Annotated in this window: 51 protein-coding genes (2 of these 51 running past the window's edge); 10 read left to right on the plus strand and 41 right to left on the minus strand. The window is 61.5% G+C overall.

Annotated elements, in window-relative coordinates; translation table 11 throughout:
• From JQ507_22400 to JQ507_22415, 4 genes are all read left to right on the plus strand, one after another.
• Positions 1 to 530 carry the 3' portion of a branched-chain amino acid ABC transporter permease gene (locus JQ507_22400; protein ID QRI67710.1) on the plus strand. Its footprint begins 364 nt before the window's first position, so 530 of the gene's 894 nt are visible here — the last part of the coding sequence; its start codon lies beyond the left edge, outside the window; the stop codon is at positions 528 to 530.
• A gap of 3 nt (positions 531 to 533) precedes the next feature.
• Positions 534 to 1,607 carry a branched-chain amino acid ABC transporter permease gene (locus JQ507_22405; GenBank protein QRI67711.1) on the plus strand — a complete coding sequence of 358 codons (1,074 nt, stop codon included), beginning with the start codon at positions 534 to 536 and terminating at the stop codon, positions 1,605 to 1,607.
• A 52-nt stretch (positions 1,608 to 1,659) separates the two neighbouring features.
• Positions 1,660 to 2,943, plus strand: coding sequence for an ABC transporter substrate-binding protein (locus tag JQ507_22410; GenBank protein QRI67712.1), 1,284 nt, complete (start codon positions 1,660 to 1,662; stop codon positions 2,941 to 2,943).
• Between the two features lie 179 nt (positions 2,944 to 3,122).
• Complete coding sequence (locus JQ507_22415) at positions 3,123 to 3,962, plus strand: ABC transporter ATP-binding protein (protein ID QRI67713.1); 840 nt, start codon at positions 3,123 to 3,125, stop codon at positions 3,960 to 3,962.
• A gap of 64 nt (positions 3,963 to 4,026) precedes the next feature.
• Here the strand turns inward: JQ507_22415 and JQ507_22420 are convergent, their stop codons facing one another.
• The gene (locus JQ507_22420; protein ID QRI67714.1) at positions 4,027 to 5,175 is read right to left on the minus strand and encodes an AGE family epimerase/isomerase; all 1,149 of its coding nucleotides are present in this window, start codon (positions 5,173 to 5,175) and stop codon (positions 4,027 to 4,029) included.
• Between the two features lie 98 nt (positions 5,176 to 5,273).
• Between JQ507_22420 and JQ507_22425 the strand changes: the two genes are divergently transcribed.
• The gene (locus JQ507_22425) at positions 5,274 to 6,497 is read left to right on the plus strand and encodes an AMP-binding protein (protein ID QRI67715.1); all 1,224 of its coding nucleotides are present in this window, start codon (positions 5,274 to 5,276) and stop codon (positions 6,495 to 6,497) included.
• 95 nt (positions 6,498 to 6,592) lie between these two features.
• A complete protein-coding gene (locus JQ507_22430) occupies positions 6,593 to 7,123 on the plus strand; it encodes an HAD family hydrolase (GenBank protein QRI67716.1) in 531 nt (176 codons plus the stop codon).
• A 16-nt stretch (positions 7,124 to 7,139) separates the two neighbouring features.
• Here JQ507_22430 and JQ507_22435 read toward each other — a convergent pair whose 3' ends face one another.
• The 3 genes from JQ507_22435 to JQ507_22445 are packed head-to-tail and all read right to left on the minus strand — an operon-like array spanning position 7,140 to position 9,781.
• Positions 7,140 to 8,237, minus strand: coding sequence for a DegT/DnrJ/EryC1/StrS family aminotransferase (locus tag JQ507_22435; protein QRI67717.1), 1,098 nt, complete (start codon positions 8,235 to 8,237; stop codon positions 7,140 to 7,142).
• A gap of 18 nt (positions 8,238 to 8,255) precedes the next feature.
• Complete coding sequence (locus JQ507_22440) at positions 8,256 to 8,723, minus strand: N-acetyltransferase (GenBank protein QRI67718.1); 468 nt, start codon at positions 8,721 to 8,723, stop codon at positions 8,256 to 8,258.
• On the minus strand, positions 8,720 to 9,781 hold the full coding sequence (locus tag JQ507_22445) for a Gfo/Idh/MocA family oxidoreductase (protein QRI67719.1): 1,062 nt from the start codon (positions 9,779 to 9,781) through the stop codon (positions 8,720 to 8,722). Before JQ507_22445 ends, JQ507_22440 begins: the two co-directional genes overlap by 4 nt.
• 516 nt (positions 9,782 to 10,297) lie before the next feature.
• On the opposite strand from JQ507_22445, the gene JQ507_22450 reads away from it, so the two are divergent.
• Positions 10,298 to 11,656: a hypothetical protein gene (locus JQ507_22450; protein ID QRI67720.1), complete on the plus strand. Its 1,359-nt coding sequence runs from the start codon at positions 10,298 to 10,300 to the stop codon at positions 11,654 to 11,656.
• Positions 11,657 to 11,738: 82 nt separating this feature from the next.
• Here the strand turns inward: JQ507_22450 and JQ507_22455 are convergent, their stop codons facing one another.
• The 30 genes from JQ507_22455 to asnB (JQ507_22600) form a co-directional block, all read right to left on the minus strand.
• Entirely contained in the window at positions 11,739 to 13,043 is a 1,305-nt protein-coding gene (locus tag JQ507_22455; GenBank protein ID QRI67721.1) for a nucleotide sugar dehydrogenase, read from the minus strand.
• 191 nt (positions 13,044 to 13,234) lie between these two features.
• Positions 13,235 to 14,284 (minus strand): UDP-N-acetylglucosamine 2-epimerase (non-hydrolyzing), encoded by a 1,050-nt coding sequence (gene wecB / locus JQ507_22460; protein QRI67722.1) that lies wholly within the window; start codon positions 14,282 to 14,284, stop codon positions 13,235 to 13,237.
• A gap of 4 nt (positions 14,285 to 14,288) precedes the next feature.
• On the minus strand, positions 14,289 to 15,203 hold the full coding sequence (locus tag JQ507_22465; GenBank protein QRI67723.1) for an NAD(P)-dependent oxidoreductase: 915 nt from the start codon (positions 15,201 to 15,203) through the stop codon (positions 14,289 to 14,291).
• 6 nt (positions 15,204 to 15,209) lie between these two features.
• A complete protein-coding gene (locus JQ507_22470; protein ID QRI67724.1) occupies positions 15,210 to 16,397 on the minus strand; it encodes a class I SAM-dependent methyltransferase in 1,188 nt (395 codons plus the stop codon).
• Entirely contained in the window at positions 16,358 to 18,220 is a 1,863-nt protein-coding gene (asnB, locus tag JQ507_22475) for an asparagine synthase (glutamine-hydrolyzing) (GenBank protein QRI67725.1), read from the minus strand. The genes JQ507_22470 and asnB (JQ507_22475) overlap by 40 nt, the downstream gene beginning before the upstream one ends.
• A 6-nt stretch (positions 18,221 to 18,226) precedes the next feature.
• Positions 18,227 to 19,360: a hypothetical protein gene (locus JQ507_22480; GenBank protein QRI67726.1), complete on the minus strand. Its 1,134-nt coding sequence runs from the start codon at positions 19,358 to 19,360 to the stop codon at positions 18,227 to 18,229.
• Positions 19,361 to 19,390: 30 nt separating this feature from the next.
• Positions 19,391 to 20,965 (minus strand): glycosyltransferase family 4 protein, encoded by a 1,575-nt coding sequence (locus tag JQ507_22485; GenBank protein QRI67727.1) that lies wholly within the window; start codon positions 20,963 to 20,965, stop codon positions 19,391 to 19,393.
• A gap of 25 nt (positions 20,966 to 20,990) precedes the next feature.
• Positions 20,991 to 22,442, minus strand: a complete 1,452-nt coding sequence (locus JQ507_22490; protein QRI67728.1) for a glycosyltransferase — start codon at positions 22,440 to 22,442, stop codon at positions 20,991 to 20,993.
• A complete protein-coding gene (locus JQ507_22495; protein QRI67729.1) occupies positions 22,439 to 23,857 on the minus strand; it encodes a glycosyltransferase family 4 protein in 1,419 nt (472 codons plus the stop codon). The genes JQ507_22490 and JQ507_22495 overlap by 4 nt, the downstream gene beginning before the upstream one ends.
• A gap of 47 nt (positions 23,858 to 23,904) precedes the next feature.
• The gene (locus JQ507_22500) at positions 23,905 to 25,812 is read right to left on the minus strand and encodes a glycosyltransferase (GenBank protein ID QRI67730.1); all 1,908 of its coding nucleotides are present in this window, start codon (positions 25,810 to 25,812) and stop codon (positions 23,905 to 23,907) included.
• Positions 25,813 to 25,929: 117 nt separating this feature from the next.
• A complete protein-coding gene (locus JQ507_22505; GenBank protein ID QRI67731.1) occupies positions 25,930 to 27,390 on the minus strand; it encodes a glycosyltransferase in 1,461 nt (486 codons plus the stop codon).
• Positions 27,391 to 27,411: 21 nt separating this feature from the next.
• Entirely contained in the window at positions 27,412 to 28,545 is a 1,134-nt protein-coding gene (locus JQ507_22510) for a DegT/DnrJ/EryC1/StrS family aminotransferase (GenBank protein QRI67732.1), read from the minus strand.
• A gap of 59 nt (positions 28,546 to 28,604) precedes the next feature.
• Positions 28,605 to 29,213 carry a hypothetical protein gene (locus JQ507_22515; GenBank protein QRI67733.1) on the minus strand — a complete coding sequence of 203 codons (609 nt, stop codon included), beginning with the start codon at positions 29,211 to 29,213 and terminating at the stop codon, positions 28,605 to 28,607.
• Positions 29,210 to 29,941 (minus strand): SDR family oxidoreductase, encoded by a 732-nt coding sequence (locus JQ507_22520; protein QRI67734.1) that lies wholly within the window; start codon positions 29,939 to 29,941, stop codon positions 29,210 to 29,212. The genes JQ507_22515 and JQ507_22520 overlap by 4 nt, the downstream gene beginning before the upstream one ends.
• Before the next feature lie 27 nt (positions 29,942 to 29,968).
• Positions 29,969 to 31,276, minus strand: coding sequence for a long-chain fatty acid--CoA ligase (locus JQ507_22525; protein ID QRI67735.1), 1,308 nt, complete (start codon positions 31,274 to 31,276; stop codon positions 29,969 to 29,971).
• A 65-nt stretch (positions 31,277 to 31,341) separates the two neighbouring features.
• A complete protein-coding gene (locus JQ507_22530; protein ID QRI67736.1) occupies positions 31,342 to 31,797 on the minus strand; it encodes a hypothetical protein in 456 nt (151 codons plus the stop codon).
• Between the two features lie 11 nt (positions 31,798 to 31,808).
• Positions 31,809 to 32,051 (minus strand): acyl carrier protein, encoded by a 243-nt coding sequence (locus JQ507_22535; protein ID QRI67737.1) that lies wholly within the window; start codon positions 32,049 to 32,051, stop codon positions 31,809 to 31,811.
• Positions 32,052 to 32,131: 80 nt separating this feature from the next.
• Positions 32,132 to 32,821: a hypothetical protein gene (locus JQ507_22540; protein QRI67738.1), complete on the minus strand. Its 690-nt coding sequence runs from the start codon at positions 32,819 to 32,821 to the stop codon at positions 32,132 to 32,134.
• The gene (locus JQ507_22545; protein ID QRI67739.1) at positions 32,803 to 35,322 is read right to left on the minus strand and encodes a GNAT family N-acetyltransferase; all 2,520 of its coding nucleotides are present in this window, start codon (positions 35,320 to 35,322) and stop codon (positions 32,803 to 32,805) included. Before JQ507_22545 ends, JQ507_22540 begins: the two co-directional genes overlap by 19 nt.
• Positions 35,319 to 36,158, minus strand: a complete 840-nt coding sequence (locus JQ507_22550) for a class I SAM-dependent methyltransferase (protein QRI67740.1) — start codon at positions 36,156 to 36,158, stop codon at positions 35,319 to 35,321. Before JQ507_22550 ends, JQ507_22545 begins: the two co-directional genes overlap by 4 nt.
• Positions 36,155 to 37,477: an ABC transporter ATP-binding protein gene (locus tag JQ507_22555; GenBank protein QRI67741.1), complete on the minus strand. Its 1,323-nt coding sequence runs from the start codon at positions 37,475 to 37,477 to the stop codon at positions 36,155 to 36,157. The genes JQ507_22550 and JQ507_22555 overlap by 4 nt, the downstream gene beginning before the upstream one ends.
• Positions 37,461 to 38,324, minus strand: a complete 864-nt coding sequence (locus tag JQ507_22560) for an ABC transporter permease (GenBank protein ID QRI67742.1) — start codon at positions 38,322 to 38,324, stop codon at positions 37,461 to 37,463. The genes JQ507_22555 and JQ507_22560 overlap by 17 nt, the downstream gene beginning before the upstream one ends.
• Positions 38,325 to 38,351: 27 nt before the next feature.
• Entirely contained in the window at positions 38,352 to 40,223 is a 1,872-nt protein-coding gene (gene asnB / locus JQ507_22565) for an asparagine synthase (glutamine-hydrolyzing) (protein ID QRI67743.1), read from the minus strand.
• A gap of 40 nt (positions 40,224 to 40,263) precedes the next feature.
• A complete protein-coding gene (locus tag JQ507_22570; GenBank protein ID QRI67744.1) occupies positions 40,264 to 41,259 on the minus strand; it encodes an NAD-dependent epimerase/dehydratase family protein in 996 nt (331 codons plus the stop codon).
• A gap of 5 nt (positions 41,260 to 41,264) precedes the next feature.
• Positions 41,265 to 41,858 carry an N-acetyltransferase gene (locus tag JQ507_22575; protein ID QRI67745.1) on the minus strand — a complete coding sequence of 198 codons (594 nt, stop codon included), beginning with the start codon at positions 41,856 to 41,858 and terminating at the stop codon, positions 41,265 to 41,267.
• Complete coding sequence (locus JQ507_22580; protein QRI67746.1) at positions 41,855 to 42,793, minus strand: Gfo/Idh/MocA family oxidoreductase; 939 nt, start codon at positions 42,791 to 42,793, stop codon at positions 41,855 to 41,857. The genes JQ507_22575 and JQ507_22580 overlap by 4 nt, the downstream gene beginning before the upstream one ends.
• Positions 42,794 to 42,906: 113 nt before the next feature.
• A complete protein-coding gene (locus JQ507_22585; GenBank protein QRI67747.1) occupies positions 42,907 to 43,422 on the minus strand; it encodes a transcriptional activator RfaH in 516 nt (171 codons plus the stop codon).
• Positions 43,422 to 44,060: a winged helix-turn-helix transcriptional regulator gene (locus tag JQ507_22590; GenBank protein ID QRI67748.1), complete on the minus strand. Its 639-nt coding sequence runs from the start codon at positions 44,058 to 44,060 to the stop codon at positions 43,422 to 43,424. Before JQ507_22590 ends, JQ507_22585 begins: the two co-directional genes overlap by 1 nt.
• Positions 44,061 to 44,197: 137 nt before the next feature.
• The gene (locus tag JQ507_22595; GenBank protein ID QRI67749.1) at positions 44,198 to 45,415 is read right to left on the minus strand and encodes a glycosyltransferase family 4 protein; all 1,218 of its coding nucleotides are present in this window, start codon (positions 45,413 to 45,415) and stop codon (positions 44,198 to 44,200) included.
• Positions 45,416 to 45,491: 76 nt separating this feature from the next.
• Positions 45,492 to 47,306, minus strand: a complete 1,815-nt coding sequence (asnB, locus tag JQ507_22600; protein ID QRI67750.1) for an asparagine synthase (glutamine-hydrolyzing) — start codon at positions 47,304 to 47,306, stop codon at positions 45,492 to 45,494.
• Between the two features lie 293 nt (positions 47,307 to 47,599).
• Here asnB (JQ507_22600) and JQ507_22605 point away from each other — a divergent pair, with 293 nt between their 5' ends.
• Both JQ507_22605 and JQ507_22610 read left to right on the plus strand, forming a co-directional pair.
• Positions 47,600 to 48,952: a glycosyltransferase gene (locus JQ507_22605; protein ID QRI67751.1), complete on the plus strand. Its 1,353-nt coding sequence runs from the start codon at positions 47,600 to 47,602 to the stop codon at positions 48,950 to 48,952.
• Entirely contained in the window at positions 48,949 to 50,094 is a 1,146-nt protein-coding gene (locus JQ507_22610) for a hypothetical protein (GenBank protein ID QRI67752.1), read from the plus strand. The genes JQ507_22605 and JQ507_22610 overlap by 4 nt, the downstream gene beginning before the upstream one ends.
• An 87-nt stretch (positions 50,095 to 50,181) precedes the next feature.
• On the opposite strand, the gene JQ507_22615 is transcribed toward JQ507_22610, so the two are convergent.
• Entirely contained in the window at positions 50,182 to 51,348 is a 1,167-nt protein-coding gene (locus tag JQ507_22615) for a glycosyltransferase family 4 protein (protein QRI73463.1), read from the minus strand.
• A 213-nt stretch (positions 51,349 to 51,561) separates the two neighbouring features.
• Between JQ507_22615 and JQ507_22620 the strand changes: the two genes are divergently transcribed.
• Positions 51,562 to 52,515: an NAD-dependent epimerase/dehydratase family protein gene (locus JQ507_22620; protein ID QRI67753.1), complete on the plus strand. Its 954-nt coding sequence runs from the start codon at positions 51,562 to 51,564 to the stop codon at positions 52,513 to 52,515.
• Between the two features lie 70 nt (positions 52,516 to 52,585).
• Here JQ507_22620 and JQ507_22625 read toward each other — a convergent pair whose 3' ends face one another.
• The 6 genes from JQ507_22625 to asnB (JQ507_22650) form a co-directional block, all read right to left on the minus strand.
• Positions 52,586 to 53,296: a class I SAM-dependent methyltransferase gene (locus tag JQ507_22625; GenBank protein ID QRI73464.1), complete on the minus strand. Its 711-nt coding sequence runs from the start codon at positions 53,294 to 53,296 to the stop codon at positions 52,586 to 52,588.
• A 138-nt stretch (positions 53,297 to 53,434) separates the two neighbouring features.
• Positions 53,435 to 54,289, minus strand: a complete 855-nt coding sequence (locus JQ507_22630; protein QRI67754.1) for a methyltransferase domain-containing protein — start codon at positions 54,287 to 54,289, stop codon at positions 53,435 to 53,437.
• A complete protein-coding gene (locus tag JQ507_22635) occupies positions 54,279 to 54,848 on the minus strand; it encodes an acyltransferase (GenBank protein ID QRI67755.1) in 570 nt (189 codons plus the stop codon). The genes JQ507_22630 and JQ507_22635 overlap by 11 nt, the downstream gene beginning before the upstream one ends.
• Positions 54,845 to 55,687: a methyltransferase domain-containing protein gene (locus tag JQ507_22640; GenBank protein ID QRI67756.1), complete on the minus strand. Its 843-nt coding sequence runs from the start codon at positions 55,685 to 55,687 to the stop codon at positions 54,845 to 54,847. The genes JQ507_22635 and JQ507_22640 overlap by 4 nt, the downstream gene beginning before the upstream one ends.
• A gap of 43 nt (positions 55,688 to 55,730) precedes the next feature.
• Positions 55,731 to 56,828 (minus strand): glycosyltransferase family 1 protein, encoded by a 1,098-nt coding sequence (locus JQ507_22645; GenBank protein ID QRI67757.1) that lies wholly within the window; start codon positions 56,826 to 56,828, stop codon positions 55,731 to 55,733.
• 3 nt (positions 56,829 to 56,831) lie between these two features.
• Positions 56,832 to 57,671, minus strand: the 3' end of a protein-coding gene (gene asnB / locus JQ507_22650) for an asparagine synthase (glutamine-hydrolyzing) (GenBank protein ID QRI67758.1). It continues 999 nt past the right edge of the window; 840 of the gene's 1,839 nt are visible here — the last part of the coding sequence; its start codon lies off the right edge, out of view; the stop codon is at positions 56,832 to 56,834.

The raw sequence follows: 57,671 nt of genomic DNA on the forward strand, positions 1-57,671 counted from the left end.
CGTTTCCGCAGATATTCCAGAGCCAGTCGATCAGCCTGTTCGGGCTGCAGATCCAGACCGTCTATGTGATGAGCCTCGTGGTCTCGCTCGCCATGATGGTCGGCATGGCCTGGTTCTTCCGCGCCTCCAAATACGGCCTGGCGATGCGCGCCACCGCCTTCAACCAGCAGGTCGCGCAGTCGCTCGGCATCTCCGTGAAGAGCGTGTTCGCGATGGCCTGGGCGATCTCGGCCACCGTCTCGGCGGTCGCCGGCGTCGTGGTTGCCGTGGTCAACGGCGTGTCGTCCGGCCTCTCCGCCTACGGCATCAAGGTCTTTCCGGCCGCGATCCTCGGCGGCCTCGACTCGGTCGGCGGCGCCGTGCTCGGCGGCATCATCATCGGGCTCTTGGAAAACGTCGCGCAGTATGTCGACAGCGAGTATCTGCACTGGGGCAATCTCTACGAGATCGCGCCGTTCTACGTCCTGATCATCATCCTGATGATCAAGCCGTACGGCCTGTTCGGCACCAAGGACATTGAGCGGGTCTGATCCATGGCGACAAGTACACTCATTCCGTCCGGCGATTTCCGCACCAGCTATGCGGCCGACACCACGATCTTCCCGACCGCGACCAGCCGCAATTTCGCGATTGCCGGCATCGTGCTCGCCTGCTTCGCGCCGATGCTGCTGTCCAACTACCTGCTCTCGATCGCGATCCAGATCGGCATCTTCGCGATCGCTGCGCTCGGCCTCAACGTCCTGGTCGGCTTCACCGGCCAGATCTCGATCGGCCACGCCGCGTTCTTCCTGTTCGGCGCCTTCACCTCGGCCTACATCTCCAACAACCTGCCGATCCCGGTGTTCTTCGCGATTCCGCTTGCCGGCGTGGTGACGGCGCTGGTCGGCCTGATCTTCGGTGTGCCGGCGGCTCGGCTGAAGGGGCTCTATCTCGTCATCGCGACGCTCGCCGCGCAGTACATCCTGCTCGATTTCTTCTCGCGCGCCGACTGGTTCTCGGGCGGCTCGGTGCCGGCCAGCGCCAACCCGTTCTCGATCTTCGGCTACACGCTGCGCGGCGACCGGCAATATTTCTACGTCGTGCTCGCCTACATGGTGCTCAGCTATCTTCTCGTCACCAACCTGATGCGCACCCGCGACGGCCGTGCGCTGGTCGCGATCCGCGATCACTATCTGTCCGCCGAGATCATGGGCATCAACCTGACCAAGTACCGGACGCTGTCGTTCGGACTTGCCGCGTTCTTTGCCGGCATCGCCGGCGCGCTGTACGCGCATTATCAGCTGGTGGTCTCGCAGGAGGGCTTTGGCATCGAGCGCTCGGTGCTGTTCCTCGCGATGGTCATCATCGGCGGCACCGGCTCGGTGATGGGTACGCTGATGGGCACCGCCTTCGTGGTGCTGCTGCCGGAATCGATGGAATGGCTGAGCGCGTGGCTGAAGGGCGGCGCCATCGACAAGGCGCTGCAGCTCAACAACAACATCACGTTCCTGCGCGAGATCGCGATCGGCCTGATCATCATCGGATTTTTGATGTTCGAGCCTGACGGCCTCGCGCACCGCTGGCGGCAGATCAAGGCCTACTGGAAGCTTTACCCGTTCTCGCACTGACGTATCGAGCAACTCAAAATTCGGTTCAACGAATAAGCAGGAGGAAACAAAAATGACGATTAGATCCCTTTTGAGCTCGGTCTCTCTCGCGCTGCTGATCGGCAGCGCCGCCGGCACCGCGCAGGCGCAGATCGCCATCGGCCATCTGCAGGACCTCTCGGGCGGCACTTCCGACGTCGGCACGCCCTATGGCCAGGGCGTCGCCGACACCTTCGCCTGGGTCAACAAGAACGGCGGCGTCGGCGGCAAGCAGCTCAGCGTCGACAGCAACGACTATGGCTACCAGGTGCCGCGCGCGATCGCGCTGTACAAGAAATGGTCGGCGCCGGACGGCAAGGTCGCAGCAATCATGGGCTGGGGCACCGCGGACACCGAGGCGCTGACCGGCTTCCTCGCGCAGGACAAGATCCCCGATTTGTCGGGCTCGTATGCCGCCGCGCTGACCGATCCCGAAGGCACCAGCGGCAAGGCCAAGCCGGCGCCGTACAATTTCTTCTACGGCCCGAGCTACTCGGACGCGCTGCGCGCCGAATTGACCTGGGCGGCCGAGGACTGGAAGGCCAAGGGCAAGCCGGGCAAGCCCAAATTCGTCCACATGGGCGCCAACCACCCCTATCCGAACGCGCCGAAGGCCGCCGGCGAGGCGCTCGCAACCGAGCTCGGCTTCGAAGTGCTGCCGCCGCTGGTGTTCGCGCTGTCGCCCGGCGACTATTCGGCGCAGTGCCTCAGCCTGAAGAGCTCCGGCGCCAATTACGCCTATCTCGGCAACACCGCAGCCTCCAACATCTCGGTCATGAAGGCCTGCAAGACCGCCGGCGTCGACGTCCAGTTCCTGAGCAACGTCTGGGGCATGGATGAGAACGCCGCCAAGACCGCGGGCGATGCCGCCGACGGCGTGATCTTCCCGCTGCGCACGGCGGTCGGCTGGGGCGGCAACGCGCCGGGCATGAAGACGGTGATGGAAATCTCGAAGATGTCCGACCCGTCGGGCAAGGTCTATCGCCCGGTGCACTACATCGCCGCGGTGTGCAGCGCGCTCTACATGAAGGAAGCGCTGGACTGGGCCGCCAAGAACGGCGGCGCCACCGGCGAGAACGTCGCCAAGGGCTTCTACCAGAAGAAGGACTGGGTGCCGGCCGGGATGGACGGCGTCTGCAATCCCTCGAACTGGACCGAGAAGGATCATCGCCCGACGACCAAGGTCGATCTCTATCGCGCCAAGGTTTCCGGCGCGACCGACGGCGACATCAACGACCTGATGGGCAAGGGCACGATCAAGCTCGAGAAAGTGAAGACCGTCGAGCTGCCGCGCAAGCCGGAATGGTTCGGCTGGTGAGGATCGTGAGGCTGCCGCGAGCGCAGCCTCGACAACAATCGTCATCCCCCGCGAAAGCGGGGGATTCAGTTCGCCGCGCTCTCACGATGTGATCGCCGGCGTCTCTGGAATACTGGGTCACCCGCTCGAGTGCGCAATTGCGCACGAAACGCGGGTGACGACAGCGGAGAATAGTCGAGATGAACGAAACCCTCGAAGCCACCCGCACGGGGCCGATGGCGGTCCCACCGCCGCCGCTGCTCAGCATCAACAATATCGAGGTCGTCTATGACGACGTCATCCTGGTGCTGCGCGGCCTCAGCCTCGAGGTGCCGAAGGGCGCGATCGTGGCGTTGCTCGGCGCCAATGGCGCCGGCAAGTCGACCACGCTGAAGGCGATCTCCGGCCTGCTCAAGACCGAGGACGGCGAGGTCACCCGCGGCGAGATCCTGTTCGAGGGCCAGCGCATCAACGGCATCGACCCGGACAAGATCGTCCGCCGCGGCATCTTCCAGGTGATGGAGGGCCGCCGCATCGTCGCCGACATGACGTCGCTGGAGAATTTGCGGCTCGGCGCCTTCACCCGGCGCGACGGCGAGGTCTCTGCCGACATCGACATGGTGTTCAAATATTTCCCGCGCCTGAAGGAGCGCACCGGCCTTGCCGGCTATCTCTCCGGCGGCGAGCAGCAGATGCTCGCGATCGGCCGCGCGCTGATGGCGCGCCCGAAGATGATCCTGATGGACGAGCCGTCGATGGGATTGTCACCCCTGCTGGTCAAGGAAGTGTTCGCGATCATCAAGGAGATCAACCGCGATCTCGGCGTCACGATCCTCCTGGTCGAGCAGAATGCGCGCGCGGCGCTCTCGGTCGCAAGCCACGGCTACATCATGGAACAGGGCAAGGTGGTGCTCGACGGCTCCGCCGACGAGCTGCGCGACAACGAGGACGTCAAGGAATTCTACCTCGGCGGCGCCGGCGACCAGCGCAAGAGCTTCAAGAATTTGAAGAGCTTCAAGCGGCGCAAGCGCTGGCTCTGAGGATATGGAGCGTTTTCGGGCGGAGTTGCGTGTGCAGAAAGCGCGTCACACCAGGAAGGCGGCCCTAGCTGAGCACCTGCTCCGCTTCCGTGACCGCGCAGAGCACATGGTAGAACGACGACGCCGGGATCGTGGCGATCAGCGAATTGCCGCCGCCGTCGAACTGGTCGTACCAGCCGCCGGCCACGGGATGGCTGAGATAGTGCCGCTCCAGCAGCACCAGCGCCCCGCGCGCCTCGTCCGCAGCGCCGGCTTCGCCCGACTCGGCCTGCGCGATCCAGGCCTTCGCCAACTCGCTCTGCGGCCACAGCCGCCTGGTGTGGCGGCGGATGTTGCCCTCGGCATCGCCCTCGTCGATCAGGCAGCCGGTGGCGTCGCGATAGCGCAGCGCCGAGGCCAGCAGCTCGCCGCGCGGGCGCCCTGTTGGGCAGCCGGTGATCCGCTCAAAACCCTTCAGCAGCCAGACCCATTCCGCAAGGTGCCCGGGCTCGACGCTGACCGGCGGGATCCGCGACCAATCCTCCTCGAAATATTCGCCCAGCGTCCGCGTCTGCTTGTCATAGAGGTTGGCGAGGAACAGTGCGAAGAAATCGCCGGCGCGGTTCTGGAACGACAGATCATGCGTCGCGTCGAAGCAGGCGATCATCGCCTCGAACAGATGCATCTGCGGGTTCTGCCGCCGCGGCATCGACGGCGGCAGGCCTTCCTGGAAGCCGCCATGGGGCGAGCGCAGCTGGGTGTCGAGGAACGCCAGCAGCGCGTCGATCTCGGCGCGAACCTGAGCGTCCTGGTCGAGGCCGTAGACAGTCGCCAGTGCGAGCAGCACGAAGGCATGGCCGTAGGTGTCGCGCAGCGGATCGTGCACGCCGCCCTCCGGCGTCAGGCTGAACACAAAGCCCGGCCGGCCGTCCGGCGCCTTGGCCTTGGTGAGCATGTAATCCAGCGCCTTCAGCGCGATCGCGCGCCCTTCGGGATACCAGCCCATCTGGGCCGCCTTGGCGTAGCAATAGATTTGGCGCGCCTGCACAAGGAGGCGGCGCGGGGCCGCGTTGTCGGCTGTCCCATCCTGATGCAGCCGGTCGACGAAGCCGCCGGCCGTGCTGTCCCACCCCACCGTCGACCACAGCGGCAAGGCGTGGTCGATGATGCGGCGCTTCAACCTCGCGACGACATCGGCGGCCCCGTCCGCCGCCACGTTCTCTGCCTCAGCCATCGTGCTTCCTGGAACCGTCCCAATGTCAGCGCTCACCGTCTGATAGCACGGGCAGACCGGCACGCCACCTGCGCAAATCCTCCCCTCAAGGACCCGCCATGACCGACCATTACGACGCCCTTGAAACGCGCGATCCGGCCGCCCGCGAGGCCGCCCTGTTCGCCCGGCTGCCGGAGGTGCTGCGCAAGGCGATGGCAGCGCCCGCCTATGCCAATTTGCTGCGGGGCACCGATCCCGCATCCATCACGAGCCGGGAGGCATTGGCGGGACTGCCGGTGCTGCGCAAATCGGAGCTCCCGGCCCTGCACAAAGCCGCCCCGCCGTTCGGCGGCTTCGTGGCCGACAAGCCCGGCTCCTTTGCCCGCCTGTTCACCTCGCCCGGACCGATCTTCGAGCCCGAAGGCCGCCAGGCGGACCCTTGGCGCGGGGCACGGGCGCTGTTTGCGGCGGGCTTCCGCGAGGGCGACGTGGTGCTGAACACCTTCAGCTATCACCTCACCCCCGGCGGCTTCATCTTCGACGCCTCCGCACGGGCGCTCGGCTGTGCCGTGATCCCGGCCGGCCCCGGCAATACTGAGCAGCAATTCGAGCTGATCGAGGCCTATCGCCCGGTCGGCTATAGCGGCACCCCGGACTTCCTGAAGATCCTGCTCGACGCCGCCGCTAACGCCGGCCGCGACGTCTCGTCGATCAAGCGCGCGCTGGTCTCGGGCGCCGCATTTCCGAAATCGTTGCAGGAGGAGATGAAGGCGCGCGGCGTCGAGGCCTACCAGGCGTTTGGAACCGCCGATCTCGGCCTGATCGCATTCGAGACCCCGGCGCGCGAGGGGATGACGGTCAACGAGGATCTGATCCTGGAGATCGTCAAGCCGGGCACCGGCGATCCCGTGGCGCCCGGTGATGTCGGCGAGATCGTGGTGACCTCGCTCGATCCGCATCATCCCTGGATTCGCCTCGCGCTCGGCGATCTGACCGCCGTCCTGCCCGGTGCGAGCCCGTGCGGACGCACCAACATGCGCATCAAGGGCTGGATGGGCCGCGCCGACCAGACCACCAAGGTCAAGGGCATGTTCGTGCGCCCGGAGCAGATCGCGGAAATCGGCAAGCGCCATCCCGAGCTCGGACGGCTGCGCCTCGTCGTCACCCGCGCCGGCGAGACCGACGCGATGACGCTGCGGGCCGAATGTACCTCGGCGGCGGATGCCCTGCAGGGCGAAGTCGCGGCGACGCTGCGTGCGGTGACAAAGCTCGGCGGCGCCGTTGAGCTCGTCGGCGCAGGCTCGCTGCCGAACGACGGCAAGGTGATTGCGGACGAACGATGATCGACGCCCCGCATGAGGTCCAGTCCGCGTTGTCGCGCGCGGCATTGTGAACTATTGAGCTGACTCATGCCTCGTGGAGACGGGATCATCACCTCATGAGCAGCGCTTCCGGAGATCAGCGGCGAAGGCCGGCGGTTTTCTTCGATCGGGACGGCGTCCTGAACCGGGACATCGGCTATCTGTTCGAGAGCCACAGGCTGATCTGGATCGACGGCGCGCGCGAGGCCGTGAAGGCGGTCAACGACATGGGTTATTATGCGTTTGTCGTGACCAACCAGTCAGGCGTTGCAAGAGGCCTCTACGAGGAGGCGGATGTCCAAAAGCTCCACGACTGGATGGCGGCCGAGCTCGGCAAGATCGGCGCCCATATCGACGCCTTCGAGTACTGTCCGTTCCATCCTGACGGAACCGTCGAGCGCTATCGGCAGGTCAGCCATCGCCGCAAGCCATCGCCGGGCATGATCAATGACCTGCTGGAGCGCTTTGCCGTCGATGTCGAGCGAAGCTTTCTGGTCGGTGATCAACCGACCGACCTCGAGGCCGCGCGTGCGGCGGGCCTGAAAGGCCACCTGTTCCCGGGCTCCAATCTGGAGCTGTTCCTGAAGCCTCTGCTGCAGCGAAGCTGAGCCTCAACGGTCGCAATCAGAACGTCCGAACCAGGTCGATCACCTCGTCCTGCTGCTGCCGCGTGATCTCGGCGAAGATCGGCAGCGAGAGAATCTGGCCCTGGTCGCGATGGGCGTTGGGAAATTGCTCGGGCCGGTGGCCAAACCGGGCATAGGCCGGCAGGAACGGCAGCGCGGTGGGATAGTTGATCGCGGTCTGCACGCCGTTGGCGTTCAGATGCGCGGCGAGCGCGTCGCGGCGCGGATGCCGGATCGTGTAGAGGTGGTAGACGTGGCTGCGCCCCGGCGCGACCTCGGGCACCACGACATCCTCGATCTGGTTGAGACCCGCATCATAGACCTCGGCCGCGGCCTGGCGGGCCTCGGTCCACGCGTCGAGATGCGGCAGCTTGGCCGAAAGGATCGCAGCCTGCATGCCGTCGAGCCGGCTGTTGACGCCCTCGATATGGTGCTGGTGCTTCACCAGGCCGCCATGGCGCGCCAGCATGGCCATCTGCTCGGCAAGCGCGGCATCGTTGGTGACGACGGCGCCGGCATCGCCCATCGCGCCGAGGTTCTTGCCGGGATAGAATGAATAGGTCGCCGCCTCGCCGAACGTGCCGACCATGCGGCCCTTGTAGCGCGCGAGATGAGCCTGGGCGCAATCCTCGATCACCCAAAGCTTGTGCTTGTGCGCGATCGCCATGATCGCATCCATGTCGGCCGGCTGGCCGTACAGGTGCACCGGGATGATGCCGACCGTGCGCGGCGTGATCGCAGCCTCGATCGCTGCCGGATCGATCGTGAACGTCGCGTCGTCGGTATCGCAGAACACGACGGTGGCGCCTGAATGCGTAATCATCGCCGCGGTCGAGATCCAGGAATGCGCCGTCGTGATCACCTCGTCGCCCGGCTGCACCTTCAGCGCGCGCATCGCGAGGTAAAGCGCGTCGGTGCCGTTGGCGCAGGAGACGCAGTGCGTAACTTCCGCGGCCGACGCGAACTCGCGCTCGAAGGCGTCGACATAGCTGCCGCGGATGAAGGCGTTATCGCGGATCACGCCGGCGATCGCGGCATCGATCTCGCCCTTGATGGACTGGTACTGCAATTGCAGGTCGGCATACGGCACAGCCATCGATATTCCCCTATTGCCCTATTGGCTCGCCAGCAGCCGGCGCGCCGGATTGCCGGCATACGTACCTGGTGTCGTGATGTCCTTGGTCACGACAGATCCGGCGCCGATGACGACGTCGTCGGCAATCCTGACCGGCATGATCGTGGCGTTGGAGCCGATCGACACCCGGTTGCCGATCACGGTCTCGCGCCACAGCTCCTTGCGTCCGCGCGCCGGTCCGCCGGTGGAGAAGGTGTCGTTGACGAACATCACGCCGTGCCCGACGAAGCAGTCCTCGCCGATGGTGACGAGCTCGCAGATGAAGGCGTGCGACTGCACGCGGGTGCGCGCCCCGACCGCCACGCCCTTCTGGATTTCGGTGAAGGGCCCGACGAAGCAGTCGTCGCCGAGCTTGCAGCCATAGAGATTGCAGGGCTCGACGATCTTGACGCGTTCGCCGAACGCGACGTCGCGCACGCTGGCCTGATGCACGTCCGGTCGATTCACGAAACGACACCCAGCCGGCTCAACCGCGGCGTGAACCGCAGCGCAACTTCCTCGCCGGTCTCGATCGACTCATAGAGGGCCGAGATCAGTTCAAGGCTCTTGCGGCCCTCGAGCCCGTCGACCAACGCGGCGCGCTGGTTCTCCAGGCAATCGACCACGTGGTGATAATAGGCCTGATGGCCGAAGCCGTAGACGTTGGGCGGGTTGACCGAGAACTTCTCCACGACGTCCTTGTCCGACGGCAGTTCGTCGACAAAGCGCCAGTGCCGGATCTGGTTGACGGCGAAGCCGGAGATCTCGACGGTGCCCTTTTCGCCGAGGATCGACAGCGAGCCCTCGAGATCGGTCGGCCGCGCCGCAGTGGTCGCCTCGATGATGCCGAGCGCGCCGTTGCGGAACTTGAGCGTCGCCACAGCGGTGTCCTCGGTTTCGATATTGGCCAGCGCCGTCGTCGCCCGCGCATGCACGCTCACCACGTCACCGAAGAACCACTCCAGCATGTCGACATGGTGGCTCGCCTGGTTGGTCAGCACGCCGCCGTCATAGGCCCAGGTGCCGCGCCAATCGTCCTGGTCGTAATAGGCCTGGTCGCGGCACCAGCGGACCCGCACCGTCCCCAGGATGAGCTTGCCGAAGCGGCCGGCGTCGAGCGCCTCGCGCGCCTTGACCACCGGAACGTTGAAGCGGTTCTGCTTGACGATGAACATCTTCACGCCGGCCTCATCGCAAGCCCGGATCATGTCGTCGGCGTCCTGCAGCCGCAACGCCATCGGCTTCTCGACCACGACGTGCTTGCCGGCCTTCGCGCAGGCGATCACATGTGCGGGGTGCAGGCCACTCGGCGTCAGCACGGCAACCGCGTCGATATCCTTGCGTGCCAGGAATTCGTCCATGTCGTAATGGGCCGGAACAGCGAACTTCCCGGCAACCGCATCCGCCCGCGCGCGGATCGGATCGCAGACCGCAACCAGGCTTGCTCCCGCGATGTGATTGCCACCCAGGAGGTCGGAATGGCGCTTGGCGATACGCCCGCACCCGAGCAGGCCGAATCTGATCATGCAACAGGCCCTGTCTTGTCTCGCGGCCGACCGTTGCAGCCAGCCGAAAAGCCGAGGGAACAAGCGGCCCTGCGAGCCGCACGATAGCGTTCCATTACCCAGAAAACCCGGGTTAACGCAAGGCCACGCGATCAGGGACCCGATTCGGGTCGCCCGCGCCCGACACTCGCGCCTCGGAATGTCACGACGAACTGAACACTACGGGTGCGGAATCCCCCACCGGCCCGCCGGAGCCGCAACAGGATAATCCGAAAACACCGCATCCCGGCATCAAGACCACATCACACAAATTCAACCGCGCTCGGACGCGTCGCTGCAGCACACGAAATTTGTGCTATTGGGCGGGAGCAATAGAATGCCGTGTGGGCATCATTCTTGCCGTCCTGTTCGAGCCGTGCCATGTCCCTTGGTCCAAGACATAACATCGGTTGGCAATCGCGTGGGCTTAGTCTGCCGAATACGACAACCACCAATGAAACGGTCTCAACGCACAGTCCGACACGGCGGTAGATGAGAATGAACGATCGCGCTATTCAGCTGGAGCCCGGTTTCGGTTGGCGCCAGGCCAGACTTGCCCTGCTCGCCTATGCCCACATCGTGGTTTGCGCCGTTTCGCTGTATTGCATCACGATCACCAATTCCTTCCCGGCTGTCATCGGCTTTGAGAAGTCGCACCTGGCGGCAGCAATTCTGAACGTCGTGGCATTCAGCCCGGTCGTGATCCTGTTCGTAATCGGACGCTTCAGCTTTGGCTATCTCGTCGGCTTCTACTTCTACGTGATGGTCCTGGGCTATCTCTGGCTCATCGAATTCTCGTTACTCGATTACGATCACCGCCTGGCGCTTGCCTCGATCGTACTCTCGGCCTTTGCATTCCTCGCCCCAGCGCTGTTCATCACCAGCCCGGTGCGACAGGCTGTCGTGATGCCGGCCCGCGCGTTTCACATGATGCCATCCGCCATCCTGATCGGCTCAGCCGCCATCATCGGTATCGGCTCTCTCTATAGCCTCAAGCTAGTCAACCTCTCCGAGATGTACAAATACCGCGCGGAGGTGGCGTTGCCAGGTGTCCTGCAATACGCCGTCTGGATCGTCTCGAACGCCCTGTTGCCGCTCGCCTTTGCCTGCTTCGTCACCAGCAAGCGGATCTGGCAGGCAGGGATCGCCCTGCTGCTGATGCTTCTGTTCTACCCGATCATGCTGACCAAGATGGCGTTGTTTGCTCCGGTCTGGCTGCTGTTCCTCGCCGTCGTCTGCAAGCTGGTGGCCGAGGCCAGGCTCGCAACGATTCTGTCGTTCTTCCTGCCTGTCCTGATCGGCGTCATCTTGTTCGTCCTGGTCAAGGCCGAGGTGTTTCCGCTCACACCCGGATTGGTTTATTTCGGCACCGTCAACACCAGGATGGTTGCGATCCCGTCGCTCGCCCTTGAAATCTACAACAACTACTTCTCAGCGCACCCGCTGACCCATTTCTGCCAGATCAACGTGCTGAAGCTCGTGGTTCCATGCGCCTACAACGAGCCGATATGGGCCGTCATGGCCAGGTCCTACGATCTAGGCGCCTTCAATGCTTCGCTGTTCGCCACCGAAGGGATCGCTTCGGTCGGCCTCGTGCTGGCGCCGCTGTCCGCGCTGGGCTGCGGACTGATCATCGCTCTCGGCAACCGCCTGTCGGCCGGCTTGCCGTCGCAATTTGTGCTGCTCTCCGCCGGACTGCTTCCCCAGGTGCTCCTCAACGTGCCGCTTTCGACGGCTTTGCTGACGAACGGCACCGGGCTGCTGTTCCTGCTCTGGTACATCGCGCCACGGTCGGCCTTCGACCAGGCGCCGAAGGCCGCTGTGAGCGAAAATCTACAAGCGACAAGCACTGGCTAGCGCGGCGCTCCAAAGTTCGCCAGTCCGCCGTTCCCAGACAAGTCGTCCGGCGCGAGGGATCGCCGGAGCGCCTGCGAGATCCTCACGCGCGAATGATATTGTCCGCACGCCGAGGAAACTTTCCGCGGCAATCGACCAGCAGCGGAGCATGTGCGCGGAGCAGCTCATAGTCGAACTTGTCGTGGTCGGTCGCCAGGAGGACGCAGTCGAAGCCCCGTAAATTGTCCTCGGTGAGCGCGACGCTCGACAGGTCGAACGAATGCGCGCGCATCTTCGGGAACGCAGGGACGTGCGGATCGCTGTAGGCGACCTTGGCGCCGAGGTCGCGAAGCTTCTCCATCAATAGCACCGAAGGCGATTCACGAACGTCGTCGACATTCTTCTTGTAAGCGATACCGAGCACCAGGACCGAGCTGCCGCTGATCGACTTGTGTCGCTGATTGAGCGCCAGCGAGATCTTCGACACGACATATTCCGGCATTGAGGAATTGATCTCGCCAGCGAGCTCGATGAAGCGCGTATGCATACCATATTCCCGCGCCTTCCAGGTCAGGTAGAACGGGTCGATCGGAATGCAGTGGCCGCCGATGCCAGGGCCGGGATAGTACGGAACAAATCCGAACGGCTTGGTTGCCGCCGCGCGGATCACCTCGTGAATGTCGATCCCCATCTTGTCGGCGACCATCTTCATCTCGTTGACGAGACCGATATTCACCGAGCGGTGAATGTTCTCCAGCAGCTTCGTCAGTTCGGCGGCCTGCGTCGAGCTCACGGGAACGACTTTGTCGATCACCTGGCCATACAGGGCAATGCCAGCCTCCAGACATGCCGGCGTGCAGCCGCCACACACCTTCGGGATCGACCGGGTCGAGAAATTCTGGTTACCGGGATCTTCGCGTTCCGGTGAAAACACCAGAAACACATCATTCCCCACGGTGAAGCCGCGCTTCTCGATACGCGGTTTCAACTCCTCCTCGGTCGTGCCGGGATAAGTCGTGCTCTCGAGCGACAGCACCATTCCCTGATGCAGGTATGGCAGCAGCGACTCCGTCGTATCCAGCACGAAGCTGAGATCGGGCTCGCGATATTTATTGAGCGGGGTCGGAACGCACAGGATCAGCGCATCGACCTCCCGCGCGCGTGAGAAATCGGTCGTCGGCTCGAACCCAAGCTCCGTCGCATTGCGAATGCTGGCGCTCGAAATATGCTCGATGTAGGAGCGGCCTGCGTGGAGCGCGTCGACCTTGGTCTGGTCGATATCAAAGCCGATCACCTTGTAGCCCACCTCGCAATAGCGGAGCATCAAGGGCAAGCCGACATAGCCCAAACCGACGATGCCGATCTTGGCCGTTCTATCGTTGAGCTTTGCGATCAGTTCGGAATTCATTTTAGCACTCGTACGGGGTTGATACGGATAACCGGCCTGAGGAGCATCCAATTCGGCCTCTGATAGCGCCATAGTGGCAAAGCCACAACCCCGGAAGCCGCCCTCGGGGCCTCTTCAGGCGCTGCGGTACGCACCAGGCGGGAGTGTCGCTTGCGATTGCGGCGCTCCGACCGCAGCGTCGGCCGGCAAGGCTATCGAGGGCCGCCAACGCTCAACAGGCGCGTGACTTCATAGGCCGCACGACCAGTCCCATACTCGTCAATATCGCGTTGAACTGCATGGCCCGGCTGCTTCCATAGCCGGTTCCAACCGTGCGTGACCGTCTCCGTCCACTCCGTCTCGTCACGCAAGGTGATGCACGGGACGCGATGGAAATAAGCCTCCTTCTGCACCCCTCCCGAGTCCGTATAAACTTCAACCGCGTTGTGCAGAAGCTTAGCCATGTCGAGGTAACCGACCGGGTCGATAACCTTCAAGCCGTCTAGGTCGACCCCTAAAGCCAGGGCCGCCTGTCGCGTGCGTGGGTGGAGCGGGAGCACGACGGGAAACTTTCGTGACCGCTCCTGGAGGAATTGCACGACCGCCAGAAGCTGCTGCCGATCACCAGTGTTCTCGGCACGATGGATCGTCGCGAGCGCATAGGCCTTCGGGGCGAGCCCGAGACCGGTCAATATCGTCGAGCTCTTCTCTGCTTTGCCGGTCACGAACAAGGTCGCATCGTACATGACGTCACCGACATGATGGACGCCGGCGGTTACGCCTTCGGCGGCTAGGTTGGCGACGGCAGTCGCCGTCGGACAGAGATGCAGAGCGGAGAGATGGTCCGTTACCAGCCGATTGATCTCCTCCGGCATGCGGCGGTTGAACGATCGAAGTCCCGCCTCGACATGCGCGACCGGAATATGCAACTTCGACGCCGCGAGAGAGCCGGCCAGCGTCGAATTGGTGTCGCCGTAGACGACGACCCAGTCCGGCTTCTCGGCGAGCATGATCGGCTCGATCGCCATCAGCATGCGGCCCGTCATATCGCCATGGCCGCCGCCGTGGATATCGAGATGATGGCGCGGCCGCGGAATGTCCAGCTCTTCGAAGAAGACGTCCGACATGTTCGGATCGAAATGCTGGCCAGTGTGCACCATCACTTCCGAGAGCCCATCGGTCGCGCGGATCGCGCGACTGACGGCCGCCGCCTTGATGAACTGGGGCCGAGCACCAACGATGGTCAATATCTTCAGCGTCATGGCTTCACGAGCGGTGTTGCGTCTCGGCCAGACGATGATCCGGCACATCAAGAGAATTCGCGGATATCATCCTATGCAGCCCTGCCCCGAACTGCACAAATCGCCGCAAATCCACGCGGGATGCGAGACGATCCAGTTCAGGAACGATATCGACGGAAGGCGTGTTCGGATTCACGATCTCGAACTTCGGCTCGACGCCGAGCTCCCGACCAATCGCATTCGCGATCTGGCGGATCGAGAGCACCTCTGAGTTTGCCACGTTCAGCGTGTCCGTCCATGACGAAGCAATGCTTGCGAGAATGACCTCGACAATGTCGTCGATGAAGGTGGGCGCGAGGCGAATTCCATCCTTGCTGCCCGAGAGCTGGATCGCCGCGCCGTCCCGGATCCTGCTTATCAGCTGCGGAATCAGCCTGTCGTGTTGACCCGGGCCGTACGGAAAGAACAACCTCAGAGTATTCACGGAAAAGATACTGGAGAACGGCTTCGCGACGATTTCAGAAGCTAGCTTGCTTGCGCCGAGGAATCCGGAAGGCGCTAAGGCGACATCCTCGCGCAGAGCTCCCGTAAACGGCTCGTACACCGCCCCCGACGAAAGCAGGCAGAAGTGCTTGGCCGCGGCCCGAGCCGCCCAATCCAGCAGCCGCATCGTCATGTTGACGTTGACGTCGAACATCTCGCGCGAGTCAGCTGGAAAATTGCGGTAGCGCCTCGATTGAGCGGCATGGACGACAACATCTATCATCTTTGGGAAACTGGAATCCTCGATCGCCGTCGCTCCATCCCAAACCACGGCCGTTCCGAACGCGACCGACGTTCCTGGCCGGCAAACGCAGAAAAGCTCGTGTCCCTCGGCCACCAACCGGGGCCCGAGGGCAGAACCGACAAACCCGGTACAGCCTGTCAATAATATCCGCATGCCGTGTCAGACCGTTGGCTTCGTCAGCAAAACGGAGATCCCGTTCGGATTGGAGTCGTTGAAGGTGTAGCTCTTGACCCCGAGTTCCTTCATCCAGCCTGCAACCTCCTCATCGCTATGCTGCCAGGCGTTGTGCGGATGATACCAATCGAAGTTGACCATGTTGTTCGTTTCGTAGTCGAACGCCTCGTTCCAGAAACACTTCAGGAAGTTGTAGTACAGCAATCGCTGGACGTTGTGCGTTCCTGCGGGAATTCCAAGCACCGGAATCGGCTTCTCCAGCGTGATCGTGGCATTCAGCCGTGACAATTCACGGCCCAGCTCCGTGATGCCTTCGCAGGCCGCATAGCACTCCTCCGCGGAGAGCAGCATGAAATTCTGGCGGATATGATCGTCGGCGAATACCCGCGCGGCTCCCATCTTCCGATAGACGTAGAAGAAGAATTGGCCGCCGGGCCTGACCTTTCGATACAGGGCTTCTACCGCCGCCCGGGTGTTCGGCGTGTGATGCAGCACCCCGTCCGCGATGATGAAGTCAAACGTATCATCGGGGAAGGGCGCTTCCATCAAGTCGGCCTGAACGACCGAACAGTTCTCGAGATCACGGGTGTTCTCGAATGTCGTCAATGCCGCGTCGGACACGTCGAGCGCAAACACCTCGCCCGGGCAGTTCTCGGCGATGAACCGGGTGTTGAAGCCCGACCCCGGACCAACCTCGAGCACGCGCTGCTTGGACCGGTAGAACGCCTTCAAGGCGTCCAGATCGGGCAGCCCGAGCTTCTTGCAATACCAACCAAACAGGAATTCCTTGTGCTCGGGTTGCAGTCCGTATTGCTTGAAGCGGCGCCACTTGTCCGAGAAGGTCTGGTTCGTCTTGGCCTGCTCATGGGCCTCCGGCCGGCTCTGCGCGGTCGCCGGCTTCGGCAAGCCGTAGCGCGAGCAGAACTCGCTCAGGTCGGGCTGCATCGGGCCGCTCAGGAAGCAGGGAACCCCTTGCAGGATCGGATACCACAGCGATGCATCGGGCGTCCGAAGGATGCCTTCGATAATCTGGCCGTCCTGTTGCGTGAAAGCCTCGAGCTGAAGCTCCATTCCGTTCGGACGGAGACGTGAAGACGCAACGGTTCGCATAAATCTAGCTCCTACAACTGCAACTAATGGAGGGCACCGCCATAGGCGCCGTGTTGCTTGCACCAGGACTCGAAGCTGAGCAAACACCAGATCAGCGCGACATGGCTTGCCCTGTCTTCGAAATGTTCGTTCAGAATCCGACGTACGAAGTCATACTGGAGCACGCCGCGCTGCCTGATGCGGGATTCAGAAAGTTGCTCCTCGATCCATGAGCGCAGAATGCCCCTGTACCAAGATGCGTCCGGAGGACCAAATCCCATCTTCGGTTTCCGGTAGATCGTATCGGGCACCAGCGGCCGGACGGCTTCGCGAAACAGGATCTTCCCCGTGGAGCCGTCGGACAGCAGGCTCCAGTCCACGTTGAGCAGATAGTCGACCAGCTCGTTATCAAGCAGCGGCACCCTCGCCTCAAGGGAATGCGCCATCGACAGCTTGTCTTCCAGAGCCAGAAGGCCTGGAAGGTAGGTGGTCATATCGACGTGCATGATGACGTCCCAAGGGTCTTGCGACGGAACCGAGCCGATCGCATCTCCGATCGCGGCGAGCGGATCGAAACCTCCCGCGGCTCGCAAGAACTCCGGCGTAAAGGCATCCTTGATGCGCTCCGCCGAGATCGGGACATTGAGGCTTGCCCGGTAGAGGGCAAAGGCATCGCTTGAGGCCGCCCGACCCGCCGCTCCGGCGCGAAGACGCTGAAGGGCACGTCGCATCAGGGAAGCCGGAGCCGCCCTCGGCACAATGGCATATCTGCCGACATATCCTCCGGTGACTTCGTCACCGCCCGTACCCGACAGAACGACCTTGGCGTCCTGAGCGACGCGTTGCGCGATCAGATAATTCACATAGGCCATTCCCATGCGAGGATATTCGATCGCGCCGACCGTCGCATCCAGGTGACGGACCAGCGCGTCCTGCGGCACCATGAGTTCGACGCGTTCGATATTGAGCTGCTTTGCGACCGCCCTCGAGAACTCGCGCTCATCGACAAATTTGTCGACGCCGACATTCTCGAGATCGAAGATGCACGAATAGGCGCGGACCACCGGATCGATCTGGTGCGCACCAGCCGTGATTGCCGAACTGTCGATGCCGCCCGATAGATACGCCATCACCGGAACGTCCGCGGCCAACTGTCTCCGCAACGCGGACTGCAATATCTCGCCAAACTCGCCCGAGGCCCGTGCCAAACCGGGCGAGTATTTGCGATGATAGGACGGCGACCAATAGGTGCCGCTCGAACTTCCACTCGCCGCAAATCGCTCGAAGGTACCCGGCTTGAGGAGACGAACGCCGCGGAACGGCGTGCGCCCTCCCCAATTGTTCATCAGCGTGAAGTACTCCAGGGTTGCCGACGCATCGAACTGCTTGTCGATCAACCCACTGGCGTAGAGCGCACGCACCTCCGAGCCGAAGACGAGACCCTTGCCGGGCAGTTCCGCGACGTAGAGCGGCTTGATCCCGTACCGGTCGCGGGCGATCGCCAGCTCACGCTGCCGCTCGTCCCAGATCGCGCAGGCGAACATGCCGTTCAGCCTGCTGAACAGCCCGTCCTTCCACTGCTCCCAGCCATGCACCAGAACCTCGGTGTCCGAGTGGTCCGTCGCAAAGACATGGCCGGCGGCCTCGAGCTGCTTTCTGAGCTCGCGGTGATTGTAGATCTCGCCGTTGAAGACGACCCATACGGTGCCGTCCTCGTTGCTCATCGGCTGGTGGCCCGAGACAAGATCGACGATCGCAAGTCGGCGGAAGCCCAATGCTACGTCGGGCGAGGCATAGTAGCCGTCGTCATCCGGACCGCGGTGCTCGATGCTGGCCGCCATGCGGCGGATGCGCTCGTCCGCGTCCGGACAAGAGCCAAAATGCAAAATGCCTGAAATGCCGCACATCTGAATCTACCCGACCTCGACGCCAGCGGGCGCCAGCACGAACGTACTGTCGGGGCTGCGATAGGCCTCGATCATCGCCCCGGCAATGTGGTCGGGATCGTGCCATCGCTCGACATAACGACGAGATCGCTTTCCCAGCTCGGTCCATTCGGCCCGGCGCTCGAGAATGGACGCAAGATCTTCCGTGAGCCGTGCGGGATCGACGTTCAGGATCGCAAGATCATCCCGCATGGCCGGCGGGATGAATTGCAGGTCGTTTTCCCTGACGTAGCAAACCACTGGCTTTCCCATCGCCATCATCTCGACAGCAAAGCCGCCGTACCAACCCGCAAGCACCTGGTCAATGGCAAGATCGGCCGACCTGTAGATGGCCATCGCCTCTTCGTGGGTCTTCTTTTCGACCAGGATCAGCTCGAAGTCGAACCGGGATTTCAGGCGCTCAAGCGCATCGAGGATCATCTGGGTGCCCTTGATACTCGGATCGCTCGGCGCGTGGACGATCCTCGGCCTGCCTTCGGCGCGGGGATACTCGGGCGAGAAATGACTGATCTCCACGTTGGCGTAGGGGAGAAACTGCCCGCCCGGAACGACGTGCCCCAGTTCCGGATTGAGATAGAACACGCGGTCGAACAGCGGCAGCACACGATCGATCAAGCGGGACCGGCGCGCATCCAGTGACGCGACGCAGGTTTCAAAGGCTGAGCAACGCCCGCTGGCACACATAGTCCACTGATTTCGCCGATTGCCCTCCCCCGCCAGCCTTGCGTCGCATCCCTGCAGGGTCATGAACCGCTTCCTGCCCAGCCCCTTGGCCAGCTGGAGATCGATCGTCACCAGCCGCTTCAGCAGCGGTCCCATCCGGCCCACGCCCTCGAATGCATAGCCCGTGTACAGGAATGTCGTGCCGAAATAGTAGTGGAGCACGTCGTAGCGAAGCAGCGCGGACAATCCGAACCACGCGCTACGCGCTGCTTTCTGAAACTCGGTTGCCGTTTCGTCATACAGCACCTTGTCCGCCGGATAGCGAAACCAGGTTCCGCTGCGAACGACCAGGTCGCTGCTGTTGCCGCGCCTGCGCTCGGCACGCGAGAGCGACCAGGGCTGATTGCCGATATTGAAGGGGCCGTGAAGGATTTTCATCTTGTTAAGCAAATAAGACTGGCCGTGCCGTTAGCCTTGGTGATCGCCATGATGCCCACGCGCGGCTTCGATCTGCCGTTGATACGCAGTCAATTGCAACTCGACGATTCTCGCCGCGGAGTGATACTGCCGGATCCAGTCTGCACCGGCCGCGCCGATCCGATGCCGGTCGTCCTGATCGGCCACGATCCGGAGAAGCGCGTCGGCAATCTCACTCTCCGTCGATGCCGACAGGATGGGAGGAGCTTCGGAGAAGAAATCCCTCGCCATGCCCGAATCCACGTTCGTGATGACGCGCCTTCCGAGCGCCAGCGCTTCGAAGGTGATGCCACCGAATGACGGGAGAACGAACTGATCCAGCACGGCGTGGCTGCGAAGATATGTTCTCCAAAGCTCCGGTTTGCGCATCGGCGCAAGCCACTCCACCCTGTTATCGAGACCCAGGCTCCGTATCAGCTCCCGCGAGGCGTCGAGGTCGCGTCCCCAGGCGATCATCACAAGTCGCAGCGCCGGCGCCTGCTGCACCACGCTCGCAAAGGCGTGGATCAACCGATCATTGCCCTTCACGAGGCTGGGGTCCGCGTCGCGCCAATCATGACGGGTCGGGTGAAATACAACGACACCGTCGCCGGGAGGCCGGATCGCGCTATTCTGCTTCCCGAATTCTATGAGTTTCGTGTCGTCGAAGGCGTGCGGAAGCGGCGTAATCCGATCCGGCGGCACGCCGAGCCGCCGCGCGGCAGGTACGCAATCGATATTGGTGACGAAAACGTGGTCAGCTCCAAGGAACACGGTGGCGGTCAGCCGCCCGAGGCTATCGTCCTGAAATGGAAGCGCCCGCAACGTTCCATGCTCATATCCGAAGTAAGGGCGCTGGGCGAGCAGCGGCCAAGCACCATCGGTTGCGTAAGCCTGGATGACGTCGAACTGATCCAGCAGACCGACGAGCGGCGCGAGCCGCGCCCGGTAGCTGGCGAAATCGGCAGCGCTCGGCGGTGAAGCCGGCGCGCTGCCTTGCCGCCATACCGCCGCAAGCCGCATCTGCTCCGGATCATCCTTTGCCAGCACGCGCCTCAGGAAGAGATCGCGGGCCATCGCAGGCGATCTGCGAATCCGCCGTGCTATCTTCTGGCCAAGACGAGTCGCGCGGACGGACAGCGTCTGCCCGCTCACGGATTGCCGGGCGCGATCCAGCGCGCGTCGAACTTCATCGGCTTGGTCCGACTGCCCGCCAACCTCGGCGGCAATCATCGAGCAACACAGTTTCAGAGGCCCGGAAGCAAACCATCGCGGCCGCCGGTAGCCCCCGAGATTGACCTTGGTCCACTCGGGAAAGAACGGATCTCCGAGGTCCCCCTCGAACACCGCCTCCTCCCATTCAGGGCAAGCCATGATGTGATAGTTTTCATAGGCGATGACATAGGCATCTATGCCGTGTTGGCGCTGAATCCTGGCATTGTTGAACGCATTGTTCGCGATGTTGCCGAGGTGCAGCACACGCAGCGCCCGCCCATGCTCTTGCTGAAAACGCCGATGCCAATCGACGCCTTGCGGCTGCGGCCGTAGCGACGACATCATTGCGGCGAAAGCGTCGACTGACGTCACCAGAAGCGCCTTTGCGGGTCGGTCATCAGGGTATCGTCCTCGCGAGCGCACCGACATCGTCCGGAGCAGACTGCCGCGTGACCTGGAACGGATGCTCCCAATTCGCGGCGACAGCAATAGCGTTGCGGCGAGCTTCCTCCTGATCCTGGGCGATCCGAATGCGGTCAACGACGTTCGGGGGGAAATTTGCGGTCTCTCGATAGAGTTGACCCAGTCGTGCAGCGATGGCGGAGATGCCGTGCCACCGCTCGACATAGCGCCGTCCCTGCTCGCCGATCCTGCGAAGGCGCTCCCGATTGCGGAGGATCCACAGCAATGCCTGCTCGAGCTCGTCCGGAGTTGCGTTGATGATCGGGCATTCCTCCGGCGCCTCGACCAGATCCGGACTTCTAACGAAGCTCAGGACCGGCTTGCCGAGCGCCATCGCTTCGAGCGCGGTGTAGCCGTACGCGCCGCCGATGAACTGATCCGCCACGATGTCGGATTGCGCGAAAAGCTCGATCACCTGGCTGTTCGGCACGCCCTGGACCTTGCAATATTCGATATCGTACCCCTGCAGCTTCAGCCGGTCGATGGTCCGCTCCAGGTATTTCGAGCCCTTGAAGTGCGTGTGGTTTGGCGCGTGCGCGACGCGCAGCGGACCGGACAGCGCGTCAGGGAGAACCGCACTCAACCGATCCAGATCGAGCGGCCAGTAGTTGATATGTTTTGCCGTCGGCATGTAGGTCAGCATGTCACCGAGCGAGACCAGGGCCGTCACGTTCCTGGCCACTTCCGAAATATAGCGCTGAGCCTCTGCGTCGTGACAGGTGCAGTATTTCGGCGCTTCCGTGCAATCGACGCAGAAATTCCATCGGCCGAGCGCTAGGGTCGCCTGCCGGGTGCGGACATCGGCACCATACGCATAGATATAGACCCGCTTGCGCGCCCGTCGCAGCGCGGCAAGCTCCTCGAAGTTGATCTGCAAGCGCTGCGTTGAATCAAGCAGCCCGCGGTCGGCGAAGAAGTGAAACACGTCATATCGCATCAAGGCCCACGCGAGCACCACGCGCTGGAATGCGAGCCCCAGGGCGAAGCTGAGCGCCCGAACGTAGGGACGCTGGAGATTCAGGTCGAAGCGCGACATGATGACGTAGGTTACGTAGACAAGAGACGTCGACCGGAAGCCGAGCATCCGGTCAGCCCTGGCCTTAAGCTCCAAGGTCAGGATCGGCGTTACGCCCCACAAGGTCCTGGGTCGTCCGCGCCGCAACCGCATGGCTCCGGCTATGGGAGCGACGTAGGTCGCAAGCTTTAGAATGGCGATCGAAACTCCCGTTGCGACCAGCCTGAGAAGCTTCAGCGGCAGCGCGTGGAATTTGCGGCGCACGACGGCTCCCCGCCCCGGCGATCTCGCGATCGACCAGGTCGTGAGCATCCAGACCCGAACGCTCCGCGGCAAAACCTGCCGCGCGAGCGATCTCAGTCGATCCTTCATTGCGTGGATCCGCGCTGCAGCGGCTTTTTTGGAGACAGGCTCTCGTAGAGCGAAACGACCTTCTGCCATTCCGACTTTGCATCGAGCTTTGCGAGGGTCGTCCGCGTGCTCGCCTTGAAGTCTGCCCGGAGCTGCTTGTCCTGGACCATGCGGTTGATCGATTCCGCGATGGAACGCGGATCGTAGGGATCGAACGTCAACCCGACCGCGTTCTCCTCGACAAGACGCTTCGCTTCCGCGTAGTGCGCAACGAGGACGGGGAGATCGGCGGCCAGGTATTCGAAGATCTTGTTGGGGAGCGCAAAGGTGAAGTTGCGGCACAGCGCCGGCAATGTCCAAATGCCGGCATCTGCGCCGCGGGCGGCCGCGACAACGTCCTTCGACGGCACCGGCGGAGCAAGCACCACCCTGCCCTCCACGTCGACGCGCTGTGCCAATGCCAGATAGTCGGGCCCGAACAGATCCAGCGAAGGCCCCCGGATGACGAAAACACAGTCGGGTACATAAGCAAGGGCTTCGATGATCGGCTCGATCAGGCGCGTCGGGCCGGTTCCTCCCTGCCACAGCAGCACGAAGGTCGATTCCGGCAGCCCCAGTTGCTGCTTCAGCGGCGGATACGCGCGCGTCGGCGTAACCGCGATATCCGGAATGTTACGGACCACGACGGGGCGGCTGCCGCCGAGCTCGGCCTTCATCGCATCCGCGATCGAGTCGCACACCGTGATGGTGGCCGACGCCTCGTTGAGACAACGAACCTCCAGCTCCTGCAGCGCCCGCTTCCACTCCGGCGGATACGGCGCCCAGGCGGACTGCTTCGTGCTCCAATGAACGTTCTCCGAGAACCATTCGTGGAAGTCGACCACGAGGTGTGCGCCACGGTATTTTGCGGCCGCCATCGCGGCATAGGCCGTGGAGAGATCATGCGCATGGAACGCAAATGGCTTCCTCTTCACCGCTTCCAGGTAGAGCTGTTCCGCAATGTAACCCGGCTGCTCGCTCATGAACGTCGCGGCCGTCCAATCGGCGTGCTGAATATGGACGCGCGGTCCCCAATCAAGATTGAAGGTTGCCCCTGCCCCCTTCGCAGGCTCGGGGCAGATCACCGTCACGTCATATCCGGCGGCGCCGAGCGCGCGGGCTTCTCTTTCAACCCGGGGGTCCACACGCAGATCGGAGACGACGAGCATCACCACCTCGCGACCAGAGGCAGATCGGCCAATCTGCCTGTTTCGCGACGTCGCGTCGGCCGCATCGGACATCTTCGGGATTCGCGCCTGCACGAACTGTGCGCGGCGGACCACGAGCTGTGAGACCAGCACATTCCACCGGCCAAAACCGAAATAGAATACGGGACGCAGCGCGCGGAAAAGCGGAGGATACTGCTTGATGAAAGATGATATCTGCTTGAGCATCATTCTATGGCAACTCTAGGAAATCAGCATCGGCCTCGCGGGAAACGCCATCACCACTGCCCCACCAGCAAATTGCTGTACGCCTTGCACTGGAGAGCAACGATTCTTTCCGCGGAATGGTAGGTCGACATCCATTGCGAAGCGGCGGCACCCCGGCCCTGGGTATCGAGAGGATCCTGGATGACTTCCCGCATTCGGCCGGCGCAATCGGCGACATTGCCGGCCGCGAGCAGCGGCGGCTCCTGACCGAAGAACAACGCGGTCTGCTGCCTGTCGATCGCCGAGATCAGCCGGACACCCAGCGCCATCGTCTCGAACCCGACGCCGCCGAGCGCTGGAACAACGAATTGATCGACCACCGCGTGCGATACGCAGTAGCGCTGCCACAGCTCCCGCTTCGACATGGCCGGAATCCATTCGACCAGCTCGGACAGGCCCAGTTCGTCGATCAACGCCTTGCTGTCTGCGACTTCCTGGCCCCATTCGACGAACACAAGCCTGAAGTTTCTCGTCTCCCGCGCGACTTCGGCCGCGGCCCGGATGATCACATCATTGCCCTTCTGCCAGGACGAATTTCCCAGTTTCCAATGATGGCGGGACGGACTGAAGAAGATCACCGGCCCGCCCGTCGGGGGCTTTAGCTCCGGGTATGCTTCACGGAATGCGCGCAACTTGTGATTGTCGAACGCGTGCGGAAGGTAGACGACCTTGTCCTTCGCCAGTCCCAGGCGTTCGACCGACGGCAGGACGTCCGAATTGGTTACAAAGACTGCGGGCGCGCGCTGAAACGAGATCCGGCAGATCAATCCGGTCAGATTGTTCTCGAACGGGATTTCGCGCAGCGTTCCGTGCTCGTAGCAGCTGAAATTCTTGACGCCGTTCATCATCGGTATCAGTCCGTCGATCGCATATCCCTGGATGATGTCATAGTGCAGCAGGACATCTTCGAAGGGCTTCGGATGGATCGTTACATACTCTTCGCGGTAACGAAGTGACTGACCGTCAAGCTCGGCGGGATCCCTCCTGATTTCATCGAGCAGCGCCTCGATTTCCTTCGCCCGCGTCACCGGATCGGACATCGATCGCGCCACGCAGCCGGATTCCGAAACCGGAACGAACTTGAGCATGACCCGCTCGAGCAGCGCCAGGAAGCTGTGGGTCAGTGAACGGGCGACCGAAGACGATCTCTCCCGCAATCCGCCGGTGCACAACCAGCGAACATCTTCCCGCAGGGCCCCGAGTGCGGCCCGGGCCTCCGCATCGGCCTGCGGACCCCGGCGCGCAATCCTCAACCATGCGGCGGCCGAGATTTTGTCCAGCCAGCTCGCTTCGAATTCGTCCGTCTTGCCCTCACGACCGAGCACGCCGTTTGCCACGAGAGTGCCCAGCCATATTCTGTACAGGCTGAGCGGCTGCCTGCTCCCTTGCGACGACCGACCGGGTCCGCTGAGCCAGAGCAGGAATCTCAGATGCTGGGGAACATACTTGGCACGGAAGCCCGCATTGTCGCCGGAACGGGCGTCCTGAAGCGCCTTCAGCTCCAGCTCCAGCCATTTCAGATATGCCGTCGTTCGCCAACCTGCGTTCTTGGCGCGAAGGTATTCAATGCAAAGCGCGGATGGCCCCTGAACAAACCAGCGAGGCCGCTTCCATCCTTTCAAGCTGGTCGCCCACCAATCCGGTTTGAAATGATCCTGCCCCAGCGCCGAGGATCCCTCCTGCAGCGCGCCGTCCTCCCACTCGGGACAGCCCATGATGTGGTAATAATTATAGCAGAGCACATCCGCCTGGATGCCGAGCTGTCGCTGAATCCGGGCATTGTTGTAGGCATTGTTGGCGATGTTGCCGATGTGAAGAACCCGGAGCGGTCGCCCCATTCTTCGCTGGAAGTCGTCGACCAGACGCAATGCGCGTGCGTTTTCAGCCTCGATCGCGCGTGTTGCGTCGGTTGGGCTCAAGGGGCTCTCGAGGCGCGCTTCGACATAGGAAACTGACACTGGTTCAGGCGCTCCGTGCATGAGCGACGCGACGGCAAAGCCAGTTCGGATTTTCGGGCATGCATCGCTTTGACGGCATCACGAATTCAGCAACCTGGCGCTTTCGGCAACTCTTGCCTTCAGCGGTATCGGCAAGTCCGCAGTTGCCAGATAAAGATCTGCCAAATGCTTGCCCAGCGCCTCCACCGAGTAGTTTCTGCGGACATAGTGAGGGCCGGCAGCGCCGGCGTCGGAAAGCCGCGCGCGGTCCAGGATCAGCTGATGCAGGACCTGCTTTATCGTGTCCGGATTTGCCTCGATGACCGGACAGGCCTCCCGCTCGGCCACCGCGACCCCATCGTGCAGGTAGCAGATGACGGGACAGCCCGATGCCATTGCCTCAACGGCCGTCAAGCCGAACGACCCGCTGATGAGCTGGTCGACAAGAACGTCGATCGTCTGCATCGCTGCCAGAATCTCATCGTGCGGCCTTCCGCTCAGTTGCAGGAACTCGACTTGATGACCTTCAGCCTGCAGGGAGTCGATTGCGCCTTGCAGATACTTCGTCCCCTTGAAATAACCGTGGTTTGGAAAGTGGCCCACGACCAGCTTGCCGTTCCCTCGACTCCGGGGTGGCCCGGGAGATACCCTGTCAACATCGACCGTCAAGTACGGCACATTTCGAGCACCAGGAATGAGCTTCATGGCGAGCCCATGCGCGACCACGGCCGTTGAGTACTCCCTGATGACTTGCAGCATGGCAGCGCCACCGGCATCGTCGCAGACACAATAGACGCCCGGATCAGGACATTCCGAGCAGAAATTCCATTTTCCCAGCGCCATGTTTTTTTCGCGCGTTCTGTGGTCTGCGCCATATGCGTAGGTATAGAGCCGTTTCCCGGCCTGCCGATAGATTTCCATCTCGCGCACCGCAATTCCGAAGCGGGGACTGCCGTAGCCACCTGCCGGCTCGATGATGCCGCGATCGTTGTAGAGATGAAAAAAATCGAAGTTGGCGATCGCCCAGATCAGCATGAGCCATCGAAACAGGAACCAGTCCTCGCCCCGCTCGGCCACGAGGCGCGCTTGAATTTCAGAGCATACAAAATCGAAATTCGAAGACGTATGGTACGTCGTAAACACGAGCGAGCGCGCATTGACGCCCAAGGCACGGTCTGCGGCGACGCCCGAAGTCAGATTGACGATCGGCGTGACCCCCCAGAGCGAATTCATCTCTCCGCTCCGCAAGCGATCCTCAGTGATCGCGCGACAATCGGCGACGAGAGCATCCCAGAAGTCGCGCGCGTCAGGCGATTGATCGGGATTGAGGAACGGCCGCAACGCATCCAGCAGAGTGGTGAGCAGCGCGTAATCGCCCTCGGCAGCAAACCGGTTCGCGTTTCCAACGATCGCCTGGTCTACGCGTCCTCTCCCTCGCGTTGGAGCAAGTGCCGAGAGAGCTGCTTCAAACGTCTGGTTCTTTCGGGCGAACCGCGTAAGGTTGGGAAAGCGCGTCCCCTCAAGCAGGTAGCGCGCCGACCGAAAGAGTCTCGAAGACACCGATGCCGTTCCGCGCTTGCCTCAGGCGCTTGCCCGATTAATGCAATCAACCACCCGGGCCTGATCCTCTTCCGTCATGTTCGGGAAAATAGGCAGTGTGATCGTCGTGTCCTCGGCAAGTGCCGCGTTCGGAAACTGCTCGGGCCGCAGGCCATACTTGTTCTTGTAGTAGCCGAGCCGATGCACCGCATGCGTGCCCGGGCGGGTTTGGATTCCCGCGGCAGCCAGCGTCGCCATTATTGCGTTGCGGCGCGCACGATCTCCGTCAACGACACGAATAACGTAGGATTGAAACGCATGCCCGTCGACGTCCCCGCCCAGCGGCCGCACGATCGAATTGTTTCCTGCCAGCAACTCGGAATAGCGATGCCCGAGACGCCTGCGTTCCGACAGCAGCCGGTCGAGCTTGCCCATCTGCGCCACGCCGACGGCAGCCTGGATGTCCGACAAGCGCAAGTTAAAGCCAAGATTGTCGAACGTCGCCATCGTCCAGGGGCCGTGAGGCTCGATCGACGCATCCGGAGCGCCGGTGGCGCCGTGGTTGCGTTGCGATCGCACGCGTTCCGCGAGGTCATCGCGGTTGGTGGTCACGGCGCCGCCCTCTCCCGTCGTCACCGCCTTGCGCGGGTGGAACGAAAAGCAACCGATGTCGCCGATCGCGCCAATCGGCTTGCCCTTGTAGGTCGTGCCGATCGCGCACGCCGCATCCTCGATCACCGCGATACCGCGAGGCTCTGCAATCGCCTTGATCTCATCCATCGGAGCGGCGAGACCGAACAGGTGGACCGCAACGATCGCCTTCGTGCGCGGCGTGATCGCGGCCTCCAGCCGTTCCGGAGCGATATTGAAGGTCGACAGATCGATGTCGACGAAGACGGGTTTTGCGCCGACATATTCCGCGGAGTGCGCGCTTGTCACCCAGGTGAAGGCCGGGACAATCACCTCGTCGCCCGACCCAAGGTTCAGGGCCAAGGTCGCCAAATGCAGCGCCGCGGTGCACGACGTGCACGCGAGGGCATGCTTTACTTCATGCTTCGCTGCGATCAGCTTCTCGAAGCGTTCGGTTAATGGCCCCTGGGTAACCCATTTCGAATTGAGACATTCCCGCAGGATGGCGATCTCACTCTCGTCAAAACTTGGCTCGGTGATGTTCAATTGAGCGCCTCAGCTGGATGCGGCATGCGGAGAATTGCGTCGATACGCAATTTCATCCACTATGCCAGGATAAACGTTAGGGCTCCGATTACGCCGTCTGCCGAGACGATACGGGATCGGGTCATCTTCTTGCCGACTCTGCGTTCAAGCTCGATCGCAAGACCAACAGAATCCTCGTCTCGAAACAGTCGAGACAACTCGAGCCGCGCCAGGAGCCAGCGCGTGCCGGGATCCGGCGGGAAGCCAAATTTGTGAAACTTCACCGAGAGAGCCGTAGCAATCTCGACAGGCCTCATCCCAACCGGTTCCACGAGTGATATCCGGTTTCCAGCAATCCTGGACGCGTTGAAGATCTTCTGCTCGTCATAGCTCTTCCGCGCGACAACCGGCTCCGTCGTTTCAATGATCTTCACCTGCCAGGGAGACCCTGGGAGTAAGGCAATGGCCGCAGCGTCAGCCGTATCAACGTCTCCGTCCCTTACGAAGGAATAGACGGGACGATAGCAAATCCTATTAAGAATCTTCAGGTCGAGGCCACAATCGAGCGCGACACCGTGATATCGGGCTCCGGCCATGATTTCTTCATAGATATCGGTGGAGTGCACATAGTCGCGCGGTCCCCGAAATGCGGCGGCTGGTTCAAAGAGAAGCGTCTGCATCTCGCTCAAGCCGTCAAGCCGCCGTCGACGACGATTGTCTGCCCAGTGATGAACCGGGCCTCTTCGCTCATCAAGAAGCGAACGATCCCGACAACATCGTCAACTGTCCCTGCTCTGCCCAGCGGAGTTCGCCTCACGATCTGCTTCAATTTCGAGGGATCCATGTCGGCAACGAGATCCGTTTCCATATAGCCGGGCGCCACGGTATTTACCCGTATTCCCCGGCCGCCAAGCTCTCTGGCCAGGGCGCGCGTCATCGCATTGATTCCACCTTTAGTAGCAGAATATGCGACCGTTCCCTTGTATCCACTAACACTGACGATCGAACTTATGTTCACGACTACACCGGCGCCATTGATCATCATGCCGCGAATCGCGGCGCGAGTAAGGTGCAACGGTCCCGCGAGATTGACCGCCAGCAATTTTTCGATGTCGCCGACATCCTGCCGCGCCAGAATTTCCTCCGCCACGATCCCTGCGTTGTTGACCAGGCCTGAAAGCCGTCCGATGCGCTTTTCAAAGTTCCGAATAAGCTCCTTGAACCGATCGGTCTCCGTAATATCGCACTCAGAGAAGACAAACTGATCCGGATAGTCGTTGAGGAGCCCAGCAACCTCGCCTGATTGCCGGCGGCTGAAAGATGCAACCCGATGCCCATCTGCCAGGAAGGCCTTCACGAGCGCCAAGCCGAGGCCGCGACTTCCGCCACTTACCAAAATGCTGTGCTTGTCATTCATCTGGAAACTCTCGTGCGCCACACAAAATCAGTTCTCCGGCATCGGGCGGTTCCGGGCCTTTTTCGACCGCATCGTCGTCAGCGAAGCGTGGTCTACAATCTCAAACCGGATCGGGACCTTGTATTTTTGCAGACGGCTTCGGCAGTGATCGCGAATTCTCTGAATTGCCTCGCCCGTACCTTCCGGTCGCTGAAGTGCAACGCGCGCAACGACTGCATTGCCGAGCAGAGTGTGAGGCACTCCATGAACGGCTACCTCTACAACGTCGTCCAGCTCGAGGATCACATCCTCGACTTCGAGTGGGAAGACCTTTTGCCCACCAACATTGATAACTTCGGTTTTGCGCCCGACAAAGCGCACCAATCCGCGGTCGTTTTCCTCGACAAGATCGCCAGTGCTCATCCAGCCATCGGAGTTCACCGGACTCGGCGCGTTCAAGTACCCGAGCATGGATGACGCCGATCGAACGTGGAGTTCACCATCGATCACGCGCGTCTCAAACCCGTCCCCTCCAATCCTTATCCATAGAGATTCAGGATCAGGTGACGAGGACCGGAGGACCCCGAGCTCGGACAAGCCATAAGTCTGTTTGAGAGCCGCATTTGGAAAGACCTCTCTCACTCGCCGAAGCGTTGCGGGTGGCATGGGCTCGGCGCCGAATGTGATCAAACGAATTGACGAGAGATCATACTTTCTCCAAAGACCCGAGCCGATCAGCACGCCGAGGAACGTTGGCGTCGTCGGCAGCAATTCGGCCCGCCCATCCGATACTGCCCGGCACACTGCTTCTGGAGATCTGTTGTCAACGCATATCCCCACGCCACCGTCAAACAGACAGGCAAGAAGCGTGTTTATTCCGCCGAAATGATCGATCAGCAGCATCAACAGCATGCGCCACGACTTGCGAGGCTTTAGAAACTTCGAGGCGACACGTTCGACGTCGTGAAGGATCGCCTTGGGGGTGCCGGACGATCCAGAGGTAAATACGATAAGACCTGGATGCTCCCGTGTCCTGAGTTCCTCGATCAGCGGGTGATCGCGGCCCTCCAACTCGCCCTCTCGCGCGATTCCTCTTGCGAGCGGATCGATGAACCACTTCACTCTGGCAAGCGAGGACAATCGTCCACGCTCCTCGCGGACACCGAGGCTGAAGGGAACGAGAACGGTCTTGAGCTTCAGCAACGCCAGGATCAGGCTTATCGATTCGACGCCATATTCCCCCTCGAAAGCGCAGATATCGCCGGGCGCGATACCAGCCGCCAAGAGATCCGCTTCCCAAGCGGCCATTGCCGTGAGCAACTGACCGGTCGATATTTCCGCCTTGCCAATCGCCAATGCCGGAGCGTCTCGTCGACCCTCCAGGCGCTCCAGGAGACATGCGACAGACGATGCGTTCCCCGCTACCGTATCAGACATTGCGCCTCGCCCTCCAGATGGTCGCCGCTATCTGATGTCGTCAGAAGACTCAACTTGATGACCCGCATGGGTCGAAGGACTCGCGTTACGCACACTCGGAAACGAACGGCTTGCCCTTCATACGTAGGTTGCCGGAAAGTAAGATTGACGCCTTGCAGAATTGCGTGCTCTCCCGGCAAGTACATTCCAATCAGCCGAGAGAAGCGCGACGCAACGCAGAACCCCTGAATGATTGGACCGCCGAATCCCTTGCTGTGGGCAAACCGTTCGTCGTCGTGAACAGGCGCACGATCGTTTGCAACGATCGCAAAGGCGTCGCGCGCTGGACGATCGAATGCAAACTGCTGCTCGACCGCGTCGCCGACGACGATATCATCGATCGTCAGGGCTCTGCCTGCAGTGTCATCGGTGACGAGAATAAGTTGTGGCGGTCGCGACACAACCAACCTACCTACGCCGTCGCATGGACCGAAACGAATTGGACCAGCTTGTTGATTGAATTCAAGTCCTCCACGTCGGCATCCTGCAGAACGAGGTCGAACTCGTCCTCAATGGCCATCAGCACGCTCGCAAAATCGAGAGAGTCCAGGAGCCCCTCGGCAAGCAACGACTTCTCGGGATCGGAATTTCCGATCTTTGCAGGCCGCGTTATTCCGTTGATGATTTCAACTATCTTGGCGCGAACGTCCGTCATACATCCTCCCTCGATACGAGATGATCAGCGAGAGCGGCCATGTTTCCTTGATTCCAACATGCCGCTGGTCGGGTAACTCTTTATCTCTGACGTTTTGGAACCGTACCAACCCGGACGGCAGGATTTCCGAACACAACCCAATACTCGGGCACGTCCTTGGTAACCGCCGCCGAAATTCCCGCGACGGAGAATGGTCCGAGAGTGCGGCTGTCGAGCAGAACGGCCCCGGGGCCGAGATGAGCGCCATACGACACGACAGTTCGGCCGCACATCGTTGCATTCGGTCCAACATAGCCGTGATCGTCGACAACGCTGTGGTGCCCGAGAACTGCTCCGGCGCGGACGCTGGCAAATCGACCTATCCGGGATCCGGGTTGAACCGTGACGCAGGAGGCCACGAAGGCGCCCACACCGACTTCAACGTCAGATGCCACCACAGCTCGCGGATGAATGATGGTTCCCCAGCGCTCATCCGGAATTCCAAGGCTTTCGATCCTATCGACCCGCGCCGGCATGTCTTTCACCTTTTGAACCGCCGGGCAGAACAGCATATCGGAATCGAGTAGCCGCCAGTCTTCGAAACGTCCAAGGACCGGGACATTCTGCAAAACCGAGCCTGATGGCAGCGCATCATTAAGGAAGCCGACGAGCTCAATCGCCTGCCCTGCCGCAGCAGCCTGGTGAATGGCTTCTGCAACGACAAGCCCATCTCCGGGCCCCCCAAGCACAACCAAACGCCGACGAGCTGTACTCAAATTTTTCTCCACCATTGAAAGGATGGTCGTTTTCGCAGCTCAAGTGCCGGTTGCTGTCGGCGTTCGAACCACTCAAAACATTCGCTCATCGTCCACGGAACAAAGCCGTCCTCGACAACTTTGCGGACTGCCCGGTGCATCCCCCGAGTCTTATCGATATTCTCGGGATGCAGATTGACAACGATCACTCCGGGAACGCCATCGTTGCGAATCCGATCAGCCAGATCAAGGATACAGTTGGCCGATTGACGATCATCCCAACCATGCACAAATACGATCCCGTCACCGATCGCAGTCAGGATGCTCCAATGTTCAGTCAGCTTGTTGTCCAGCAGGAGCTTGGCGGGCAACAGCGAACCATTGATGATGCAGCCGTCGAGCCCCGGCAAATTCGAACTGCCCTTCACGCCGCGAGCATTCCAGGCCGTCGCATGCCCCCAATAGCCATCATTCAGAAAGCCATGATTTCGTACGGTCCGCGCGCTCTCTCCGGCCAACTGCTCAAACCATTTCGCCTGTTCGGTGAAAAGATCGGCGTACCGGTTGGGCTGCTCAAGCGCATCGGGATGAAGACCCAGCTCGAGCCTCCTGCCTGATCCAAGTTGCTTGAGCGTGCTCGCGGTGTGCTTTGTGAGGGGGTGAAGATAGTAGGTGATCGGCGTCGATCCGAGCGCCTCCCGCTGCTGCGCATAACGGCTCAGCGCCGCCTGGTCATCATCTCCGGTCACGATGATGGCACCCGCCGCCCCGTTCGGCAGCATCGGCAATCTGTTCACCCCGCACAGGCGCGCTAATGCGTCGGCTAGCGCCTCGCACCACCAGTCGGCGGGTCGCTCACGCAAGCTTTCCCCTGCAAGCTGGCCTTCGAAAAGATAGTTCGGCCGCTCGCCGGCAATACCCCACATGGTCTTCGTGGGCCGATTGTTCGCGGCCGCGGGATCGCCTTGCCGATAGCGAACGAGATCGGAAGCGATATCCGTTCCGATGAAAATGATCGAACCGCCATTCCCTGCCTGCCTCTGAAGCCAGACCGCTTCCTGCCGGTGGTTCGTGACGATAGTCGTCACATCACCTTCAGCCCTGAGGAGCATATGAGAATGCAACGTTCGCAGCCGCGACCACGGTTTTTGACCCGCAAATCTCGCGTGGAACACCTCAGGTGAGACAACTGTTCTTGCTTCCGTTTCGACACCGAACGCTTTTCCAAATGGCACGCTGGGAAGAACAGCGATCACGCAGCCGCCCCGCTCAAGAACGCCGTTCGCCAAAGGCACATCGGCAAGGCTCGGCCGGTGAAGCACCACGGGCTCGCCATCCTGCATCGACGAGACCCTCTCGAATCCGAACATCTGGAGATGGTGAGCTATCAACGAAGAACCCGCTGGTCCGGAAACAGTCGGTCGCGCCGGCATCCTCCCAACCTCGTTCAGCGGATTCGGAAGGTTCGACGTGTAGAGTTCTGGCCGGCGGAACAAGCTACCCTGGATGATTGGCAGGCTTCTCGATCCGAATTTGGTCTTGAACAGAGAGACCTTGGAGATCGGCCAGTCGCGCGGCACCTCAGGAAACCAGGGTCCAAACCGGTATACTTCGAATCCCGAATGCTTGGCCCACTTTATCGCGTTCCAGTGCAGGAAGTCGTTGGGCCTCAGCTTCATCGCGTCGGGCAGGGAAACGCCGGCGAGAAAACTGACCGCATTCTTGTCAGCCAACAAGATGAGGCCTGCAATTGCGTTCATATCGTGCCTGACAAATGCGACGTGAACGCCGGCCGTGGCAGCAAATGACCTGAAGATACTTCTATAATATTCGAGTGGTGGCAGGCTTTCGCCGGTTCTTGTGGCCGATGCGCGCGCGATATTGATGTAGGCTTCGAGATGTGAGACATCGCTCGATATCTCGAATTGCAGACCTGATTTCTCCGCTTTCCGCACCGCGGTGCGGCAAGTGTTATCCAATCTCGCGAACAACTGTTCAACGGCCGGAGCAAGATCGACCAATTGATCAGCATTCAGGGTCGAGGAACCGGGGCAAGGCAACATTCCCGACGGTCCGAACGCAATGCCAAGCTGAAAACCGAAATCGCTGACCCAGAACGGCACTGCCTCCCTTCCGGAAGGCCGATTTGCCGGCGCAAGATTGTGGCAGTTCAACTGAATGCGATCGACGTCATATAGATCGGCGATAGCGAGTATCTCGTGCATCGCGGCCTGACGCGCGGCCTTCGCTACGCCAGCGTCGATATCGGCGTCGAGCGCAAGGCCAGTATGGCGATGAATTCCCGAGTGTAGCAATCGCTCGCCAAGCGCCGTTCCGGCGCCTTCACTGATAAACAACGGCTGGATGCCGACGAGTTGCGAATTCTCTTCTAAAGCGAACGACAGGTTCGCAGACACGAAGAACCGTTCCTCGATCTCGACCCAGGAAGACCGATGTGTGAGCCAGGCCTGCGGCGATTGCAGCGCCAGACGGTCCCAAGCGCTACGATCGATTTTGCGAAATCGGACGACTTTCATCGCGATTCAAACACTGCATTGAAGCGCGTGCCGTAATAGGGATTCAGCGGATGGATATCGACAATTCTAGTTTCGACGCCGAGGCGACGTCCAAGCTCCACAAAATCCTTACGATCGAAATAGTAGGAGATGATCTCGGGCTTGATCTCGAGCGAAATCGGCGCCGACAACTTCCTCAATCCCAGCAATCTAGCGATCTTCGCTCCAGGGCCCGGTCTTTGCTCGGATTTCCGAATTGTTCCCAGTGGCGCCCGCTCCGCTTCAGGTCCAAACTCCTGCTCGAATTTCGTCGTGAGATTGTTCGCCACGGCCTGTAGTTCTTCCGCCTTCTCGCGATCTGGAATGGATCCGACCAGCACGCGGCCTTGCGGCTTCACCACACGTAACATTTCCGCAATGATGGGCTCCCCTACCGCAAACGACGGGAAATTCGAGAACACGTCATAACAAAACGCAGCATCGAACCGCCGATCAGGGAACTGGAGGCTTTCGCCGCGGGCTCTCTCGAAATTCGCATTTGTCAGTCCAAGCCGCTTTGCAACCGCAAGCGGAGCGTCGGCGAGATCAACTCCCGTATATTCACTGACACTGGGAGCGACGACCTTCGCTAAAAAACCGGCTGCACAGCCGACTTCAAGAATCGATGAGCTTTGGCCGACCTTCATTAGGGCGAGCATGTCGAATCTGAGGTCGTCGAGAAGGCGCTCGTCAGCCCACAGCCGCGGATTGCGGCCGGCAATATAGCAGAGATCTTCGAGGGTCGGCCGCTCCGTGATCGAACTGGCCCTGAGCTCGAAGAAGGCTTCCAGTCTCTCCCGCCATCCGTCTTCGATCATAGGTCGCCTTCTATCCGGCAGGTAAACTTCGGATCATAGAGGTAGCTGAAGTGCCACAACGAGTTCCGCGCCACCGAGAACTGAGCCGCCTTCTCCACATAGTGCAAAATGGCTTCCGCCCCCTTCGGCAGCATGTGATGGCACAGAGAGGCTGAAATGTAATACTGCCCTTCGCCAAGAGCGAGCTCGGGCACCTCGTAGATCACGCTTCCGCGTTCCGGCAGACCATTCTCTCCATCGAGAAACAGGCCACCGTCGTACCCCTCAATTCCGGCGACCGCCTGGAGCCGCGCGGTATCGATCCGCAGGCTTGCGTAAATCTGCTTGTGCTCAGAGACGCCCGACCACGACACCCGGATTCGAAGCGGCTGCCCGTTTTTGACGACGCCGATCGGCTTGCCGTCGACGTCAAGCACCTCGACGGCAGTGATCTGCAGCGTATCGCCGCCAAGCTGATATTTACCGGTTTCAGCCGTGTTCTCAACCGACTGGCTGAGCTTCTTGGTCTCCCTGAGATTGCGCGCTTCCTCGATATCCCAGACACTCTGCTCATACGCCTTGCTGACGCGCTGGGCATTGCCATGCATCAGCACCCGTCCCTTGTCGATCCAGATCGCCTCGTCGCACAGTTCGCTGATCAGCCCGCTCGAATGCGAAACGAACAGGACGGTTGCGCCGCTTTCGCAAATATGACGAACGCGCTTCATGCACTTGTTGACGAATGCGGTGTCACCGGCTGCGAGAGCCTCATCAACGATAAAGAGTTCGGGATCGACGCTGATCGCCGTGGCAAAGGTGAGCCGCGCCTGCATGCCGCTGGAGTAGGTCCGGAATGGCTGGTCGATCACGTCTTCAAGTTCGCTGAAATCGATGATCCAGGGAACCTTCGCTTCGATCTCAGCTCGCGACATGCCGAGGCACATGCCGCCCAGGACGATGTTGTCGCGCCCCGACACGTCCGGATGAAAGCCGGTGCCCAATTCCAGAATCGCAGACAGCTTTCCAGCCACTTCAACACGCCCGGTTGTGGCATCCAGCAGTCCGGCGATGATCTTCAGGAGGGTACTCTTTCCCGCGCCGTTCGGCCCGATGATGCCGACCACGCGTCCGCGCAGCACTTCAAAGGAAACATTCTGGATTGCCCAATGCTCGTGGTGTCGGGGCTTTCCGGTGAGGATCTCCTTCACGAAATCCAACGGCTGCGGATAGAGCCGATAGGCTTTTCCCAGGTCAGTGACGCGAATGGCGCACTGCGGCTCCAATGAACCGGCAAGCGGGACCAGTCCGCCGTCGTTTCGATCGTCAGAGAGCATTGCCATAGTACGGTTTCAGCTTTTCAAAGATGCGGTATCCGAGCCCCAGACTGAACAGCGCGAACACGATGGTCACCGCCCAGGCGTACGGATGCCTGAACGAACCGAAGAAGAGAACGTCCTGGTAGACCCAGACGACGTAACTGAAGGGATTCGAATAGATCAACGGACGGAGTGCACGCGGCATCCAATCGGGCAGGTACACCGTCGGCATCAGATACATCGCAATCGACGTGAAGACCGTAACGATCTCGCGCATATCGCGGAAGAACGGAGTGATAGCGGACAGGGCGAAGCTCAATCCGATCGCCAGAATCGCATGGATGGTAAACACGACCGGCAGCAACAGCAGCATCCAGCTGAGACCCCCCACATAAGCCTTGTAGACAATGACGAGCCCGAGGGCCGGCAGATGCGGGATCGTCGCAGCAATGGTCGCCGCGATCGGGAGCAGCTCGATAGGAAACACGACCTGCTTGACGAGACTTGCGCTCCCGATCAACGCGCCCGGCCCGCGCACCAGCGCCGCCTGCAAGATCAGCCACGGCACCAGGCTTGCGAGGATGTAGGCGGAGTAGTCGCCGGGGAAATCCGCGGTGATCGACAGCTTGCTGCCCAGCACGAAGCCGAAGATGAGCAGGTATGTTCCGACGACGACCAGCGGGTGGATGAAAACCCACAAGGCGCCGAACCCGTGCCGCGCATGCGCGGCGCTCAGGTCACGATCGACCATCTCGCGCAAGAGATCGGGATATCGCCGGATCTGTTTGACTGTGGTCCACAGGGCCTGTGAGTTACGGTACGGCGACAGGCCGACCCGCACCCATCTTGCCGCCGGGAAGAGACCATTCATCTTCAACGCGCCCCCATTCATCCGCACCTAAAAGCAGCTTTCCATGATCTGCTCGAGGTTGAGCAGGGACCAGATCAGCAGCCGCCTGTTTTGTCGGCCTTCCAGATGTTCATCGACCAGTGAACGGACGGTCTTCCGGTCCACCAGATCGTAGATGCGGGCAGTGTTGCTGAAGAGCCTGCGTTTGACATACTCGATGCTCTCACCCTTGAACCAGCTGGCATCCGGCGCGGAAAAGCCCTGCTTCTCGCGCTCCGCCACTTCGTCGGGAATGTGCCGGCTCATCATCTTGCGCAGAATCAGCTTGCCGTCCTTGGTGCGCTCGTAATAGCGCTGCGCCTTTCCGCCGGGCTCGTTTTCGTTGAGGCTGACAACCTCGGTCAGATTGCCGAGCTTCATCTTGGCGGGCAGCTTCATCGCGAAATCGACCAGATCATTGTCGAGGAACGGCACCCTGCTCTCGAGCCCATGCGCCATCGCCAGCTTGTCCTCGACGACAAGCAGCCCGTTCAAGAACGTCTTGGCCTCGAAGTAGAGCGAATGATTGACGTAATCCTCGGGCCGCCGCAGCTCCGAAGCGTGCTCCTTGAACACCCCCCTGAAGATATCAATCGGCGAGGTCTGCTTAGCCTCATCCCATACCGGTCCGAGCAGGCTCGGCATCGTTCCACTCGGAACCATGCGCTGCCAGAAACCAAAATATTTTTCGATGTAGTGATCGAAATCATCGTTCACGACGGCGCGATAGTAGCGCCAGGGATATCCAGCGAAGAGCTCGTCTCCCCCGGTCCCGGTCAGCACCACCTTGCCGAATTTGGATGCGAGCTTCGCCGCGTAGAAGTTGGGGTAGGACTGCCCGACGCGCGGCTCTTCCAGATGCCAGGCAAGCCGGGGCAGTGCACGCTCCATGTCTCCCGCCTTCAGGACCATTTCGTAGTGTTCGGTCTTGAACAGATAGGACATGTACTCGGCCTTCGTCCGCTCGTCATAGCCGAGCTCGACGCCTGAGGCCGAGTTGAGATCAAAGCCGACCGTAAACGTCCTCATGAACGGCAGCTGACTCGATGCCAGCGCGGTAATGGAGCCGGAATCCATGCCGCCGGAGAGATAGCACCCGACCTCAACGTCGCTCACGAGTTGCCGGTTGACCGCCTGCCTGAACAGGCGATCGAGCTCGTCGAGCGCCTCGTTCTCATCGACTGCGTACTCGGGTTCCTCGAAATGGAAATCCCAGTACTGCACCGGCTCGCCAATCTTGCCTCCCTGCGAAATTTGCAGATAGCAACCGGCCGGCAGCAACTTCACGCCGGCAAACAGCGTCCGCTCCGCGAAGAAGTTCTGAAAGCTGAGATATTCCGAGAGGCCCCTGATATCGACGCGTGCCTTGTACTCGGGAAATGCCCGAAAGGCCTTATGCTCGGACGCGAACACAAAGGTCTGACCGAGCTCCGCATAGTAGAGCGGCTTCACGCCAAAGCGGTCGCGAGCCAATGTGAGCTTCCGCTCTTGATTGTCCCAGATCGCAAAAGCGAACATGCCGTTGAACTTGAGCAGCGCACCAATGCCCCACTCGGCGAAGGCATGCAGCAGCACTTCGCTGTCACCTGACGAATTGAAGACGTGCCCCTTGGCGGAAAGCTCGATCTTCAACTCCTTGAAGTTGTAGATTTCGCCGTTGTAGGTCAGCACAAATCGGCCGTCGCGCGTCTCCATCGGCTGCCGCGCGGCGTCGGTCAGATCGATGATGGACAGCCGACGATGACCGAGGCCAACGGGACCGTTGCAGTAGTGGCCTTCGCCGTCCGGCCCGCGATGGGCAATGATATCGGTCATTGCCGTCAACGCGGTGATCGAAGCGGGTCGCCCGTCGCGGTGCAGAATTCCGGCTATGCCGCACATGTTGTCCTGGCCGATCTATTCAATGATCTCGTACGCGCGCTCAGATCTGGGCCTTGGCGCGCCGCTGATCGACCTGATCGATATGGCTCTTGCGCCACTCGATCAGCCGCCGCAACCCGTCATCGAGGTCGATCGCGGCGGTGAAGCCGATTTCTTCCTGTGCCCGCTTCGGCGATCCGATGCGATTGCGCACAAGCGTGGCCTGGCTCCGCGGCGCATAGTTGATCGGCTGGTTGGAGCCGGTGAGATTGAGGAGCTTCTCGGCGATCTGCTTCAGCGAGGTCCGCTGTCCGGTGCCGACATTGTAGAAGCGGTCCGTCGCACTCGCGCCCATGGCGCAGAGATTGGCTCGCGCGCAATCTTCCACCGCGACGAAATCGAAGGCTTCCGATCCGTCGCCGAGAATCGTCGGTCCTTCTCCCTTGTCGATGGCATCGAGCATCTTCATGATGACCGCGATGTAGGCGCCACGATAGTCCTGACGCGGACCGTACACGTTCATGTAGCGAAGCCCGACATAGTCGAGGCCGTAGCGGAAGTGGTAGGCACGGGCCATCGCCTCGCCACAGATCTTGGTCGCGCCATAGAAGTTCTTGTTGTTGAACGGATGGTCCTCCGTCATCGGCTCCTCGACGGCATCGCCGTACACCGACGCCGAGGACGACCAGACCAGCCGCTTGACGCCGTTGCGCACGCAGCCATCCAGGACGTTGAACATGCCGTTGACATTGACGTCGAAAGCCGTGCGCGGATATTCGTGACACTGCAGCAACCACAGCGCGGCGAACTGGAAAACGCCGTCGGCCCCCTTCAGGGCCGCATCGAGAATGTCGACCTGCGTGATGTCGCCGCCGGCCTCGAAAATCTTGACACGAGGGTCGCGCAGCGCGCCGGCCAGGTTTTCATGCGTGCCGCGCACGAAGTTGTCGTAGATCACGATCTCGCCGACATCGGTCTGCGTCAGTTGATCGACCGCATGCGACCCGATCAGCCCGGCGCCGCCGATCACGACAACTTTCTTTCCGCGAATGTCCATTTTCTTCAATCCTCGATTTCCACCAGCGCTTCATTGCGAAGCTCATGACGACGATGAGTACGCGGGCACACCAGGTCGCTGCCCAGCCGCTCGCCTGCCCTGCTCATCCAACCAATTCGTCGCGCCGGATTGCCCGCCATCAACGAAAACGCAGCAACGTCCTTGGTAACGACGGTACCGGCTCCGATGAAGCAGTACTCGCCCAGCGAATGTCCGCAGACGATGGTCGCATTGGCGCCGATGCTGGCGCCGCGTCCGATCGGCGTCCTGCGAAACTCGTCCTTCCGCGACACGCCGGCGCGCGGATTGTTGACGTTGGTGAAAACGCAACTCGGACCGCAGAACACGTCATCGGCGAGTTCGACGCCGTCATAGATCGAGACGTTGTTCTGGATCTTGCAACCGTTTCCGATCCGAACGTTCGGACCGATCATCACATTCTGGCCGATCGAGCAGTTCTCACCGATCACCGTGCGCGGCAGAATATGGCAGAAGTGCCAGATCTTGGTGCCGCGTCCAACCACTGCCCCGTCGTCGACGTAGCTGGATTGATGAATCAGGACACCAGGGAAGCGCGGATCCTCGCGCATCTCGCTCATCTGTGCATCGCCTTCTGGGCAAAGGCGTGAACGCCGTTGCTTCGGACGATCGGCGCATTGCGGAACGTGGAGACGATATCGATCGAGGGGCGGACTTCGTCCAGCCTGAAGCCGCGGCCGGCGACGATCTCTTCATAGCTGCGCGTATGGAGATCAGTGAATCCTTCCGAGAATTCGACCTCCTCGCCGTCGACGGTGATCGAGCGGTAGGTCGTCTTCTTGCCCTTCACGCTGTCGGGCAGATCGTTGCGATCCAGCGACAGGAACCAGCTCACATCCGCCCGCTCGCACTCCAGGGAGCCGGCCGCCCGCTCCGCCTCGCGCAGGTGCGCCTCGTTGCGGCTGGCGGGGCCGAACACGAAGCTCAGCATGTCGAAGAAGTGCACCCCTATATTGGTGGCCACGCCGCCGGACTTTGCGTCCGCGCCCTTCCAGGAGGTGTGATACCAGCGCCCGCGAGAGGTGATGTAGGTCAACTCGACCTTGTGGCGCTTCTTCGAATTCGCGAAGCGATCGCGCAGCGCGATGATCGCCGGATGCAGACGCAGTTGCAGAATGGTCGAGATGCGGCGGCCGGTATCCCGCTCGATCGCCGCGAGTTCGTCGATGTCGCCGGGATTGAGGACCAGCGGCTTTTCGCAGATGGCGTCCACGCCCGACCGCAGCGCAAACCGGCAATGGGCGTCGTGCAGATAGTTCGGCGAGCAGATCGACATATAGTCGATCTTCGTGCCGCCTCTGCGCAGCTGATCGACGTAACGATCGAACAGTTCGAACTGGGTGAAGAATTCGGCGTCGGGAAAGTGGCTGTCCATGATGCCCACGGAGTCGTTCGGATCATACGACACCGCCAATTTGCCACCGGTCTCGGCCATCGCGCGCATGTGCCGCGGAGCGATGTAGCCGGCAGCGCCGATCAATGCGTAAGTCGTCATGAGCCCCTCTTTCGAACTTTCCGCCTGCTTCAGGCAAGCTACCGCACTCGGGGTGAATCGAACGTCACACCCAAGCCCAACATCTCGATCGCGCCTGCCGAGAGCAGACGCACTTATGCCGCGGCGATCAGATCCGCCCCGACCAGAACGCGAACCTTGCGGCCAAGCAAATTCAACAGAACTGCAACACGATGGTGATCGCTGACGTCTTCGACGAGCGCAAGGCTGTCAACGAACGCCCCCTCGACAATTCGCACCGTGTCACCCGGCGAGAAAGCCGGCCTGCGCGCAAGCGTGATGAAGCCGGCCTCGTCCTCGCGCGCCTTCAAGGCATCGATGACGCGAGGCTCCACCGCGGCCGGCCGATCTCCCACACACACAAGATGCGACACGCCGAGCGTCGATTGAATGGCGCGCCAGCGCTGGGACGCAACATCGATCCCGACAAAGACATAGCGCGGAAACAACGGCCGCGGCACAGTCTCCACCTTTCTGGCATGACTGCGGCGCTTCAGGTAACGGGGAAAATACGTGGAGAACCCTTGCCGCCCGAGGTTGGCGACCGCTTTTGCTTCGGCGTTAACCTGTGTCTGGACGACGTACCAGCGCGAACCGGGCTCCATTGCCATCACGCTCCCTGCGGCTGCTTGGGACGCAAGCCCAACAGGTCCGGCGCGAGCACCTTCTCTGCGCCGAAATTGCTGACCGCCTGGTCGAATACGCTTCGCGCCGCCGTCAGATGGGTGACGACGACAGCATCAAACGGCTCCTCGACCAACGCGTAGGAGGAAACCACCTTGACGCCAATGAACCTGGCGGCGGTTGCATCGGGATCGACGATCGCAAGGACCGAGATTGGTCCGTCGACCGCACACAGGATCGCAATTTCGCAAAGGTCCGATTGCCCGGCGAGCACGACCCGCTTGAAGCCCCGCGCCTGCGCACGTTCAAACAGCTTGCCATACTCCTCCTTCGCCTTGCGAAACAGCGAAAAGGAGTCGGACAGGAATTGAACGGTCAGCCGCGATTTCTCGGAGAAGCCCTGCGGTGTGAGATAGTACGCATATCGCCGCGCGGGAGCCTGCCCGACCTTGACGAAACCTTTCTTGATCGCCCGCTTCAGGTAGGCGTTGACCAGACCGAGCGCGACGCCCAGGTCGGCTGCGATCCGCCGCTGCGACTGCGCACCATCCGCCTCGAGCGAGGTGAGTAGTCCGAGCACCAGCCGGTCGCTGTCATTCTCATCGGTCGGTAGAATGCCTGCCATCACGCCTATCCCAACTGGAGAGGGCTGATAGCGCGTTCACCCAATGAACGTCAAGCGAATTCGTTCACGCGATGAACACCACAACTATCTGATTATAAACGAATTCCCTCTTGAGCCTGTGTCGCGGCAGTCACACTTCAGGCCGGATCTGAGGACTCGGCGAGATATCGCGCCGCCAGTGTCGAATAGCTGTACCGACGCGCGACGGCGACGCGATCGCTGAGCGGACGCGGCGGACCGTCCAGCGCGGCACGCAGGGAGACGGCAAGCGCATCGGCATCATCAGGCGCACATCGCGCGGTCACCAGATCTTCGAGCCCAACGAGCGCCCGTTCCTCGCAAGCAATGACGGTGCGCGGCGCGAAGAGGCAGTAGTCGAACAGTTTGTTGGGACTGATGCCGTGGTGATAGAGCGCATTCTTGTGGAAGGCGACGACGGCGCAATCGGAAGCATGCAGCATGCCGTGCACGACCGAGCGATCGACTTCCTCGTGAAACTCCACATTGGCAAGCGCTGCTGCCCGCTGCTTCAGGGCGTCCCGCGAGGTGCCGGAGCCGATCATCACGAAATGGACCCCGGTATTCGCTTTGCCAAGGATCGAAGCCGCGTCGAGAACGGCCTCCACCGCATTCGGCGGGCCCATGCCGCCGGCGTACAGGACGACGCGCCTGCCCTGCTGCTTCAGCGCCTTGATGCGGTCGACGAGGGGATGATCGAGACACTCGATCGTCAGCGCGCTCTGTATTTCGCCGTCGGACACCCCGTTCGGGATCCACAGGAACTTGCCGGCCGCCAAGCCCCGCGCACGCATATGGGCTTCAGCTCCGGCCAGCAGGCAGATCACGCGATCTGCCGCGCGATAGGCAGCGCGCTCCTTCCAGCCCAGCACCTTCATCAGGGGATGCCATGGCGGCGTCATTCCAAGCGCCACGATGCTCTCCGGCCAGAGGTCGCGGATCTCCAGCCAGAACCCGGCACCGAATTGCCGTGCAACCTGTTGCGCCGCCGAGATGAAGAACAGATGCGGGCTCGACGCAATGATCAGATCCGGCTTGCCGAACTGCGCAGCAATTGCCGAGGCTGCCGAGCGGACAGCCGGCCCAAAGCTCAAATTGTTCCGAAGCCGCCCTAAACTGCCATCGCGATAGCGCGGCGCGTCGAGAAACCAGAAGTCGACGTCATTGATCCGCTGCGGTCCCGGCACGCGCGGCTGCCTGTGCAGATGGTGAAAGGCGGCGCTGACAACCACCACCCGATGCCCCATCTTCGTCCAGGCATCGGCTAGCCAGAACGGACGATAGTGACGGCCGAGACCCGGTCCCCCGGCGAACGGATGCAATAGCCAGATGTTCATGAGCCGGCCCGGAAAGAATCCGCTGACAAATCGGCAGTTGCCGATAGCGACGATGACATCCAGGAATCATCAGGCGTCATGGCGCTTCGACCCGAAAGCGCTCCCCCCAGAGCGCAACGCAATAAAGCCTCCAGCGCATTCCAAGGTCGAGCCGGTGAAATTTCCGCTTGAGCTTCGGCATGTCGACATAGCGAGCCAGGAGCTCGCTTGCGATCACCTTGTCATACATCGCGGCCGAGTGCCGGGTGAGCCAGATCTGGTCGGGCGCGGCAAAGCCGATCTTGTCCCGACGCCAGCTGATGCTGGCCGGCAAAAGGTCGTTCATCGCGGCACGGAGCGGCCATTTTACCCAGCCCTTGTTCAGCTTGATGCGTGTCGGAAGAGCCAGAGCAAACTCGACGAAACGATAGTCAAGGAATGGAAGCCGCGTCTCGATGCCGAACCTCATCGAATTCTTGTCTTCGAAGCGCAACAGCATCGGTAGATTGGTTTCATTGATCTCCAGCACTTGCATGCCCTGCGCGTCCCGCGCCTTCGACGCAAAGCGGCGCAGCGGTTCGGGAAGGTCAGGCTTTTTCAGAAAGGCGTAGCGCAAGCGGTAATAGGCGGCACGCAGCCCGGCCGAACTGGCGCCGAACAGATAGAACAGCAACCGTCCGCGCGAAATACCTGCCTGCGTTGCAGCGCTGAAGGCCGATAGAAATCCACCGACGCCACCGCGGCGGAGATGGTCGAGCAGCCAGGCAGCATAGTAGCGATGATATCCCAACAACGTTTCGTCGCCGCCCTGGCCGTCGAGCAGCACGATGACGCCATTCGATCGCGCGGCCCTCATAACTTCGTACTGCATCATGATCGAGGGGCCTGCGAACGGCTCCTCCTGGACCTCGAGCAAGGTCTCCGCCGTCGACGCGAAATCCTGATAGGTCGGCTTGGTGCGTAGCCAGTTCAATTCCGCCTTCTCCGCAACCTCCGCCGCGTAGGTCTCCTCATTGTTGGAGGCCTGCTCACTCACGGCCGTGATGGCAAAGAAGCGCTCGCCGGAACCTGGCGCATAACGCCGCGCGGCCAGCGCTGCCACGCTCGAACTATCCAATCCTCCCGAGAGGCAGGTTCCGACACGGACATCCGAACGCAGCCGCAGGCGCGTCGCGTCGTCAAGCAGCTCGCGCAGCGACCCTGCCGCGTCGGCCTCATCGGTCACCGCCGAACCCGGAGCAAGCGAATAATAGCGCTTGATTTCGACGCGGCCTGTCGACACGTCGACACGCATCCAATGCCCCGGAGGCAGCTTGTCGACGCCCTTGAAGAAAGTCCGATTGGTATGGTCGGTCATGCCGCAAACGAGGAAATCGTTGATCAGACCATCATCCGCAATCGGGCGCTCGATCAACGGAAGAAGCTGGCGGATCTCGGAGCCAAACGCGAACTGCTTGGCCGTGTCGACATAGTAGAACGGCTTCACGCCGAACCGGTCGCGGGCGCAGAACAGCGTATTGTCGCGCTCATCGTGAATCGCAAACGACCACATGCCGTTGAAGCGCTCGAGGCACTCCGGGCCCCAGCAAATATAGGCCGTCAGCAGGACCTCGGTGTCCGAGGCCGAGTCGAAGGTATATCCGAGAGCCTCAAGCTCCGCGCGCAGCTCGATGTAATTGTAGATCTCACCATTGTAGGTGATCCAGACGGGAAGCCGCCTGTCGCACATCGGCTGCGCGCCGTCATCGGTCAGATCGATAACGGCCAGTCTCCGGTGGCCCAGCCCGACGTTCCCGCTAACCCTCACGCCGCGCCCATCCGGTCCACGGTGGGCAACGAGATCGGTCATCTGGTCCACTCGGCGGGCATCGACGGGCCCGGTCTTATCTACAAGTCCAAAAATGCCGCACACGAAATGCCTATCCAGATTGATTCGATGGCGGAGCTCGGTATAACCGCCGCGTCAGAATATGTGCGCATTTGGAACAAACCGCCGCTGTCTTAGCCTGTTCGCGTATTGAACGTCAACGTTCCCGGACCAAACGAAGCTGTCTTCGTGCGTTGCTGAAACCTGAGATAGCGCTAGCCGGCCGCCAATTCCGTGCAGCCTCTCCGTGGGCCCGCGGCCATCCGAGCGGCACTTCGAACTGAACATGTGCTAAAAGCTCCCGGTTGACATTGAGTTGGCATCCATCGGACTCCCGAGTGAACAAGATTGAACCCATCGGACCAACGTCGCTGAAGGAAGCCACCCTTCGCTCCGGCGGTGTTGAATCTCCGCGGCCGACCCAATCTGCCATCGCAGATTTCGCCACTCGCATGCTTGTGAGCGCGGCGCGGCGCGCCACCGAGAAGCGTCTTGCGCAGGGAAAGGTGCGCACCTTGTGGGCCTCCACTCCGATCCTGACCTTGCCGCTTCTCGCGCGCTGCGATCGCATGCTGGGCTTCCGCTCGTCCTCGCTGGTGTTCAACACCTACTACGTGACGAGGTCATTTGACATCAATCTCATCCTGTTCGAGGGATTCCTTCGACTGATACGCAGCCGAAGAGGCCTCGGCCTGTTTCGTCGCCTTGTTTTTGCGTGGGCCCTGCTGCGCTTCGATTTCTTCAACTACTTCTATGACCGCGGCCTGATGCTGAGCGACGAACGCTACGGCATCAACCCATGGGAACTCGACCTCCTCGTCCGCTCGAGAAAGCGGCTATATACCTACGCTTATGGTGCTGACGTCCGTGCAAGGGAAACAACGCTCGAACTCGGTCACCCCAACCTGTGCGAAGAATGCCCGGCGCCGGGCAAATTCTGCGTCTGCACGACGGAGATGCATGCCTCGTCGATCAACCGCCTGAAGGGTCGTGCGACGGCTCAGATCGCAATGGGCGACATGGTGACGTACGTGCCCGGTTGCCGGGACATCCACTACTGGCCGATTGACGCAGGCAAATTCGCCGCGAAGCCGCCGACGTACAGCGTCGGCGACACGCTGAAAGTAGCACACGCGCCGAACCACGGGCACTTCAAGGGTACCCGGCTTCTGATCGAAGCGATCGACCGATTGGTGAAAGAGGGTGAGAAAATCGAGCTGATCTCCGTGCAGGGAGTTCCCAACAAGAAGGTCATCGAGCTATTCGGCGCATCGCATGTGGTTGCGGATCAATTCGTCGCGGGCTTTCACGGCTATACGGCGCTCGAGGCGATGGCGATGGCCAAACCGGTGCTCTGCTTTCTGCGTAGCGACCAGATGATGATCGATCCGGCCACCTGTCCGATCATCAACACCCGTCCTGACGAGATCTACAACGTCCTGAAGCGATGCCTCAGAGGCGAGCTCGACCTGAACGGCATCGGCAACGCCGGACGCCGCTATGTAGAGACGCACTACAGTTTGCAAGCGGTCGCAGCGAGACTCGGGAAGCTCTATTGCGAGACCGCCGATCTTCCCGAGAATCTGCTGGCGAGCCTGACGCGGCAAGTCGACGAACTCACGAAACACGATCATGTCTCGCAATCTGCGCGACCTTCGCCCCGGTCCGTCGACCTGAATGCGCGCACATGAGAATCTTGCACGGACCAGTCAATGTCGGGAATCAGCCTTGGGTGCTGTCCCGTGCTGAACGGCAGCTCGGAGCATCGAGCGACGTGGTCGTTCGAAACGACACGTGGCTCGGATACGCGGCAGACCGGATGCTGGCTGGAAAGAACGCCGGATTCCTCGAGACGGCTATTCGCAGCGCGGCGTTCGGCCTGAAGAACCAGTGGCGCTACGACGTTCTTCATTACTATTTTGGACAGACCTTCCTGTCGCCAGGCTTCCCGCTCTCGGCGCCCGGATCAGTGCTCTCCAGGCCATCGCTGATCACGGACCTGATCAACAAGCTCGGGGCCGCAGACCTGCACGCCGCCCGCCTCTTCGACAAGAAGCTGTTCATGACATTGCAGGGTTGTGATGTCCGGTTGGCCAGGGAGGGAAATAGCCGAAACGAATGGACGATGTGCGCCCCGCAACATTGCGAGCTGTATCAAAGATGCACGGACGCTCTCGACCACCGGCGGCATTTCCTGATCGACAAGGTGCTGCCGCTGTTCGACCGGGTCTTCTACCTCAATCCGGAGCTCGGACACATCGTCCCGAACGGCCAATTTCTCCCGTATTCAAACGTCGAGATCGAAAAGTTCGACGTCGCACTGCCCTCCACGCAGGGGCGACCGAAGATCGTTCATGCCCCGACTGCCGGACGGATCAAGGGTACACCGATGATCCTGAATGCCCTCGAACAATTGCGGTCGCGTTACGATTTCGAGCTCATCCTCGTCGAAAAGACGAGCCATGAGCGCGCGTTGGAAATCTATCGGTCGGCAGACCTCGCAATCGACCAGGTATTGGCAGGCTGGTACGGCGGCTTTGCCGTCGAGATGATGGCGATGGGAAAGCCGGTCGCGTGCTATGTCCGGGATGAAGATATGATGTTCGTTCCGGATGCCCTCAAGCGCGAGTTGCCCGTTTACGAATTGAGCCCGGGGAACCTGGTCGAAAGCATTGCCGGCATTCTTGACCGATGGTCCGAGTGGCGCGCACGCGGCGAGGCATCGCGCCGTTATGTCGAACGATGGCACAATCCGAAGCTGATCGCCAAGGCGATGCTCGGCGCCTATGAAAGCCCCGACAGCAACTTTGAACTGCTTCCGGATGCCGGTTAGGGCAAGCGGTTTGACCGGCGGCTTCAGTCGGCGATATCAGCGTGTTTCGCGCAGACGCTGAGCGTCCACTTCACCAAGCCTTGCTTCTCACCCTGCTGAAACAGCCTGCCGCACGGTGGCAGCGAAACTCGCCGCGAACGCGCCGACGTCATCGTCCTGATGCGGGACGATATTTCGAATCACCGGCCCGCGATTGTGCTCCGAGAGCTGCGTCAGATGATCCGCCAGCGCGGCCGGATCATCGACCCCGAAATAGCGCGCAGCACCGGCGGTCTGCTCCCGGTGCACGTCGATGTCGGACAGGATCATCGGAACGCCGAACGACTTCGCCTCCTCGACCGTCGTGCTCCAGCCCTCGAAGCGCGACGGGTTGAGCAGCGCGATACAAGATCGCAGCAGCGCGTAGACGTGCGGCAACGGGATGACGCCGAGGTGCCGGAAGTAGGTCTCGAGACCACGTTTCTTGATCTCGGAATTGACCAGGTCATAGTAGCCCGGCTCGCGCCGATCTTCCGTGCTGCCGGAGGCGCAGACGACCACGTCGACCCCACGACGCTTCAGGATCGTCAGGGCGTCGACGACGAGCTGGTGGTTCTTGTGGCGATAGAACTGGTTGGGCAGATAGAAGTAGTGCGCCGGCAGATTATGGGCGGCGATCACCTCTGACGGGTCCGTGCTCAGGAATGCGGCGGGCGGCTGGGTCGCAAAGCGTACGACGCTGACCGGGTTTTGGGCACGCGGGTAGTGCGCCCTGAAATCGCGCAAGGCGCTCTCGCTGCTCAGCATGATCGTTCGTCCCGACGCGATCTGAACGCGAAAGCCGATCTCGCGGCGCCAGCGCCCGGCCGTCGTGAACATATGCGGCAGGGCAAGATGCTGCAGGTCCGGAATCCAGGCCACCGCCGGACGAGGCAGACGCCAGCCGAAGAAACGCGCTGATTCAAATACCGCATCGACGCGATGGGCGCGAAAGGCTGCAGCCGCGGCCCGGTCGACGCCGAGCGTCAGCGCCTGAACGAGGCCGGCCTGTCCATCGAATGCCGCGGATTGAACGACCTCGACACCTTCTATGCCCGCTGGCCCGGCCAACTCGTCCGCATCGTCCTGCTTTCCCGCAAACAGGATCGGCGCGAACTCGCCCGGCCGGAATCGCGCCAGCGCCGCGAATAAATTGCCTTGATAGTTGTAGCCGCCGGCCCAGCGCCGGCGCGAGATATGGGTGAACGCGACACGCAACGGTGCGCCTGCCGTCACCGGCCCCGCAGCCTGCCTGGCATCGCTGCTGCGACCGTTCACGAACTGTACTTCCTGCATTCGCCCATACCGCCCAACGCTGCGGAGCCGGCGGTTCGACAGCCGCGCGATCCTATCAAAACCTAGCCCTTTGGACAAAAATTCGCTAACCGGACGTCGAAGATCGCGGCGAGAAATCGGCTATTTTCGAGCCCATTTCAAGAGGAGAAGTGAATGAACGGTAGTTCCATCGTCGTCACGGGCGGCGTCGGCTACGTGGGCCGTGAGCTGGTTCGCCAGCTGATCGCGGAAAACGCCGCGCGCGACATCCATGTCATCGACAATCTGGCCTGCGGCGAGGACCGGCTCGAGAAGATGGACCAGGGCAAGTTCGTCCTACATCGCTGCGACATCCGCGATTCCGGAGCGGTTGGCGAAATCGTTCAGCGGATCAAGCCGGACATCGTTTTTCATTTGGCAGCCGTCCACTTCATTCCGGCCTGCGAAGCGGAGCCGGGATCGGCCAACAGCATCAACGTGTCGGGCACCATCAACCTGTTGCATGCGGTGGCACCAGGCACCAAATTCGTTCTTGCATCGACCGCCGCGGTCTATCGTCCAGCCGACGCAGCCCATCTCGAGCAAGACGACACGCTCGGCCCGGTCGATATCTACGGCTACACCAAGCTTCATGCCGAGCACTTCGTTCGCTATTTCCACGCACAGAACAAGGTCCGCGGGACGATCGTCCGGCTGTTCAACGTGGTCGGCCCCGGCGAGACCAATCCGCATCTGGTGCCGGCGATCGTGGAGCAACTCGCGGCCGGCACGACCCGGCTTGCGCTGGGCAACCTGTTTCCGCATCGCGACTACATTGACGTCAGCGACGTTGCGCGCGGCTTCCGCGCGCTCGGAACCTCTGACGCATTCGACCGTGGCCCGATCATCTCGAACCTCGGCACGGGGCGCACGCACTCGGTCGGCGAAGTGGTCGAAGCCATCGCGGCGGCGTCCGGCATCAGGATCGACATTCAGCAGGATCCCGCGCGGATGCGATCGGTCGACCGCCCCATGCTGAAAGCATCCACGGACAAGTTGAGACAGCTGACCGGCTGGGTCCCCTCAGTATCCCTCGCAGAGAGCATGCAGCGCGCGTGGGACGGCCGGTTCGATGACGGTCTCGCGTGAGCCTCAGGCCTGCCCACGGACGAGCGCGGCCGCCGATCAAGGAATATAGTTGCCCGAGCCGGTTATGGTGCTATTTCGCAAGTACCATCAAGGACCATCCGCCCAAAATGCGGGCTGCCAGGTCGACCGATAGCTTGGACAACAGCACGCGCGGCACCTTCATGAGATTGGCCCGAAGACCTCGGCCAGGCGGCTCGATCGCCAGCGCCGTAAAATTGTAGTCGATCACGTCGTATCCGCAATACCTGATCGTCTCCAAGGCCGTCTGCTTGGTGAAGTAATGGAGATGGCCGACCCTCGATCGGATTCCGTTCAGAGCATCACCGCGCAGAACCGACTGAACGGAAAGGTCGAGCGGAATATGAAAGACCTTGTACTCTGCGCGGGATTTCAAGGCCTTGATGAATCCGATGTAATCATCCACGTGTTCGAACACGTCGATGCACAGCAAAGCACCGAAGGATTCATCGAATTCAAGCAGGTTGCCCTTGACGTAGTGAATACCGTCGCGTTCGCGCGTCGCCGCCAGCTTGAACGCTTGCTCTGACATCTCGTAACCGACGAACGAAGTCGCTGGCAGCCGCGCCTTGAGCTGCACGAGAATTTCCCCAGCGCCACAGCCTACTTCCGCGATTCGGGATGGAGCGAGACCATTCCTGCGCAAGATTTCGTAGATCTTGTCTGCTTTCCAGGGAGACTCCTCGACATGCCAAGAGGGATTGTTGGCAAGATACTCTAGGTTTGCATAGATCGAACCCTCGTCGATCCGGTGCAGTTTCATCTCTTCGTCGACCATCATTCTATCCAGGATGGCTGCATGGCCAATTTTCGGAGCAGCTTAGTGGTAGGCCAAAAGCTGAGATCGCTCAAGCTTGGCGCCTTTCCTCACGACAGCGCCGCGCTTTCGGCACGCGCGCATTCAGGCCGGCTTGCGGCCAACAAATGAGTAGAGGCGACCCGGTCTGCGGTCAAAGCGCGTAGCAATTGCGAGTAGCGAGGCAAATACGCGCTCGGAGGCGAGTGCGCCGCGCCAGAGCGGGCGCAAGGGAACCCTTTGTGCTAGCTTCTCGACAAGTGCGGACCTCAACGTGTCCTCTGTATGGGGGGCAAGATTGATCGGGCTTTGCAGTGGCGCCAGCGTGTCGATCGCGGAAAATCCCGCGCTCGCCAGCGCGCCGGTGTAGCGATCCAGCAGGAACGCATGTTCGCCGCCGTAGAGATGGTGCAGCGGATGCTGCGCGAGGAACTGCGGAAGATCCGCCTCCTTGCTGATGACATGCTCGCGCGCGGCGATCAGCATGCCGCCCGGCCGCAACACGCGAAACATCTCCCGGCAGGCGCCGTCGAGATCGCGCGTATGATGCAAGACGGCACGTGCGAAGACCAGATCGAACGTCGCGTCGGCGAACGGCAGCCGCTCGGAAAACTCCTCGACCACCTTGATCGGCAATTGCGTCTGTTGCGCCAGAGCGCGGATCGCCGTCGCTCCCACGATCGAGCTCGGATCGGGCTCCAGTGCGGTGACGGCAAAGCCGGTTCGGGCGAGCGCATAGCTCGCAATGCCGCGGCCGGCGCCGACGTCGAGCGCGGCACCCGAGCGGCCGCGCAACAGCGAGGCGACCGCCTGCCACTCGGAGCTGTGGAAATAGCGTTCAGCGGCGCCGGCGAGCGGATCGTCGTAGAATGCGTCGAGTACGAGCTGGCGCTGGTCCGGCTGATTGCGCAGCCAGACCACCGCTTCCTCCCAGGTAGTAAACTTGCGCTCACCGCTCACCGGGGCCAAGCTCCCTCACCAGCACGGCCGGATTGCCGGCCACGATCGAAAATGCCGCGACATCCTTGGTCACGACCGCGCCGGCCGCGACAATGGCGCCTTGGCCCACGGTCACGCCGCGCAGGACCATCGCGCCCGCGCCGACCCATGCATCATCGCAGATCTTGACGGGGCTCTCGTCCAGCGAGATGTCGTCCGGATGGCCGCGCGTGAAAATCTGTTGCACCTGCCGGTGACGCTCCTCTGCCCGCAGCGGATGGGTGAGATTGTCGAACACGTTCGCCGAATGCGAGATCAGCACGCGGTTGCCGATCTCGATCGAGGCCGCCGACCAGATCCGGGTTCCCTCGCCGACATAGCACCATTCGCCGATCTGGATCTCCCCGCCATGTGCGAACGTCAGGAGCTCGCCCAGGACGCGGCTGTTGCGGCCGACGACGATCTTGTCGGAATCGCCGCGGATGTTCCTAATCCTGGCGTAGCGGCCGAGCGCCGCGTCGGCCCGCAAGCGGCAGGTCGCGCGACCGATCAGACGCTGGATCAGGTAATCGAGATTCATGCCGTCAGCTGCAGGCAAGCGATGGCGCGCGACGACGCCGCAAGGTCATCGCCCTGCCCCTTTCCGGTATGCACGTCAAAAACGGTCGCGTCGGCGAGCGCCTCGGCGCTCTGGCGCGACCAGCCTTGTCGCGAATAGCCGAAATAATCCACCTGGTGCGATGCCGCACCGAATGCCTCGATGATGCGCTCGATCATGGCAAGATCGAACACTTGGTACCAGCCGAGATTGTCGCGCTTGCCGAACGGCACGGAGATCAGGCAGGTGCCGCCGGGCTTGAGGATGCGCTTGAACTCCTTCACCGCCGGAACGAAGCCGTCCCGATCGGTCTCGGCGTCGCGCGGATCGCCGGTGTAGAGCATCTGGTTGTCGAGACCGATGTGCTCGATCGTGGAAATGCTCGCGACGGTGTCGAACACATGGTCGCCGAACATCGTCTTGCGGAGATCGCCGAACATGTAGGAGTAGCCATCACGCCAATAGCATCGCCGCTCCGGCGCCAGCGTCATGATGGTGAGATCCGCGCCACGCAATGGCGCACGCTGCAGCAGGAAGTCGTGATTGAAGGTCGATCCCGCGTCCAGCATCTTGCCTACATTGGTCAGTCGGCCATAGACCCAAGGATATTCCACCACGCGCTCGTCCATGGCGACGCCGTAGCCGGGCGGAAGCTCATTTCCCGTCTGAAGCAGGCCCGCATCGATGGCCGCCGTGATGGTGTCGCGCTTGACCGTCTGATAGCCTGGGCCGAACGGACGCGGCCGCAGCTTGAAGAGCGGCACGGCAAGCCCGTCAGCCGCCCATTTCAGTTGATGGATCAAGTCACTTGCAGACATCATCTCGGCCCGATCGCCCGCCCGCTGGCCGGCACAATGCCCCCCTCTAGCACGGCTCAATCCGCGCGACGAGGTCGATAAACTGCGCCCATTGCCAGGCCTTGCTGTAGGTCCCCTGCACGCGCGCCCTGCCGGTTTCAGCGATCCCGGCCCATTGCGGCCAATCCTGCAGGCTGCTCGAAATCGCCTCCACGGCCCGCTCGGGAACATCATAGGTACGCATCGTGACCCCATCCTGCATCGCCTCCGGATAATTGCCCGCATCCGACACCAGCAGCGATCCGCAGCCCATCGCCTCGAAGCAGCGCATATTGCCGCGATCATTGCCGGCCATGTCGATGGCGCCGTTGAGCACGATCTTCGCTGACCCGAACAGTTCGTAGAGATCCCGGCCGAACAGCGGCGTCCTTGCGATGCGCGCGATGACGTCGGGGCGCCGGTGTTTCCCCAGCGGCAGCAATCGCCCGACCGCGCTTTCGGCAAGCCGGGTCAGCCGCGATGCATCGAGGCAGAACACGATGTTGCGATCGGCCGCCAGCGCCGCGACCTGTTCGAGCGTCCTGCCGCGCGCGCTGTGATGCCGCGAATATCCACCGACGAATGCCACGTCGATCGGCCGCTCGCCGTGGCCATATTGCTCCATGACAGGATCGATCGCAGGGAAGAACAGCTCCGCCCGGCATCCTTTGTCGCGCCAGGCCTGGAGGATCGAGGGGAAATTTCCGAGCACGGCGCCATAGGCCCTGAGGTCAGCATTTCCCGAGGGCGCCGCGCGCCAGCACAGCGTCTTCCTCACACAGCCGGGAAGCTTGGCGACGAACGCGCTCGGAAAGCGCACCGGATCGAGATTGTAGAACACCTCGGTTCCGTGATGCTCGATCTGCGCGAGCAGAATGGCCTCGAGCGTCGGCGCGCCCTGCATGCCTTGCTCACGCGCCCACCGGCGCTGCAGCACTTCGTCGTCAGCATTGGTGAAGAAGGCTTCGGGCGCGCCATCGAGCACCGGCTTGAGAAAATGCGCCGCACCAAAACGATCGTGCAAGAACACGTCGCGACGTGCCGCGAAAGTCGAGGCATTTGCCGCAAGCTGGTTCAATCGCGGCAGATAGGACGGATAGAGACCGCTATTCTGGAACAGACGCATTGGTTATGCGGACCTCGCCAACAGCCATTTCATGTTCAGGTATGGCCAGATCCGGCCAACGGATTCCCAATCCCAGCGCTGCGTTGCCGTCAAGTGGCCAACCGCCTGTCGGAGCGGCGCCTCGTCGACGAACTCGGCAAATGCCGGGACCTTCCGCTCGACCAGCTCCGCGGTCCAACCGGCCAACGGTCCATTCAGCCATTCCGGCATCGGCGAGTTGAAGCCGACCTTGCGGCGCGCGGTGCGGATGCTTTCGGGCATCAGGTTCGCCATCGCCTGCCGCGCCACCACCTTGGTCATGCCGTCGGCCGATTTGCTGGTTTCCGGCAGTGCCATCGTATAGGTCACCAGACGCCAGTCCATGAACGGCATGCGGACCTCGATCCCATGGGCCATCGAGAGCCGGTCGAAATTGCGCAGAATGGTGGGCAGCGTGGTCGAGTGGAACATGCGGTAGAGACGCCGGTTCAGCGCCCCCCACGTATCAGGGAGTTCGTCGTTTTCGGCGACCAGCGGCAGCGCTGCGGGGATCGCGGTCAAGCCTCCCCGCAGGAAATAGCGCCCCTGGCGGCTGATCATCTGCGCGCGCAGGAAGTCGATGCCGCGCTGCGCCAGCCGCGATCGCGACATCAGCGCAGCCGCTGCGTTGCGGATCCGGAACGCGGCCGACTGTCCTTCCTGGAAGTAAGCGCCCATCAACTCGTCTGCGCCGTGGCCATCGAGCGACACGGTGACGTTCTGGCGCCGCAGCTCGCGATAGATCAGCCACGGCGCGCTGGGCAGCCCGATATAGACGTCGTCATTATCGTCGAGGATGCGGTCAAGATCGGTGAGCGCATCGGC

It is taken from the genome of Bradyrhizobium sp. PSBB068 (genome assembly GCA_016839165.1).
Taxonomy (GTDB): domain Bacteria; phylum Pseudomonadota; class Alphaproteobacteria; order Rhizobiales; family Xanthobacteraceae; genus Bradyrhizobium.

Coding starts and splice junctions, on each gene's coding strand:
- JQ507_22490 (QRI67728.1), bottom strand. CDS start 22,442: ATGAAGGATCGACTGAGATCGCTCGCGCGGCAGGTTTTGCCGCGGAGC.
- JQ507_22415 (QRI67713.1), top strand. CDS start 3,123: ATGAACGAAACCCTCGAAGCCACCCGCACGGGGCCGATGGCGGTCCCA.
- JQ507_22480 (QRI67726.1), bottom strand. CDS start 19,360: ATGAAAATCCTTCACGGCCCCTTCAATATCGGCAATCAGCCCTGGTCG.
- JQ507_22590 (QRI67748.1), bottom strand. CDS start 44,060: ATGGCAGGCATTCTACCGACCGATGAGAATGACAGCGACCGGCTGGTG.
- JQ507_22430 (QRI67716.1), top strand. CDS start 6,593: ATGAGCAGCGCTTCCGGAGATCAGCGGCGAAGGCCGGCGGTTTTCTTC.
- JQ507_22535 (QRI67737.1), bottom strand. CDS start 32,051: ATGACGGACGTTCGCGCCAAGATAGTTGAAATCATCAACGGAATAACG.
- JQ507_22560 (QRI67742.1), bottom strand. CDS start 38,324: ATGAATGGTCTCTTCCCGGCGGCAAGATGGGTGCGGGTCGGCCTGTCG.
- JQ507_22635 (QRI67755.1), bottom strand. CDS start 54,848: ATGAATCTCGATTACCTGATCCAGCGTCTGATCGGTCGCGCGACCTGC.
- JQ507_22465 (QRI67723.1), bottom strand. CDS start 15,203: ATGCGGATATTATTGACAGGCTGTACCGGGTTTGTCGGTTCTGCCCTC.
- JQ507_22585 (QRI67747.1), bottom strand. CDS start 43,422: ATGGCAATGGAGCCCGGTTCGCGCTGGTACGTCGTCCAGACACAGGTT.
- JQ507_22575 (QRI67745.1), bottom strand. CDS start 41,858: ATGAGCGAGATGCGCGAGGATCCGCGCTTCCCTGGTGTCCTGATTCAT.
- JQ507_22405 (QRI67711.1), top strand. CDS start 534: ATGGCGACAAGTACACTCATTCCGTCCGGCGATTTCCGCACCAGCTAT.
- JQ507_22645 (QRI67757.1), bottom strand. CDS start 56,828: ATGCGTCTGTTCCAGAATAGCGGTCTCTATCCGTCCTATCTGCCGCGA.
- JQ507_22555 (QRI67741.1), bottom strand. CDS start 37,477: ATGGCAATGCTCTCTGACGATCGAAACGACGGCGGACTGGTCCCGCTT.
- JQ507_22625 (QRI73464.1), bottom strand. CDS start 53,296: ATGAAACTGCACCGGATCGACGAGGGTTCGATCTATGCAAACCTAGAG.
- JQ507_22445 (QRI67719.1), bottom strand. CDS start 9,781: ATGATCAGATTCGGCCTGCTCGGGTGCGGGCGTATCGCCAAGCGCCAT.
- JQ507_22570 (QRI67744.1), bottom strand. CDS start 41,259: ATGGACATTCGCGGAAAGAAAGTTGTCGTGATCGGCGGCGCCGGGCTG.
- JQ507_22420 (QRI67714.1), bottom strand. CDS start 5,175: ATGGCTGAGGCAGAGAACGTGGCGGCGGACGGGGCCGCCGATGTCGTC.
- JQ507_22620 (QRI67753.1), top strand. CDS start 51,562: ATGAACGGTAGTTCCATCGTCGTCACGGGCGGCGTCGGCTACGTGGGC.
- asnB (QRI67743.1), bottom strand. CDS start 40,223: ATGTGCGGCATAGCCGGAATTCTGCACCGCGACGGGCGACCCGCTTCG.
- JQ507_22435 (QRI67717.1), bottom strand. CDS start 8,237: ATGGCTGTGCCGTATGCCGACCTGCAATTGCAGTACCAGTCCATCAAG.
- asnB (QRI67725.1), bottom strand. CDS start 18,220: ATGTGCGGCATTTCAGGCATTTTGCATTTTGGCTCTTGTCCGGACGCG.
- JQ507_22610 (QRI67752.1), top strand. CDS start 48,949: ATGAGAATCTTGCACGGACCAGTCAATGTCGGGAATCAGCCTTGGGTG.
- JQ507_22425 (QRI67715.1), top strand. CDS start 5,274: ATGACCGACCATTACGACGCCCTTGAAACGCGCGATCCGGCCGCCCGC.
- JQ507_22410 (QRI67712.1), top strand. CDS start 1,660: ATGACGATTAGATCCCTTTTGAGCTCGGTCTCTCTCGCGCTGCTGATC.
- JQ507_22450 (QRI67720.1), top strand. CDS start 10,298: ATGAACGATCGCGCTATTCAGCTGGAGCCCGGTTTCGGTTGGCGCCAG.
- JQ507_22550 (QRI67740.1), bottom strand. CDS start 36,158: ATGATCGAAGACGGATGGCGGGAGAGACTGGAAGCCTTCTTCGAGCTC.
- JQ507_22540 (QRI67738.1), bottom strand. CDS start 32,821: ATGGTGGAGAAAAATTTGAGTACAGCTCGTCGGCGTTTGGTTGTGCTT.
- JQ507_22495 (QRI67729.1), bottom strand. CDS start 23,857: ATGATGCTCAAGCAGATATCATCTTTCATCAAGCAGTATCCTCCGCTT.
- JQ507_22580 (QRI67746.1), bottom strand. CDS start 42,793: ATGACGACTTACGCATTGATCGGCGCTGCCGGCTACATCGCTCCGCGG.
- JQ507_22595 (QRI67749.1), bottom strand. CDS start 45,415: ATGAACATCTGGCTATTGCATCCGTTCGCCGGGGGACCGGGTCTCGGC.
- JQ507_22520 (QRI67734.1), bottom strand. CDS start 29,941: ATGAATGACAAGCACAGCATTTTGGTAAGTGGCGGAAGTCGCGGCCTC.
- JQ507_22545 (QRI67739.1), bottom strand. CDS start 35,322: ATGAAAGTCGTCCGATTTCGCAAAATCGATCGTAGCGCTTGGGACCGT.
- wecB (QRI67722.1), bottom strand. CDS start 14,284: ATGACGCTGAAGATATTGACCATCGTTGGTGCTCGGCCCCAGTTCATC.
- JQ507_22640 (QRI67756.1), bottom strand. CDS start 55,687: ATGATGTCTGCAAGTGACTTGATCCATCAACTGAAATGGGCGGCTGAC.
- JQ507_22455 (QRI67721.1), bottom strand. CDS start 13,043: ATGAATTCCGAACTGATCGCAAAGCTCAACGATAGAACGGCCAAGATC.